General features: G+C 64.4%; 61 protein-coding genes and 4 tRNA genes (1 of these 65 only partly in view). 15 read left to right on the top strand and 50 right to left on the bottom strand.

The features are described from left to right. The 43 genes from rpsK to HPT29_RS09135 all read right to left on the bottom strand — a co-directional run. On the bottom strand, positions 1–310 hold the 5' portion of the coding sequence (rpsK, locus tag HPT29_RS09345; RefSeq protein ID WP_009764323.1) for a 30S ribosomal protein S11. It extends 80 nt beyond the left edge of the window; 310 of the gene's 390 nt are visible here — the first part of the coding sequence; its start codon is at positions 308–310; its stop codon lies off the left edge, out of view. 78 nt (positions 311–388) lie between these two features. Then, the gene (rpsM, locus tag HPT29_RS09340; RefSeq protein WP_173945688.1) at positions 389–757 is read right to left on the bottom strand and encodes a 30S ribosomal protein S13; all 369 of its coding nucleotides are present in this window, start codon (positions 755–757) and stop codon (positions 389–391) included. 195 nt (positions 758–952) lie between these two features. Beyond that, positions 953–1,534, bottom strand: a complete 582-nt coding sequence (locus HPT29_RS09335) for an adenylate kinase (RefSeq protein WP_173945689.1) — start codon at positions 1,532–1,534, stop codon at positions 953–955. Between the two features lie 54 nt (positions 1,535–1,588). Continuing rightward, positions 1,589–2,926, bottom strand: coding sequence for a preprotein translocase subunit SecY (gene secY, locus HPT29_RS09330; RefSeq protein WP_173945690.1), 1,338 nt, complete (start codon positions 2,924–2,926; stop codon positions 1,589–1,591). A gap of 105 nt (positions 2,927–3,031) precedes the next feature. Further along, entirely contained in the window at positions 3,032–3,505 is a 474-nt protein-coding gene (gene rplO / locus HPT29_RS09325; protein WP_173945691.1) for a 50S ribosomal protein L15, read from the bottom strand. A gap of 10 nt (positions 3,506–3,515) precedes the next feature. Then, positions 3,516–3,722, bottom strand: coding sequence for a 50S ribosomal protein L30 (gene rpmD, locus HPT29_RS09320; protein WP_173945692.1), 207 nt, complete (start codon positions 3,720–3,722; stop codon positions 3,516–3,518). A gap of 14 nt (positions 3,723–3,736) precedes the next feature. Next, positions 3,737–4,306 carry a 30S ribosomal protein S5 gene (rpsE, locus tag HPT29_RS09315; protein ID WP_173945693.1) on the bottom strand — a complete coding sequence of 190 codons (570 nt, stop codon included), beginning with the start codon at positions 4,304–4,306 and terminating at the stop codon, positions 3,737–3,739. Between the two features lie 64 nt (positions 4,307–4,370). Beyond that, positions 4,371–4,733 (bottom strand): 50S ribosomal protein L18, encoded by a 363-nt coding sequence (gene rplR, locus HPT29_RS09310; protein WP_173945694.1) that lies wholly within the window; start codon positions 4,731–4,733, stop codon positions 4,371–4,373. 12 nt (positions 4,734–4,745) lie between these two features. Further along, positions 4,746–5,279 (bottom strand): 50S ribosomal protein L6, encoded by a 534-nt coding sequence (gene rplF / locus HPT29_RS09305; RefSeq protein WP_173945695.1) that lies wholly within the window; start codon positions 5,277–5,279, stop codon positions 4,746–4,748. A gap of 37 nt (positions 5,280–5,316) precedes the next feature. Then, entirely contained in the window at positions 5,317–5,712 is a 396-nt protein-coding gene (rpsH, locus tag HPT29_RS09300) for a 30S ribosomal protein S8 (protein WP_173945696.1), read from the bottom strand. 15 nt (positions 5,713–5,727) lie between these two features. Then, positions 5,728–6,033 carry a 30S ribosomal protein S14 gene (gene rpsN, locus HPT29_RS09295; RefSeq protein WP_036358373.1) on the bottom strand — a complete coding sequence of 102 codons (306 nt, stop codon included), beginning with the start codon at positions 6,031–6,033 and terminating at the stop codon, positions 5,728–5,730. A 39-nt stretch (positions 6,034–6,072) separates the two neighbouring features. Beyond that, on the bottom strand, positions 6,073–6,639 hold the full coding sequence (rplE, locus tag HPT29_RS09290; RefSeq protein WP_173945697.1) for a 50S ribosomal protein L5: 567 nt from the start codon (positions 6,637–6,639) through the stop codon (positions 6,073–6,075). Further along, the gene (gene rplX, locus HPT29_RS09285; protein WP_173945698.1) at positions 6,632–6,949 is read right to left on the bottom strand and encodes a 50S ribosomal protein L24; all 318 of its coding nucleotides are present in this window, start codon (positions 6,947–6,949) and stop codon (positions 6,632–6,634) included. Before rplX ends, rplE begins: the two co-directional genes overlap by 8 nt. Continuing rightward, positions 6,949–7,317, bottom strand: a complete 369-nt coding sequence (gene rplN, locus HPT29_RS09280; protein ID WP_009764309.1) for a 50S ribosomal protein L14 — start codon at positions 7,315–7,317, stop codon at positions 6,949–6,951. Before rplN ends, rplX begins: the two co-directional genes overlap by 1 nt. 164 nt (positions 7,318–7,481) lie before the next feature. Continuing rightward, a complete protein-coding gene (rpsQ, locus tag HPT29_RS09275; RefSeq protein ID WP_099511396.1) occupies positions 7,482–7,721 on the bottom strand; it encodes a 30S ribosomal protein S17 in 240 nt (79 codons plus the stop codon). Positions 7,722–7,732: 11 nt separating this feature from the next. Then, positions 7,733–7,945: a 50S ribosomal protein L29 gene (gene rpmC / locus HPT29_RS09270; protein ID WP_114947418.1), complete on the bottom strand. Its 213-nt coding sequence runs from the start codon at positions 7,943–7,945 to the stop codon at positions 7,733–7,735. A 10-nt stretch (positions 7,946–7,955) separates the two neighbouring features. Further along, positions 7,956–8,369, bottom strand: a complete 414-nt coding sequence (rplP, locus tag HPT29_RS09265) for a 50S ribosomal protein L16 (RefSeq protein ID WP_009764306.1) — start codon at positions 8,367–8,369, stop codon at positions 7,956–7,958. 24 nt (positions 8,370–8,393) lie between these two features. Next, a complete protein-coding gene (gene rpsC / locus HPT29_RS09260; protein WP_036358354.1) occupies positions 8,394–9,098 on the bottom strand; it encodes a 30S ribosomal protein S3 in 705 nt (234 codons plus the stop codon). 11 nt (positions 9,099–9,109) lie between these two features. Continuing rightward, on the bottom strand, positions 9,110–9,490 hold the full coding sequence (rplV, locus tag HPT29_RS09255) for a 50S ribosomal protein L22 (protein WP_152712967.1): 381 nt from the start codon (positions 9,488–9,490) through the stop codon (positions 9,110–9,112). A gap of 1 nt (position 9,491) precedes the next feature. Beyond that, positions 9,492–9,770: a 30S ribosomal protein S19 gene (gene rpsS, locus HPT29_RS09250; RefSeq protein ID WP_173945699.1), complete on the bottom strand. Its 279-nt coding sequence runs from the start codon at positions 9,768–9,770 to the stop codon at positions 9,492–9,494. Between the two features lie 15 nt (positions 9,771–9,785). Beyond that, on the bottom strand, positions 9,786–10,622 hold the full coding sequence (rplB, locus tag HPT29_RS09245) for a 50S ribosomal protein L2 (RefSeq protein ID WP_173945700.1): 837 nt from the start codon (positions 10,620–10,622) through the stop codon (positions 9,786–9,788). Positions 10,623–10,642: 20 nt separating this feature from the next. Beyond that, on the bottom strand, positions 10,643–10,939 hold the full coding sequence (locus HPT29_RS09240; protein WP_114947420.1) for a 50S ribosomal protein L23: 297 nt from the start codon (positions 10,937–10,939) through the stop codon (positions 10,643–10,645). Beyond that, on the bottom strand, positions 10,936–11,556 hold the full coding sequence (gene rplD / locus HPT29_RS09235) for a 50S ribosomal protein L4 (protein ID WP_173945701.1): 621 nt from the start codon (positions 11,554–11,556) through the stop codon (positions 10,936–10,938). The genes HPT29_RS09240 and rplD overlap by 4 nt, the downstream gene beginning before the upstream one ends. Further along, entirely contained in the window at positions 11,556–12,284 is a 729-nt protein-coding gene (rplC, locus tag HPT29_RS09230; RefSeq protein ID WP_173945702.1) for a 50S ribosomal protein L3, read from the bottom strand. The genes rplD and rplC overlap by 1 nt, the downstream gene beginning before the upstream one ends. Positions 12,285–12,331: 47 nt before the next feature. Then, positions 12,332–12,640, bottom strand: coding sequence for a 30S ribosomal protein S10 (gene rpsJ / locus HPT29_RS09225; protein WP_009764298.1), 309 nt, complete (start codon positions 12,638–12,640; stop codon positions 12,332–12,334). Between the two features lie 67 nt (positions 12,641–12,707). Next, the gene (tuf, locus tag HPT29_RS09220; RefSeq protein ID WP_259060525.1) at positions 12,708–13,898 is read right to left on the bottom strand and encodes an elongation factor Tu; all 1,191 of its coding nucleotides are present in this window, start codon (positions 13,896–13,898) and stop codon (positions 12,708–12,710) included. A 45-nt stretch (positions 13,899–13,943) separates the two neighbouring features. After that, positions 13,944–16,019, bottom strand: coding sequence for an elongation factor G (fusA, locus tag HPT29_RS09215; protein WP_173945006.1), 2,076 nt, complete (start codon positions 16,017–16,019; stop codon positions 13,944–13,946). A 19-nt stretch (positions 16,020–16,038) separates the two neighbouring features. After that, positions 16,039–16,509, bottom strand: a complete 471-nt coding sequence (gene rpsG / locus HPT29_RS09210; protein WP_036358330.1) for a 30S ribosomal protein S7 — start codon at positions 16,507–16,509, stop codon at positions 16,039–16,041. 27 nt (positions 16,510–16,536) lie between these two features. Next, on the bottom strand, positions 16,537–16,908 hold the full coding sequence (gene rpsL, locus HPT29_RS09205; RefSeq protein ID WP_009764294.1) for a 30S ribosomal protein S12: 372 nt from the start codon (positions 16,906–16,908) through the stop codon (positions 16,537–16,539). 536 nt (positions 16,909–17,444) lie between these two features. Further along, a complete protein-coding gene (gene rpoC, locus HPT29_RS09200; protein WP_173945251.1) occupies positions 17,445–21,620 on the bottom strand; it encodes a DNA-directed RNA polymerase subunit beta' in 4,176 nt (1,391 codons plus the stop codon). A 110-nt stretch (positions 21,621–21,730) separates the two neighbouring features. Then, the gene (gene rpoB, locus HPT29_RS09195) at positions 21,731–25,861 is read right to left on the bottom strand and encodes a DNA-directed RNA polymerase subunit beta (RefSeq protein ID WP_173945252.1); all 4,131 of its coding nucleotides are present in this window, start codon (positions 25,859–25,861) and stop codon (positions 21,731–21,733) included. 246 nt (positions 25,862–26,107) lie between these two features. Next, entirely contained in the window at positions 26,108–26,488 is a 381-nt protein-coding gene (rplL, locus tag HPT29_RS09190) for a 50S ribosomal protein L7/L12 (RefSeq protein WP_173945253.1), read from the bottom strand. Between the two features lie 53 nt (positions 26,489–26,541). Then, positions 26,542–27,060: a 50S ribosomal protein L10 gene (rplJ, locus tag HPT29_RS09185; protein ID WP_173945254.1), complete on the bottom strand. Its 519-nt coding sequence runs from the start codon at positions 27,058–27,060 to the stop codon at positions 26,542–26,544. 589 nt (positions 27,061–27,649) lie between these two features. Further along, complete coding sequence (locus HPT29_RS09180) at positions 27,650–28,918, bottom strand: RNA polymerase sigma factor (protein WP_173945255.1); 1,269 nt, start codon at positions 28,916–28,918, stop codon at positions 27,650–27,652. Between the two features lie 48 nt (positions 28,919–28,966). Further along, a complete protein-coding gene (locus HPT29_RS09175; protein WP_173945256.1) occupies positions 28,967–29,389 on the bottom strand; it encodes a YciI family protein in 423 nt (140 codons plus the stop codon). Positions 29,390–29,571: 182 nt separating this feature from the next. After that, positions 29,572–30,273, bottom strand: a complete 702-nt coding sequence (rplA, locus tag HPT29_RS09170) for a 50S ribosomal protein L1 (RefSeq protein WP_173945257.1) — start codon at positions 30,271–30,273, stop codon at positions 29,572–29,574. Between the two features lie 10 nt (positions 30,274–30,283). Beyond that, complete coding sequence (gene rplK / locus HPT29_RS09165; protein ID WP_152718393.1) at positions 30,284–30,712, bottom strand: 50S ribosomal protein L11; 429 nt, start codon at positions 30,710–30,712, stop codon at positions 30,284–30,286. Between the two features lie 170 nt (positions 30,713–30,882). Then, complete coding sequence (gene nusG / locus HPT29_RS09160; RefSeq protein ID WP_173945258.1) at positions 30,883–31,416, bottom strand: transcription termination/antitermination protein NusG; 534 nt, start codon at positions 31,414–31,416, stop codon at positions 30,883–30,885. A gap of 12 nt (positions 31,417–31,428) precedes the next feature. Continuing rightward, positions 31,429–31,629, bottom strand: coding sequence for a preprotein translocase subunit SecE (gene secE, locus HPT29_RS09155; RefSeq protein WP_173945259.1), 201 nt, complete (start codon positions 31,627–31,629; stop codon positions 31,429–31,431). Positions 31,630–31,793: 164 nt separating this feature from the next. Continuing rightward, positions 31,794–31,870, bottom strand: a tRNA-Trp gene (locus HPT29_RS09150). 43 nt (positions 31,871–31,913) lie between these two features. Beyond that, complete coding sequence (gene tuf, locus HPT29_RS09145; protein ID WP_259060525.1) at positions 31,914–33,104, bottom strand: elongation factor Tu; 1,191 nt, start codon at positions 33,102–33,104, stop codon at positions 31,914–31,916. Positions 33,105–33,335: 231 nt separating this feature from the next. After that, a tRNA-Gly gene (locus tag HPT29_RS09140) sits at positions 33,336–33,409 on the bottom strand. A gap of 17 nt (positions 33,410–33,426) precedes the next feature. Then, positions 33,427–33,511, bottom strand: a tRNA-Tyr gene (locus HPT29_RS09135). Positions 33,512–33,703: 192 nt separating this feature from the next. On the opposite strand from HPT29_RS09135, the gene HPT29_RS09130 reads away from it, so the two are divergent. Next, entirely contained in the window at positions 33,704–34,528 is an 825-nt protein-coding gene (locus HPT29_RS09130; protein ID WP_173947579.1) for a TrmH family RNA methyltransferase, read from the top strand. A 237-nt stretch (positions 34,529–34,765) separates the two neighbouring features. Then, positions 34,766–36,484: an MFS transporter gene (locus tag HPT29_RS09125; RefSeq protein WP_173947580.1), complete on the top strand. Its 1,719-nt coding sequence runs from the start codon at positions 34,766–34,768 to the stop codon at positions 36,482–36,484. A gap of 75 nt (positions 36,485–36,559) precedes the next feature. On the opposite strand, the gene HPT29_RS09120 is transcribed toward HPT29_RS09125, so the two are convergent. Next, entirely contained in the window at positions 36,560–36,892 is a 333-nt protein-coding gene (locus HPT29_RS09120; RefSeq protein ID WP_173947581.1) for a hypothetical protein, read from the bottom strand. Positions 36,893–37,032: 140 nt separating this feature from the next. Between HPT29_RS09120 and HPT29_RS09115 the strand changes: the two genes are divergently transcribed. Together HPT29_RS09115 and HPT29_RS09110 are read left to right on the top strand one after the other, a co-directional pair. Continuing rightward, positions 37,033–37,107 (top strand) — tRNA-Thr (locus HPT29_RS09115). A gap of 520 nt (positions 37,108–37,627) precedes the next feature. Next, complete coding sequence (locus tag HPT29_RS09110; RefSeq protein WP_173947582.1) at positions 37,628–38,416, top strand: calcium-binding protein; 789 nt, start codon at positions 37,628–37,630, stop codon at positions 38,414–38,416. A 76-nt stretch (positions 38,417–38,492) separates the two neighbouring features. Here the strand turns inward: HPT29_RS09110 and HPT29_RS09105 are convergent, their stop codons facing one another. Continuing rightward, a complete protein-coding gene (locus tag HPT29_RS09105; protein ID WP_173947583.1) occupies positions 38,493–38,792 on the bottom strand; it encodes a hypothetical protein in 300 nt (99 codons plus the stop codon). A 241-nt stretch (positions 38,793–39,033) separates the two neighbouring features. Between HPT29_RS09105 and HPT29_RS09100 the strand changes: the two genes are divergently transcribed. Beyond that, positions 39,034–39,177 carry a hypothetical protein gene (locus tag HPT29_RS09100; protein WP_173947584.1) on the top strand — a complete coding sequence of 48 codons (144 nt, stop codon included), beginning with the start codon at positions 39,034–39,036 and terminating at the stop codon, positions 39,175–39,177. Between the two features lie 77 nt (positions 39,178–39,254). Here HPT29_RS09100 and HPT29_RS09095 read toward each other — a convergent pair whose 3' ends face one another. Continuing rightward, positions 39,255–39,428, bottom strand: coding sequence for a hypothetical protein (locus tag HPT29_RS09095; protein WP_173947585.1), 174 nt, complete (start codon positions 39,426–39,428; stop codon positions 39,255–39,257). A gap of 163 nt (positions 39,429–39,591) precedes the next feature. Here HPT29_RS09095 and HPT29_RS09090 point away from each other — a divergent pair, with 163 nt between their 5' ends. Continuing rightward, the gene (locus HPT29_RS09090; protein WP_173947586.1) at positions 39,592–40,392 is read left to right on the top strand and encodes a TrmH family RNA methyltransferase; all 801 of its coding nucleotides are present in this window, start codon (positions 39,592–39,594) and stop codon (positions 40,390–40,392) included. A gap of 90 nt (positions 40,393–40,482) precedes the next feature. Next, on the top strand, positions 40,483–41,463 hold the full coding sequence (locus tag HPT29_RS09085) for an MBL fold metallo-hydrolase (RefSeq protein WP_173947587.1): 981 nt from the start codon (positions 40,483–40,485) through the stop codon (positions 41,461–41,463). A gap of 7 nt (positions 41,464–41,470) precedes the next feature. Here the strand turns inward: HPT29_RS09085 and cutA are convergent, their stop codons facing one another. Next, entirely contained in the window at positions 41,471–41,788 is a 318-nt protein-coding gene (gene cutA / locus HPT29_RS09080; RefSeq protein ID WP_173947588.1) for a divalent-cation tolerance protein CutA, read from the bottom strand. 49 nt (positions 41,789–41,837) lie between these two features. Between cutA and HPT29_RS09075 the strand changes: the two genes are divergently transcribed. The 4 genes from HPT29_RS09075 to HPT29_RS28615 all read left to right on the top strand — a co-directional run bounded on the left by HPT29_RS09075 (position 41,838) and on the right by HPT29_RS28615 (position 46,458). Beyond that, positions 41,838–42,611, top strand: a complete 774-nt coding sequence (locus HPT29_RS09075; protein WP_173947589.1) for an NAD kinase — start codon at positions 41,838–41,840, stop codon at positions 42,609–42,611. A 54-nt stretch (positions 42,612–42,665) separates the two neighbouring features. Next, the gene (locus tag HPT29_RS09070; RefSeq protein WP_173947590.1) at positions 42,666–43,145 is read left to right on the top strand and encodes a MaoC family dehydratase; all 480 of its coding nucleotides are present in this window, start codon (positions 42,666–42,668) and stop codon (positions 43,143–43,145) included. Beyond that, positions 43,145–44,017 (top strand): HpcH/HpaI aldolase/citrate lyase family protein, encoded by an 873-nt coding sequence (locus tag HPT29_RS09065; RefSeq protein WP_173947591.1) that lies wholly within the window; start codon positions 43,145–43,147, stop codon positions 44,015–44,017. Before HPT29_RS09070 ends, HPT29_RS09065 begins: the two co-directional genes overlap by 1 nt. 473 nt (positions 44,018–44,490) lie before the next feature. Then, the gene (locus tag HPT29_RS28615) at positions 44,491–46,458 is read left to right on the top strand and encodes a cadherin-like domain-containing protein (protein ID WP_173947592.1); all 1,968 of its coding nucleotides are present in this window, start codon (positions 44,491–44,493) and stop codon (positions 46,456–46,458) included. A 299-nt stretch (positions 46,459–46,757) separates the two neighbouring features. Here HPT29_RS28615 and HPT29_RS09050 read toward each other — a convergent pair whose 3' ends face one another. Beyond that, positions 46,758–47,090, bottom strand: coding sequence for a rhodanese-like domain-containing protein (locus HPT29_RS09050; RefSeq protein ID WP_173947593.1), 333 nt, complete (start codon positions 47,088–47,090; stop codon positions 46,758–46,760). Between the two features lie 185 nt (positions 47,091–47,275). Between HPT29_RS09050 and gcvA the strand changes: the two genes are divergently transcribed. After that, entirely contained in the window at positions 47,276–48,202 is a 927-nt protein-coding gene (gene gcvA / locus HPT29_RS09045; RefSeq protein WP_173947594.1) for a transcriptional regulator GcvA, read from the top strand. Here the strand turns inward: gcvA and HPT29_RS09040 are convergent. After that, a complete protein-coding gene (locus HPT29_RS09040; protein ID WP_173947595.1) occupies positions 48,199–48,807 on the bottom strand; it encodes a flavin reductase family protein in 609 nt (202 codons plus the stop codon). The genes gcvA and HPT29_RS09040 overlap by 4 nt on opposite strands. Positions 48,808–48,872: 65 nt before the next feature. Continuing rightward, entirely contained in the window at positions 48,873–49,436 is a 564-nt protein-coding gene (locus HPT29_RS09035) for a nitroreductase family protein (RefSeq protein ID WP_173947596.1), read from the bottom strand. A gap of 291 nt (positions 49,437–49,727) precedes the next feature. Here HPT29_RS09035 and HPT29_RS09030 point away from each other — a divergent pair, with 291 nt between their 5' ends. From HPT29_RS09030 to HPT29_RS09020, 3 genes are all read left to right on the top strand, one after another. After that, positions 49,728–52,172 carry a glycosyltransferase family protein gene (locus HPT29_RS09030; RefSeq protein WP_173947597.1) on the top strand — a complete coding sequence of 815 codons (2,445 nt, stop codon included), beginning with the start codon at positions 49,728–49,730 and terminating at the stop codon, positions 52,170–52,172. A 16-nt stretch (positions 52,173–52,188) separates the two neighbouring features. Then, positions 52,189–53,070, top strand: a complete 882-nt coding sequence (locus HPT29_RS09025; RefSeq protein ID WP_173947598.1) for an RgsD C-terminal domain-containing protein — start codon at positions 52,189–52,191, stop codon at positions 53,068–53,070. A 240-nt stretch (positions 53,071–53,310) separates the two neighbouring features. Then, complete coding sequence (locus HPT29_RS09020) at positions 53,311–54,684, top strand: CBS domain-containing protein (RefSeq protein ID WP_247654417.1); 1,374 nt, start codon at positions 53,311–53,313, stop codon at positions 54,682–54,684. The last annotated feature ends 131 nt before the right edge of the window (positions 54,685–54,815 follow it).

The raw sequence follows: 54,815 nt of genomic DNA, 5'->3' as shown, positions 1-54,815 counted from the left end.
CGGCCGACTGGAGGGCGCGCAGAGCGGACTCACGGCCGGAGCCGGGGCCGGACACCTCGACCTCGAGGGTGCGCATGCCGTGCTCGGCCGCCTTGCGGGCCGCATCTTCAGCGGCGATCTGCGCCGCGTACGGGGTCGACTTACGCGAACCCTTGAAACCCATGGCGCCGGCCGAGGACCAGGAGATCGTGTTGCCCTGGGCGTCGGTGATGGTGATCATGGTGTTGTTGAACGAGGCGTTCACATGTGCCACGCCGGAAACGATGTTCTTGCGTTCGCGGCGGCGGACGCGGGTAGCTTCTTTAGCCATTCCAAAGATCCTTCAAGCGCGCCCGTCGTTCCAGGCGCTCGGGAGAAAAGGCCACCCATGGCGGGTGGCCGGATAGAATTACTTCTTCTTGCCGGCGATCGGCTTCGCCTTGCCCTTGCGGGTACGGGCGTTCGTATGGGTGCGCTGACCGCGGACCGGAAGGCTGCGACGGTGGCGCAGTCCACGGTAGGCGGCGAGATCCATGAGGCGCTTGATGTTCATGGACACTTCGCGGCGCAGATCGCCTTCCACGATATAGTCGCGGTCGATCGTCTCGCGGATAGCCAGAACTTCGGCGTCGGTCAGCTGATTCACGCGGCGCTCGGCCGGGATGTTGACCTTCTCGACGATCTCCTGGGCCTTCTTGGGCCCAATGCCGTGGATGTACTGAAGGGCGATCACGACGCGCTTTGCGGTCGGGATGTTGACGCCTGCGATACGGGCCATTGTCCGTCTCCATATGGGAAGCAGATGCTTCGGGTTTTGGTTGTCGCGCGTCCGGTGGAGGCCGGCCCCTGCGCGGGTTACTTATGCAAAACACAGCAAACCAGAGCGGCTTCTCAGGAAGCCCTCTGGATCTGCAGGTTCTTGTGCAAGAGCTTGCCCCTAACGGAAATTAACCCGTTCGTCAAGCCCTGTTGTTCAGCGACCGACGATTCCCTTGACCGCATCGGTGACCTCGTCGATCGGCCTCATGCCGTCGACGGTCTTCAGCATGCCCTTCTCGGCATAATAGGCCGAAAGCGGAGCCGTCTGAGTCCGGTAAGCCTCCAGGCGGGTCTTGAACACGTCCGGATTGTCGTCCTTGCGGACGGGTTCTCCACGAGCCTCGGTTTCCCGGGCGCGCTTGACGATCCGGTCGACGAGCTCGGCCTCGTTCACCTTGAACTCGATGACCGCGTCGAGCTTGAGGCCTTTGGCAGCCAGCATGGCGTCGAAGGCCTCAGCCTGGGCGACCGTCCGGGGGAAACCGTCGAGGATGAAGCCGTTCCTGGCATCTGCCTCCTCAATTCGGTCGGCGATAATGCCGACGACGATCTCGTCCGATACGAGATCGCCGCGATCCATGACGGCCTTGGCCTTGAGGCCGACCGGCGTGCCGGCCGCCACGGCTGCGCGGAGCATGTCGCCCGTTGAAAGCTGGGGAATACCCAACCTGTCGACCAGGCGAACGGCCTGAGTGCCTTTCCCGGCCCCCGGCGGCCCCAGCAGAATCATCCTCATCGACGTCCCCCTGACTTCGTCGAATGTGCTCGCCTGCAGGCGAAGCGTTGAACCTTAGCGTCTACGTGCGCCCTTGAGCTTCGCCTTCTTGACGAGACCCTCGTACTGGTGAGCCAAGAGATGGCCATGCACCTGAGCGACCGTGTCCATCGTAACAGACACGACGATCAGAAGCGAAGTGCCGCCAAAGTAGAATGGCAAAGCCGCGTAGGATACCAGCAGTTCGGGAATCAGGCAGATGATCACCAGGTAGGCGGCGCCGAGCACAGTGATACGCGTCAGCACCTGGTCGATGAAGTCGGCCGTGCGCTCGCCCGGGCGGATGCCGGGAATGAAGCCGCCCTGTTTCTTCAGGTTGTCCGCCGTCTCGGTCGGGTTGAAGACGATCGCCGTGTAGAAGAAGGCGAAGAACACGATTAGCGCCGCGTACAGGAACATGTAGGCGGGACGCCCGTGGCCCAGATAGGCGGTCAGCATCGAGATGAAGCCGGTCCCGTCCGTGTTCGTCTGAAAGCTGGCAATGGTCGCCGGCAGCAGCAGCAGCGAGGACGCGAAGATCGGCGGGATGACGCCGGAGGTGTTCAGCTTGAGCGGCAGGAACGACGTTTGACCCTCGTACATCCGGTTGCCGACCTGGCGCTTCGGATAGTTGATCAGCAAGCGGCGCTGCGCGCGCTCCATGAACACCACGAAGTAGATGATGGCGACCGCCATCACGATCACTCCGAGAATCAGGCCCGTCGAGATCGCGCCCTGGCGGCCCAGCTCGAGGGTGCCGGCGACCGCCGTCGGCAGGTTCGCCACGATGCCGGCGAAGATTATCAGAGAGGTGCCGTTGCCGATGCCGCGCGACGTGATCTGCTCGCCCAGCCACATGAGGAACATGGTTCCGCCGGTCAGTGTGATTACGGTCGAGACCAGGAAGAACGGCCCCGGCGACTGTACGATCGTGCCGGAGCTCTGCAGCCCTACGGCGATGCCCCAGGACTGAAACACGGCCAAGAAGACGGTGAGGTAGCGCGTATACTGGTTCAGGATCTTGCGTCCTGCCTCCCCTTCCTTCTTGAGCGCCTCCAGGGAGGGCAGAACGGATGTCAGAAGCTGGACGATGATCGAAGCCGAAATGTACGGCATGATGTTCAGGGCGAAGATCGCCATGCGCTCCACGGCACCGCCCGAGAACATGTTGAACAGACCGAGCACGCCGCCGCTGGCGCCCTGGAAGCTCTGCCGGAGAGCCTCCGGGTCGATCCCGGGCAGCGGAATGTAGGTGCCGAGACGGTAGACGATGAGCGCGCCCAACGTGAACCAGATGCGCTTCTTCAGCTCATCGGCCTTGGCGATGGCGCCGAAATTGATGTTTGCCGCAAGTTGCTCGGCTGCTGAGGCCATAGTTGTGTCCCCGAAATTCCTGGTACGTGACGGTCATCACGCAAACGGCGGCCACGCGATCAGACGCGGGCCGCCGCTTGGATCTTAGTCAATGTGGGCGCGGGCTCACGCCTGCGCAACGGCACCCAGCAGGGTGACCGAGCCACCAGCCTTCTCGATCGCTTCGACGGCCGATTTGGACGCGCCGTAGACCTGGAAGGAAAGCTTCGCCGTCAGCTCGCCGACGCCGAGGATCTTCACGCCGTCGCGCGGCTTGGACACCACGCCGGCGGCAACAAGCGTCTCGACCGTCACGGGAGCACCCGTGTCGAGCTTGCCGGCCTCGATGGCCTGCTGAATGCGCCCGACATTGACCTCGTTCAGGTCGATGGCGTTCGGCTTGTTGAAGCCGCGCTTCGGCAGACGACGGTGCAGAGGCATCTGACCGCCTTCGAAGCCCTTGATCGCCACGCCGGTACGGGCCTTCTGACCCTTCACGCCGCGGCCACCGGTCTTGCCCTTGCCCGAGCCGATGCCACGGCCCACGCGCATGCGGTTCTTGGTGGAACCTTCGTTGTCACGAATTTCGTTGAGTTTCATGACGCTCTCCTCACTGCCCGTCGACAACGCGCACGAGGTGCTTGACCTTTTCGATCATGCCGCGCACAGCCGGCGTGTCTTCCAAGGTCGAGGTACGGTGAAGCTTGTTGAGCCTGAGGCCGATCAGCGTCTGGCGCTGCTTGGCCTCGCGGCGGATCGGCGAGCCGATCTGCTCAACGGTGACGGTCTTACCAGCCGAAGCAGGATTCTTTGCCATGGTCAAAGCCTCCCTTACGCTTCAGCGCCAGCGACTTCGCTGGCATCCGCATCGCGGCGGCGAGCCTGCAGCGTCGAGACCTTCAGGCCGCGGCGAGCGGCGACCGAACGCGGGCTGTCCTCGTTCTTGAGCGCATCGAAGGTGGCGCGCACGAGGTTGTAGGGGTTCGACGAGCCGAGCGACTTGGCGACCACGTCCTGCATGCCCACCACTTCGAAAACGGCGCGCATCGGGCCGCCGGCGATGATGCCGGTACCCTGGGGAGCGGCACGCAGCACGACCTTGCCGGCGCCGTGACGGCCGTTGACGTCGTGGTGGAGCGTGCGGCCCTCGCGGAGGGCGACGCGGATCATGGAGCGCTTGGCAGCATCGGTGGCCTTGCGGATCGCTTCCGGCACCTCACGGGCCTTGCCGTGGCCGAAGCCGACGCGGCCCTTCTGGTCGCCGACGACGACAAGCGCGGCGAAGCCGAAGCGACGGCCGCCCTTCACGACTTTGGCGACGCGGTTGATGTGGACCAGGCGGTCCACGAATTCGCTGTCGCGCTCTTCGCGATCAGCACGTTCTCTGGGTTCTCTAGCCATGAGACCTCTCACTTGCGCGGGCGGCGGGCCCGCTCGCTAAGGGTTGCTTGGATTATACCCGCCGTTAGAAATCCAGACCGCCTTCACGGGCAGCGTCGGCGAGAGCCTTGACGCGGCCGTGATAGAGGTAGCCCGAGCGGTCGAAGATGACCTGCTTCACGCCGGCCTGAACCGCGCGCTCGGCAACGAGCTTGCCCACTTCCTTCGCCGCATCCACGGTGGCTCCGGTCTTGAGCTTGCCCTTCACGTCAGCCTCGAGGGTCGAAGCCGAGGCGACCGTATGGCCGCTCACGTCGTCGATGACCTGGGCGTAGATCTGCTTGGACGAACGGAAGACCGACAAACGCGGACGGCCATTCGCTGCCTTCTTGATCGCACGGCGCACACGAGCCTTGCGGCGATCTTCAGCGCCTTTCTTCTCAGCCATGATACGTCGTCCTTACTTCTTCTTGCCTTCCTTGCGGAAGATGAACTCGTCGGAGTACTTGACGCCCTTGCCCTTGTAGGGCTCCGGACCGCGGTATTCGCGGATCTCGGCGGCGGTCTGACCGACGACCTGCTTGTCGATGCCGGCCACGACGACCTCCGTCGGACGGGGCGTCGTGATCGTCACGCCGGCCGGGATCACGTAGTCGATATCGTGGCTGTAGCCCAGCGACAGCTTCAGCACCTTGCCGGCAACGGCGGCCTTGTAACCGACGCCGTTGATCTCAAGGCGCTTCTCGAAGCCCTTGGACACGCCTTCGACCAGGTTCGCCACCTGGGCGCGGGACATGCCCCATTTTGCACGGGCCGTCTTGGACTCGTCGCGCGGGTTCACCGACACGGCGCCGTTCTCAAGAGCAACCGACACTTCTTCAGGAACGAGGAACGAGAGTTCGCCCTTCGTGCCCTTAACCTTCACCATCTGACCGTCAACGGTAGCCGTCACACCTGACGGAACCGTAACGGGCTTCTTGCCTACTCGGGACATTTTCGAATCTCCGTGGTTCTGTGCGGGTGCTTCGGCCTTAGAAGACCTTGCAGAGCACTTCGCCGCCCACGTTCTTCTCACGGGCCTCGTGATCGGCCATCACGCCCTGCGGCGTCGAGAGAATGGTGATGCCCAGACCGTCGGCCACGCGAGGCATGGTGTCGACGGAGGCATACACGCGGCGGCCGGGCTTGGAGACACGCTCGATGGAGCGGATCACCGGCTGACCGTCATAATACTTGAGCTCGATCGAGAACTCCGTTCGGCCGTTGCCGAACTCAGTCTGCGAGTAGTCGCGGATGTAGCCCTCGGACTTGAGAACCTCGAGGACGCGAGCGCGGAGCTTCGAGCCGGGGGTGGAGACGGACCCGCGACGGCGCATCTGCGCGTTGCGGATACGGGTGAGCATATCGCCCAACGGATCGTTGATCATATGATGCCCTCCCCCTTACCAGCTGGACTTCACGAGGCCCGGGATCAGGCCCTTGTTGCCCAGTTCCCGCAGAGCGATACGGGACATGCCGAGTTTGCGGTAGTAGGCGCGCGGACGGCCCGTGATCTCGCAGCGGTTGCGGATGCGGGTCTTGCTCGCGTTACGCGGCAGCTCAGCCAGCTTGAGGCGCGCTTCGAAGCGCTCCTCCATGGACTTCGACTCGTCGTTGGCGACCGCCAGAAGGCGCTCGCGACGGCCGGCGAACTTCTTCACCAGCTCACGACGATGCTTGTTCTTCTCAATAGCGCTTTTCTTTGCCATGCTTTTATCTCCAGTGTCCGCGTTTGAGGACAGCTATCCTCACTGCCGGAACGGGAAGTTGAAGTGACGCAGCAGGGCGCGGGCTTCTTCGTCGGTCTTCGCCGTGGTGGTGATGACGACGTCCATGCCCCAAACCTGCTCGACCCTATCGTAATTGATCTCAGGGAACACGAGGTGCTCCTTGATGCCCATTGCGTAGTTGCCGCGGCCGTCGAACGACTTGGGGTTCAAGCCCCGGAAGTCGCGGACGCGCGGGAGAGCAATGGTCACGAGACGGTCAAGGAACTCGTACATGCGAACCTTGCGCAGCGTGACCTTGGCGCCGATCGGCATGTTCTCGCGGACCTTGAACTGCGAGATAGCCTTGCGGGCCTTCGTGATCACCGGCTTCTGGCCGGCGATGAGAGCGAGGTCAGCCGCAGCGACCGAAGCCTTCTTCGAGTCGGCGGTCGACTCGCCAACGCCCATGTTGAGCACGATCTTCTCGATCGTCGGCACTTCCATGGGGTTCTTGTAGCCGAATTCTTCAATGAGCTTCGGACGCACCACTTCCTCGTAGTGCTTCTTCAGCCGCGGCGTGTAGCCGTCCACCTGAGCCTTAGCCATCGATCAGGTCCCCCGAACGCTTGGCGAAACGGACCTTGCGGCCGTCTTCCAGAACTTTGAAACCAACCCGAGTCGGCTTGCCGTCCTTCGGGTCCGCATAGGCCAGGTTCGACAGATGGATGCTCGCCTCTTTCGAGATGATGCCACCTTCGGCATTCGCCGTCTGGCGCTGGTGACGCTTCACGAGGTTGACGCCGCGGACGACCGCGCGCTCTTCCTTCGGGAGCATCTGCACGACTTCACCGGTCTTGCCCTTGTCGCGACCGGTCAGGACGACGACCTTATCGCCCTTCTTGATCTTCGCGGCCATTAGAGCACCTCCGGCGCAAGCGAAATGATTTTCATGTGGTTCTTGGCACGCAGTTCACGCGGAACCGGGCCGAAGATTCGGGTGCCGACCGGCTCTTTCTGATTGTTGATCAGAACGGCGGCATTCCGGTCGAAGCGGATGACTGAGCCGTCAGCGCGGCGGATGTCCTTCGCGGTGCGAACGACGACTGCCTTCATGACATCGCCCTTCTTCACGCGGCCGCGCGGAATAGCCTCTTTTACGGATACGACGATGATATCGCCCACGGAAGCGTACTTACGCTTCGAACCGCCGAGAACCTTGATGCACATCACGCGACGGGCGCCGGAATTATCGGCGACGTCAAGATTCGTCTGCATCTGGATCATGGCTTTGATCCTTTCCTTTGTTTCAGACAGGTTTCCGGGCCAAGGCAGGATTGCCCCCCGGACTACGCCTGACGGGGATCTCTTGTCCCCTGCCCTTCAAATGTCGAGAGAGGCGGCCGTATACACGAACCGCCCCCGTTTGACAACCCCTAGAGAAGGCTTTGTTAAGCCTTCGCTTGGTCGACGAGCACCCAGGTCTTCAGTTTGGAGAGCGGCTTGGTCTCTTCGATGAAGACCGTGTCGCCCACCTTGGCTGTGTTGTTCTCGTCGTGAGCATGGTAGTTCTTCGTCTTACGCACGGTCTTCTTCATGACCGGGTGCGTGAAACGGCGTTCCACCTTCACAACGACCGTCTTGTCCTGCTTGTCGCTGACAACGACGCCCTGCAAAACGCGCTTCGGCATCTTGATCCCCTTTAAGCCTTCGCCGCAGCGGCCTTCTGGCGCTGCAGCGTCTTGACGCGGGCGATGTCCCGACGGACTTCGCGGACACGTCCGGTGTTCTCGAGCTGGCCGGTGGCGCGCTGGAAGCGGAGGTTGAACTGCTCCTTCTTCAGGTTCAGCAGCTCGTCCGTCAGCTGGTCCTGCGACATCGCGTTGAGGTCGGAGGCTCTCTGCTTAGACTTCATGATCCCCTCCTTACTCGGCAATGCGCTGGATGAAGCGCGTCTTGATTGGGAGCTTCGCGGCGCCGAGGCGAAGAGCCTCGCGAGCGATATCCTCCGGCACGCCGTCGATCTCGAACATGATACGGCCAGGCTTGACCTTAGCCGCCCAGTACTCGGGAGCGCCCTTACCCTTACCCATACGCACTTCGGTCGGCTTGGTCGACACAGGCACGTCCGGGAAGATGCGGATCCACACCCGGCCCGCACGCTTCATCGCGCGGGTGATGGCGCGGCGAGCCGCCTCGATCTGACGAGCGTTGACGCGCTCGGGTTCCATCGCCTTCAGGCCGAACTGGCCGAAGTTGAGGTCCGTGCCGCCCTTCGCGGTGCCAGAGATGCGGCCCTTGAATTGCTTACGGAACTTGGTTTTCTTCGGTTGCAACATGGCAAACCTCTCCTGACCTCTCGGTTACGCCGCCTGCTCGCGGCGGCCACCGGAGCGGCCTCCTTCGTCGTTCATCCGCTTGTCCTGGGCCATCGGATCGTGCTCAAGGATTTCGCCCTTGAAGATCCAGACCTTGATGCCGCAGGTGCCATAGGTCGTGAAGGCCGTGGACGTACCGTAATCCACGTCCGCACGCAGGGTGTGCAGCGGAACGCGGCCCTCGCGGTACCATTCGAGGCGGGCGATTTCAGCGCCACCCAGACGGCCCGAGCAGTTGATACGGATACCCTCGGCGCCCAGACGCATGGCCGATTGAACGGCACGCTTCATGGCGCGGCGGAAAGCGACACGGCGCTCGAGCTGCTGGGCGATCGAGTCGGCCACCAGCGTAGCGTCGACTTCCGGCTTACGGACCTCGACAATGTTGATCGCCACATCGGCGTCGGTCATCTTCGAGACGAGCTTGCGCAGCTTCTCGATGTCGGCGCCCTTCTTGCCGATCACCACGCCCGGACGACCCGAGTGGATGGTGACGCGACACTTCTTGTGCGGACGTTCGATGACGATCTTCGAAACGGCGGCCTGCTTCAGCTGCTTCATGAGAGCTTCGCGGATCGCCATGTCCTCATGCATCAGCTTGGCGTACTCGCCTTTGCCGGCGAACCAGCGCGAGTCCCAGGTCCGGTTGATGCCGAGCCGAAGACCGATCGGGTTAACTTTCTGACCCATCTGGTTCTCCTTTATGCCTGTTCGGCAACTTCCCGAACCACGATCGTGAGGTTCGAGAACGGCTTCATGATACGAGCACCCCGGCCGCGGGCCCGGGCGTGGAAGCGCTTCATGACAAGCGCCTTGCCGACGAAGGCCTGGCTGACGACGAGATCGTCCACATCGAGATTGTGGTTGTTCTCGGCGTTCGCAATGGCGCTCTCGAGGCACTTCTTCACGTCGCGCGCGATGCGCTTGCGGGAGAACTCGAGATCGGCGAGAGCCGCAGAAACCTTCTTGCCGCGGATAAGGGCCGCAACAAGGTTGAGCTTCTGGGGGCTGACGCGCAGCATGCGAGCGACGGCTTGTGCCTCTGTGTCGCTCAGTGCGCGAGGAGTCGCGGCCTTACCCATCTTACTTCCTCTTCGCCTTCTTGTCCGCCGCGTGGCCGTGGAAGGTGCGGGTCGGCGAGAACTCGCCGAACTTGTGACCCACCATTTCCTCGTTCACGTTGACGGGAATGTGCTTCTGACCGTTGTAGACCCCGAAAGTGAGGCCCACGAACTGCGGGAGAATCGTGGAGCGGCGGCTCCAGATCTTGATAACCTCGTTGCGGCCCGAGGAACGGGCAGCCTCGGCCTTCTTGAGGAGGTAGCCGTCGACGAACGGACCCTTCCAAAGCGAACGTGCCATGACGTGCCTCTATCCTTACTTCTTCCGAGCGTGGCGGCTCGACACGATGAACTTGTCGGTCCGCTTGTTCGAACGGGTTTTCTTGCCTTTGGTCGGGACGCCCCACGGGGACACCGGATGACGACCACCGGAGGTACGGCCCTCACCACCACCGTGCGGGTGGTCGATCGGGTTCATGGCCACGCCGCGGTTGTGCGGACGCTTGCCGAGCCACCGGTTACGACCAGCCTTACCGACAGAGGTGTTCATGTGGTCCGGGTTCGACACCGCGCCGACACTGGCGAAGCACTGGCCATGGACCAAGCGCTGCTCTCCCGAGCTTAGGCGGATCGTCACGTAGCCCTGGTCACGACCCACGATCTGAGCGTAGGTACCGGCGGAACGGGCGAGTGCCGCGCCCTTACCGATCTTGAGCTCGACGTTGTGGATGATCGTTCCCACCGGCATGTTGCCGATCGGCATCGCATTGCCCGGCTTGATGTCGACCTGCTCGCCAGCCGCCACCTGATCGCCGACAGCCAGACGCTGCGGAGCCAGGATGTACGACTGCTCGCCGTCGGCGTAGCGGATCAGAGCGATGAAGGCGGTGCGGTTCGGATCGTACTCGATCCGCTCCACGGTCGCCGCATCGCCCAGACGGGCGCGACGCTTGAAGTCGACCAGGCGCAGGGTGCGCTTGTGACCACCGCCACGGAAGCGGACGGTCACGCGACCCATATTGTTACGACCGCCGGAGGAGCTCTTGCCCTCCGTCAGCTTCTTGACCGGCTTGCCCTTGTAGAGCTCGCTGCGGTCCACGATCACCAGCTGGCGCAGGCCGGGGGTGATTGGTTTGAAAGTCTTCAAAGCCATCGGATCACTCTCTCGTCCGATCAGAGGCCCGTCGTGACGTCGATGGTCTGGCCCTCAACGAGGGTTACAACCGCCTTCTTCACGTCCGACCGCTGGCCGCGGGTGCCGCGGAACATCTTCACTTTGCCCTTGGTGACAAGCGTGTTGACGCTCTTCACCTTGACATCGAACAGCTTCTCAACCGCTTCCTTAATCTGCGGCTTCGTCGCATCCAGCCGCACCTTGAAGACGACCTTGTTCTGTTCGGACAGGGTCGTGGCCTTCTCGGTGATGACCGGGCTTACGATCACATCGTAATGGCGCGGGTCCAGGCTCATTTGAAACGCGCCTCCAGCGCATCGACAGCCGACTTCGTGAGAACGAGCTTCTCGCGACGCAGGATGTCATAGACGTTGATGCCCTGCACCGGCAGGACGTCGATGTTCGGGATGTTGCGAGCAGCCCGCTGGAAGTTCGTCTCGATCTCGGCGCCGCCGATGATCAGCGCGTTGCCGAGGCCGAGCTTGCCGAAGCGCTCGACGAGAGCCTTCGTCTTCGGCTCGGAGAGCTTCACGTCGTCGATCACGACGAGCGAGGCGTCCTTGGCCTTGGACGAGAGCGCATGCTTCAGGGCAAGAGCGCGGACCTTCTTGGGCAGGTCGTGCGCATGGCTGCGGACCTGCGGGCCGAAGGCACGACCGCCGCCCCGGAACTGGGGAGCACTCGCGGCGCCGTGGCGGGCGCTGCCGGTGCCCTTCTGCTTGTAGACCTTCTTGGTCGTCCGGTCGATGTCCGAACGATTCTTGACGGCGTGCGTGCCGGCCTGGCGCTTAGCGAGCTGCCAGCGAACGCAGCGGGCGAGCAGGTCGGCGCGCGGCTCGAGTCCGAAGATGGCCTCGTTCAGGTCGACCGATCCGGCGCTCGCGCCTTCGAGCGTGGTGACATCAAGCTTCATCACGCGTTCTCCTCTTGGGCCTGCTCAGCCTGGGCGGCCGGCGCAGCCTCATTGCCGGTGCGGAACGCGCCGGGCATCGGCACTTCCTTCGGCAGCTTGCGCTTCACCGCGTCGCGGACGAAGATCCAGCCGCCGGCGACGCCCGGAACGGCGCCCTCGACGAGGATCAGACCGCGCTCGACGTCGGTCGACACGACACGCAGGTTCTGCGTGGTGACGCGCTCGACGCCCAGGTGACCCGGCATTTTCTTGTTCTTGAACGTCTTGCCCGGATCCTGGCGTCCGCCGGTCGAACCGATCGACCGGTGGGAGACCGACACGCCGTGCGTGGCGCGCAGTCCGCCGAAGTTCCAGCGCTTCATGCCGCCGGCGAAGCCCTTACCGGTGGTGATGCCCGTGACGTCCACGAACTGACCGGCAATGAAGTGATCAGCGGTGATCTCGGCGCCGACCGGGATGACAGCATCCTCGGACACGCGGAACTCCGCGAGCTTGCGCTTCGGCTCGACCTGGGCCACGGCGAAACTGCCGCGCTCGGCCTTCGAAACGTTCTTGACCTTGGCCTTGCCGACGCCGACCTGCAGCGCGGTGTAGCCGTTCTTCTCCATGGTCCGGTGGGCGACGACCTGGCAGCTGTCGACCTTCAGAACCGTGACCGGGACATGTTCGCCGGCATCCGTGAAGATGCGGGTCATCCCGACTTTCTGTGCAATGACGCCTGAGCGCATGTGCGTATCCTCTCGGCGTGTCTACCGAAGGCTCCAAGCCGTAAGGCTTAGAGCTTGATTTCCACGTCCACACCAGCAGCGAGATCGAGCTTCATCAGAGCGTCAACCGTCTGCGGGGTGGGGTCCACGATATCGAGAACACGCTTGTGAGTGCGCATCTCGAACTGCTCGCGCGACTTCTTGTCGATGTGCGGCGAGCGAAGCACCGTAAAGCGCTCGATGCGCGTCGGCAGCGGGATGGGCCCGCGAACCTGAGCGCCGGTCCGCTTCGCGGTCGACACGATTTCCCGTGTCGAAGCGTCGAGGATCCTGTGGTCGAACGCCTTAAGGCGAATACGAATGTTTTGACCGTTCATGGCTTATCCATTCAACAAGGGAAGCGGCCGGACCGAAACCCGGCCGCTGTCCTTTGATCCTCTAAAATCAATCCATCACGGCGGCGACGACGCCGGCGCCGACGGTACGGCCGCCTTCGCGGATGGCGAAGCGCAGCTTCTCTTCCATGGCGATCGGAGCAATCAGCTCCACTTCCATGGTGATGTTGTCGCCCGGCATCACCATCTCGGTGCCCTCAGGCAGCTTCACCACGCCGGTCACGTCCGTCGTGCGGAAGTAGAACTGCGGACGGTAGTTGCCGAAGAACGGCGTATGACGACCGCCCTCTTCCTTCGTCAGGATGTAGGCCTCGGCCTTGAACTTCGTGTGCGGCTTGATCGAGCCCGGCTTGCACAGCACCTGGCCGCGCTCCACGTCCTCGCGCTTCGTGCCGCGCAGCAGAACGCCCACGTTGTCGCCCGCCTGGCCCTGGTCGAGCAGCTTGCGGAACATCTCGACGCCCGTCACCGTGGTCTTCTGCGTGTCGCGCAGACCCACGATCTCCACTTCCTCGCCGACCTTCACGATGCCGCGCTCGACGCGACCCGTCACCACCGTGCCGCGGCCCGAGATCGAGAACACGTCCTCGATCGGCATCAGGAACGGCAGATCCACCGGACGCTCCGGCTGCGGGATGTAGCGGTCCACCTCGGCCATCAGCTCGAGAACCCGGTCCCGGCCGATCTCAGGCGAACGGTCCTCCAGAGCGCACAGGGCCGAGCCCTTCACGATCGGGATGTCGTCGCCCGGGAAGTCGTACTTCGACAGAAGCTCGCGCACCTCCAGCTCAACCAGGTCGAGCAGCTCGGCGTCGTCCACCATGTCGACCTTGTTCATGAACACCACCAGGGCCGGAACGCCCACCTGGCGCGCCAGCAGGATGTGCTCGCGCGTCTGCGGCATCGGGCCGTCAGCCGACGACACCACCAGGATCGCCCCGTCCATCTGCGCCGCACCCGTGATCATGTTCTTCACGTAGTCGGCGTGACCGGGGCAGTCCACGTGGGCGTAGTGCCGGTTCGTGGTCTCGTACTCCACGTGCGCGGTCGAGATCGTGATGCCGCGCGCCTTCTCTTCCGGAGCCTTGTCGATCTGGTCGTACGCCGTAAACGTCGCCCCGCCCGACTCCGCCAGAACCTTCGTGATCGCCGCCGTCAGAGACGTCTTGCCATGGTCCACGTGACCAATCGTCCCAATGTTGCAGTGCGGCTTATTGCGCTGAAACTTTTCCTTCGCCATCGTGGCACCCGTTCCTTTGATCGTTCAAATATTCGCTTAGTGGGTTCAGGCGTACTTCGCCTGAACCTCAGCAGCCACGTTCGACGGCACCTGCTCGTAGTGGTCGAACTGCATCGTGTAGTTGGCCCGGCCCTGGCTCATGGAGCGCAGGGTGTTCACGTAGCCGAACATGTTGGCGAGCGGGACCATCGCGTTGATGACCACGGCGTTGCCGCGCATGTCCTGACCCTGGATTTGGCCACGACGGGAGTTGAGGTCGCCGATGACTGAACCCGTGTAGTCCTCGGGGGTCACGACCTCGACCTTCATCACCGGCTCGAGCAGAACCGATCCGCCCTTCTGGAGGGCCTCACGGAGAGCGGCGCGAGAAGCGATTTCGAAGGCCAGGGCCGACGAGTCGACTTCGTGGAAGGCGCCGTCGATGAGCTCGACCTTGACGTCAACCACCGGGAAGCCGGCGATCACGCCAGCGCCGACAACCGACTGGAGGCCCTTTTCGACACCCGGGATGTATTCCTTCGGAACCGCACCGCCGACGATCTTCGACTCGAAGGAGAAGCCCGCACCCTGATCGTTCGGCTGGACAACCAGCTTCACGCGAGCGAACTGGCCGGTACCGCCGGTCTGCTTCTTGTGGGTGTAGTCGATCTCGGCCTTCTTCGTGATCGTCTCACGATAAGCCACCTGCGGAGCGCCGATGTTCGCATCGACCTTGTAGGTGCGACGGAGAATATCGACCTTGATGTCGAGGTGAAGCTCGCCCATGCCCTTCAGGATCGTCTGACCGGACTCCTGGTCGGTCGAGACGCGGAAGGACGGGTCCTCGGCAGCCAGCTTCGAGAGTGCCAGGCCCAGCTTTTCCTGGTCGGCCTTCGACTTCGGCTCGATGGCGATCTCGATCACCGGCTCCGGGAACTCCATGCGCTCGAGGATCACGGCCTTGATCGGATCGCAGAGCGTGTCGCCGGTGCGGACGTCCTTGAGGCCGGCCAGGGCGACGATGTCGCCGGCATAAGCTTCCTTGATGTCCTCGCGGTTGTTCGCATGCATGAGCAGCATGCGGCCGACGCGCTCCTTCTTGTCGCGGGTCGAGTTCAGGATCGAGGAACCGGCCTCGACCTTGCCCGAGTACACGCGGCAGAAGGTGATCGTGCCCACGAAGGGATCGTCCATGATCTTGAAGGCGAGCATGGCGAAGGGGTCCTGGTCGGACGGCTTGCGGACGGTCTCTTCTTCCGTCTTGAAGTCGATGCCTTCGACCTCGCCACGATCGACGGGGGACGGCAGGAAGTCGACGACGGCGTCGAGGAGCGGCTGAACGCCCTTGTTCTTGAACGCCGATCCGCACAGGACCGGGTGGAACGCGCGGCGCTGCACGGCGGTACGAACCAGGCGGCGCAGGGTCGCGTCGTCCGGCTCCTGGCCGTCCAGGTAAGCCATCATGGCCTCGTCGTCCATCTCGACGGCAGCTTCGATCAGCTTGCCGCGATACTCGACAGCCTGGTCCTTCAGGTCGGCCGGGATCTCTTCCTCGCTGAAGGAAGCGCCCAGAGCCTCGCCGTTCCAGACGATCGCCTTCATCTTGATGAGGTCGATCACGCCCTGGAAGTTGCTCTCGGCGCCGATCGGCAGCTGAAGGCAGACGGGCTTGCCGGCCACGCGGTCGATGATGTCGGCCACGCACTTGAAGAAGTCGGCGCCGGTCTTGTCCATCTTGTTGACGAACACGATGCGGGGCACGTCGTACTTGTCGGCCTGGCGCCAGACGGTCTCGGTCTGGGGCTCGACGCCCTGGTTGCCGTCGAGAACGCAGACGGCGCCGTCGAGCACGCGCAGCGAACGCTCGACTTCGATGGTGAAGTCGACGTGGCCGGGGGTGTCGATGATGTTCAGGCGCTTGTCGTTCCAGAAGCAGGTGGTGGCAGCGGATGTGATCGTGATGCCACGCTCCTGCTCCTGCTCCATCCAGTCCATGGTGGCGGCACCCTCGTGCACTTCACCGATCTTGTGGGACTTACCAGTGTAGTACAGGATGCGCTCGGTCGTAGTGGTCTTGCCGGCATCAATGTGGGCCATGATGCCGAAATTGCGGTAGTCCTCAATCGCGTGCGTGCGGGGCATCGCTCAGCTCCTCGGGCCGTTACCAGCGGTAGTGCGAGAACGCACGGTTGGCTTCCGCCATACGGTGGGTGTCTTCGCGCTTCTTCACGGCGTTGCCGCGGTTGTTGGATGCATCGAGCAGCTCGGCGGACAGACGCTCGACCATGGTCTTGTCGTTGCGTCCGCGGGCAGCCTGGATGATCCAGCGGATCGCGAGAGCCTGACGGCGCTCGGCACGAACCTCGACCGGGACCTGGTAGGTCGCACCGCCGACGCGGCGGGAACGGACCTCGATCGCCGGAGCGACGTTGTCGAGTGCCTGCTTAAAGACCTCGAGCGGGTTCGCCTTGGCGCGGCTCTCGATGCTGTCGAAGGCACCATAGACGATGCTCTCGGCAGCAGACTTCTTGCCGTCGTACATGATGGAGTTCATGAACTTGGTGACGACGATATCCCCGAACTTCGGATCCGGGATGATCTCACGCTTTTCGGCGCTGTGGCGGCGGGACATGAGCTGACCTCAATAACGGTTGACGGCTTACTTCGGCCGCTTCGCGCCGTACTTCGAACGACGCTGCTTACGATTCTTCACGCCCTGGGTGTCGAGAACACCGCGGAGGATGTGATAACGGACACCCGGAAGGTCCTTCACGCGGCCGCCGCGGATCATGACCACGGAGTGCTCCTGAAGGTTGTGACCTTCACCCGGGATGTACCCGATGACTTCGAACCCGTTCGTCAGACGAACCTTGGCGACCTTACGCAGAGCCGAGTTCGGCTTCTTCGGGGTCGTCGTGTAAACGCGCGTGCACACGCCACGCTTCTGCGGGCAGGCCTCAAGCGCGGGGACCTTGTTCCGGCTCTTTTGCGCCGTCCGCGGCTTGCGGATCAGCTGAGAGATCGTTGGCATCCTGTGCCCTCTTTCGCCAGCCACCGACCCGGTGGCCTTCTGAGTGTCTTCAACGGTTGAACGCTGCGCCCCGCTTCTGCGGACCTTTTGGGTTGCACAAAGCGAAGCCACGCCATTGACTCGGGTAAGCCCCTGGCGCGGTGCGATTGCAGAGGACCACGATTTTCGTCACCGCGGTCGTGCCCTAAATCTGACATGTGTCAGTCAAGGTTGAGTTCGGCAGCGTTTAGGTCGCATCGGTCGAAGCTAGGCGCTTCGACTGGCGAAAACCTACGGCCAGCCGGAAAGTCCGGTCTCTCTAGCGTCCGAGTCGCGGAAAGTCAACTGGTTTCCGCTAACCAATCGGAAAGGAACCGACCGGGAGGCTTGTCGCCGGGCTTCACTTGTATGTGGGAGCGGGGACGGCGGGTGCAAGGGTCGGGTGGGCTCGGCCCCGCGGAAGCCGCCAAGCTTGGCAGCCGTTCCGCCTCGCCCCTGCCGGACACGAAAAGGCCGCCCGGAGGCGGCCTTTCCAGTCGTACCGAAGCTCTGCAGCCTTATTCGGCTGCCGGAGGCAGTTCGCTGACCTGAGCCTGGGACTCGGAGCGCTTCTGCTGCAGGATCAGCTCGTCGCGATGGGTCGCGACGGCCTTGACCTGAGCGGTGAGCGCGCCGGTGCCGGCCGGGATCAGGCTGCCGACGATGACGTTCTCCTTGAGGCCCTCGAGGGTATCGACCTTGCCGTTGACCGCCGCCTCCGTAAGGACGCGGGTGGTCTCCTGGAAGGACGCCGCCGAGATGAAGGAGCGGGTCTGCAGCGAGGCCTTGGTGATACCGAGCAGAACCGGCACGCCTTCGGCGGGCTTCTTCTTCTCGGCCACGAGACGCTCGTTGATCTCCTCTAACTCGAGGCGATCGACCTGCTCGCCGTTGAGCAGCTCGGAATCGCCGCCCTCGGTGATCTCGACCTTCTGCAGCATCTGGCGAACGATCACCTCGATGTGCTTGTCGTTGATGAGCACGCCCTGGAGGCGATAGACCTCCTGGATCTCGTTCACCAAGTAGGCAGCCAGCTCCTCGACGCCCTTGATCGCGAGGATGTCATGGGGCGCAGGGTTGCCGTCGACGATGAAGTCGCCGACCTCGACCACGTCGCCGTCCTGCAGGTGGATGTGCTTGCCCTTCGGGATCAGGTACTCCACCGGCTCGGAGCCATCGTGCGGGTTCAGCGTTAGGCGACGCTTGCTCTTGTAGTCGCGGCCGAACTGGATCGTGCCGGACTTCTCCGCAATGATGGCCGCGTCCTTCGGACGACGGGCCTCGAACAGCTCCGCCACGCGCGGCAGACCGCCCGTGATGTCGCGGGTCTTGGCGCTCTCGGTCGAGACGCGGGCGAGGATGTCGCCGGCCTTGACCTTCGAGCCCGGATCGGACGCGAGGATTGCGTCGACGGGCAGCAGGTAGCGGGCGTCGCCGCCGCGGGCGACCTTGGCCACCTTGCCGCCGGCGCCCTGGATGACCACCGCCGGACGCAGATCGGCCGTACGCGGAGATCCGCGCCAGTCGATGACCACGCGCTTGGCGATGCCGGTCGACTCGTCCATCGACTCGATCATCGATGCGCCGTCGACCAGGTCCTCGTAGCCCACCGTACCGTCGATCTCCGTGAGGATCGGACGGGAATAGGGGTCCCACTCGGCGATGCGCTGGCCGCGCTTGATCGTGTCGCCCTCGTCGACCTTCAGACGGGAACCGTATTGCAGGCGGTGAACCGCCCGCTCGGTGCCGTCCTGGCCGATGATCACCACAGCCACGTTGCGGCCCATGACGACGAGGTCGCCGTCGGAGTTGCGCGCAATGTTCTTGTTGCGGAAGCCGATCTTGCCTTCGAAGCTCGACTCGATGAAGGACGAATCCGCGATCTGGGCCGCACCGCCGATGTGGAAGGTGCGCATGGTCAGCTGCGTGCCCGGCTCACCGATCGACTGCGCGGCGATGACGCCTACCGCCTCGCCGTGGTTGACCGGGGTGCCCCGGGCCAGGTCGCGGCCGTAGCAGGTGGCGCAGACGCCGTTCTTGGACTCGCAGACCAGCACCGAGCGGATCTTCACCTCCTGGATGCCGGCAGCGCCGATCGCCTCGAGATGATGCTCCTCAATCATCGTGCCCTGGGGCACGATGATGGTGCCGTCCTGAGCCACCAGGTCCTCGGCGGTCGAGCGGCCGAGGATGCGGGAGGCCAGCGACGCGACCACTTGGCCGGCGTCGATGATGGCCCGCATGCGGATTCCCCTCTCGGTGCCGCAATCCGGCTCACGGATGACCGCGTCCTGCGCCACGTCCACGAGGCGGCGGGTCAGGTAGCCCGAGTTCGCCGTCTTGAGCGCGGTGTCGGCCAGCCCCTTTCGGGCGCCGTGAGTCGAGTTGAAGTACTCGAGAACGTCGAGGCCTTCCTTGAAGTTCGAGATAATCGGCGTTTCGATGATCTCGCCCGACGGCTTGGCCATGAGGCCGCGCATCGCCGCGAGCTGCTTCATCTGTGCCGGCGAACCACGAGCGCCCGAGTGGGACATCATGTAGATCGAGTTCACCGGCTTGTCGCGACCCTGATCGTCCTTCTGGACCGTCGAGATCCGGTTCATCATCTCGGCAGCGAGGCGGTCAGAACACTTCGCCCAGGCGTCGACAACCTTGTTGTACTTCTCGCCCTGGGTGATGAGACCGTCCTGGTACTGCTGCTCGTAGTCCTTCGCGAGGGCACGAGTCTCCTCGACGATCTCCCACTTGTTCTCCGGGATCACCATGTCGTCCTTGCCGAACGAGATGCCGGCGCGGAACGCGTTGTAGAAGCCGAGACCCATAATGCGATCGCAGAAGATCACCGACTCCTTCTGACCGCAATGCCGGTAGACGGCATCGATCATGTTGGAGATCTCCTTCTTCGTCATGAGCTTGTTCACGACGTCGAAGGGGAGCATCGGGTGCTTCGGCAGGAGGCGCGAGAGCATCACGCGGCCGGGGGTGGTATCGACGATCTTGGAGACCGGCTGACCATCCTCGCCGAGGCCTTCCCAGCGGTAGCGGATCTTCGTGTGGAGCGTGATGACCTTCTCGTTCAGGGCGTGCTCGATCTCGCCCATGTCGGCGAAGGCCTTGCCCTGGCCGGGCTGGCCGTCCGACACGATGGAGAGATAGTAGAGGCCGAGAACGATGTCCTGCGACGGCACGATGATCGGCTGACCGTTGGCCGGGTGCAGGATGTTGTTCGTCGACATCATCAGCACGCGGGCCTCGAGCTGGGCCTCGAGCGAGAGCGGCACGTGGACGGCCATCTGGTCACCGTCGAAGTCCGCGTTGAACGCGGCGCAGACGAGCGGATGCAGCTGGATCGCCTTGCCCTCAATGAGGGTGGGCTCGAAGGCCTGGATGCCGAGGCGGTGGAGAGTCGGGGCGCGGTTCAGGAGCACCGGATGCTCGCGGATGACCTCGTCCAGGATATCCCAGACTTCCGGCTTCTCCTTCTCGACGAGCTTCTTCGCCTGTTTGACGGTGGCGGAGAGGCCCCGCGCGTCGAGCTTGGCATAGATGAACGGCTTGAACAGCTCGAGCGCCATCTTCTTCGGCAGGCCGCACTGGTGCAGCTTGAGCTCCGGACCGACCACGATGACCGAACGGCCCGAGTAGTCGACGCGCTTGCCGAGCAAGTTCTGGCGGAAGCGGCCCTGCTTGCCCTTCAGCATGTCGGCGAGCGACTTCAGCGGACGCTTGTTGGCGCCCGTGATGACGCGGCCGCGGCGGCCGTTGTCGAACAGTGCGTCAACCGCCTCCTGGAGCATGCGCTTCTCGTTCCGGACGATGATGTCCGGCGCACGCAGCTCCATCAAGCGCTTCAGGCGGTTGTTGCGGTTGATGACGCGGCGATAGAGGTCGTTCAGGTCCGAGGTCGCGAAGCGGCCGCCGTCGAGCGGCACGAGCGGACGCAGATCCGGCGGGATCACCGGCACGACCGTCATGATCATCCATTCCGGCTTGTTGCCGGACTGGACGAAGGCCTCGATGATCTTGAGGCGCTTCATGAGCTTCTTGGGCTTGAGCTCCGACGTGGTGACGGCGATCTCCTCGCGGATCTCCTGCGCGGTTTTCTCGAGGTCGAGCTCCTGCAGGATCCGGCGGATGGCCTCCGCGCCGATCATGGCCGTGAACGAGTCCTCGCCGTACTCGTCCTGAGCACGGATATACTCCTCCTCAGTGAGGAGCTGACGGTCCTTCATGGGCGTCAGGCCAGCATCGACGACGATGTAGGACTCGAAATAGAGGATGCGCTCCAGATCCTTCAGGGTCATGTCGAGCAGCAGACCGATGCGGCTCGGCAGGGACTTCAGGAACCAGATATGCGCGACGGGCGCGGCGAGCTCGATGTGGCCCATGCGGTCGCGACGGACGCGGGCCAGCGTCACCTCGACGCCGCACTTCTCACAGATGACGCCCTTGTACTTCATGCGCTTGTACTTGCCGCACAGGCACTCGTAGTCCTTGATGGGACCGAAGATGCGCGCGCAGAACAAGCCGTCGCGCTCGGGCTTGAACGTACGGTAGTTGATGGTCTCCGGCTTCTTGATCTCGCCATAGGACCAGGACAGAATCTTCTCAGGGCTCGCGATCGAGATCTTGATCTGATCGAAGCTCTGCGGCTGGGCCGTCTGGTTGAAGAGATTCATGACCTCTTGATTCATCGCCGTCTCCTGGGCTGAAGGGCGCTTACATAAGCACCCTCACCGGCAATTGCATGGGGCCGCGGCAGGAAAGCCGCGGCCGAACGTCAAACTTGATGCGCCGGAGGCGCTTATTCGGCGGCCTCGGACGGAGGCAGCTGCTCCTGCTCGTTGGCGGCGCGCTTGGAGTTGGTCAGCTCCACATTCAAGCCGAGCGAGCGCATTTCCTTCACGAGAACGTTGAAGCTCTCCGGAATGCCCGACTCGAAGGTGTCGTCGCCGCGCACGATGGCCTCGTAGACCTTCGTACGGCCGGCCACGTCGTCCGATTTGACCGTGAGCATTTCCTGGAGCGTGTAGGCGGCGCCGTACGCTTCCAGAGCCCAGACCTCCATCTCGCCGAAACGCTGGCCGCCGAACTGGGCCTTGCCGCCCAGCGGCTGCTGGGTGACGAGGCTGTAGGGGCCGATCGAGCGGGCGTGGATCTTGTCGTCCACGAGGTGGTGGAGCTTCAGCATGTAGATGTAGCCCACGGTCACCTTGCGGTCGAACGACTCGCCCGTGCGTCCGTCATAGAGCGTCACCTGACCCGACGGGTTGAGGCCGGCCTTCTCGAGCATCGCCTCGATATCCGCCTCCTTGGCACCATCGAAGACGGGCGTGGCGAAGGGGACGCCGCGGCGCAGCTTGTTGCCGAGCTCGACGAGTTCCTCGTCCGAAGCCTCCTCGATCTCCGGCAGGTTGCCGTAGATCGACACCAGCTGCTCCCGCAGACCCTGCGACTTGCCCGACTTCATGTAGGCGTCGACGGCCTGCGCGACCTGCTTGCCGAGACCGGCGGCAGCCCAGCCCAGGTGCGTTTCGAGGATCTGGCCCACGTTCATGCGGCTCGGCACGCCCAGCGGGTTGAGCACGATGTCCGCGTGGGTGCCGTCCTCCAGGAACGGCATGTCCTCGATCGGCACGATCCGCGACACGACACCCTTGTTGCCGTGACGGCCGGCCATCTTGTCGCCGGGCTGGATCTTGCGCTTCACAGCCACGAAGACCTTGACCATCTTCATGACGCCCGGAGGCAGCTCGTCGCCGCGCTGCAGCTTCTCGACCTTGTCGAGGAAGCGCTGCTCGAGGCGCTTCTTCGACTCGTCGTACTGCTTCTGCATGGCCTCGATCTCGGTCATCAGAGCATCGTCTTCGACCGCGAACTGCCACCACTGCGACCGCGGGTACTCGTTGAGGAGCTCGCGGCTGATCTGCGTGTCCTTCTTGAAGCCCTTCGGGCCCGCAACGGCGCTCCGGCCCGAGAGGATCTCGGCCAAACGCGCATAGGTGTTGCGATCGAGGATCGCCTGCTCGTCGTCGCGGTCCTTCGCGAGACGCTCGATCTCCTCGCGCTCGATGGCCTGGGCGCGCTCGTCCTTGTCGACGCCGTGACGGTTGAAGACGCGGACTTCCACGATGGTGCCGGTCACGCCCGGGGGCACGCGCAGCGAGGTGTCGCGGACGTCCGAGGCCTTCTCGCCGAAGATGGCGCGCAGAAGCTTCTCTTCCGGCGTCATCGGGCTCTCGCCCTTCGGGGTGATCTTGCCGACCAGGATGTCGCCCGCATGGACTTCGGCCCCGATATACACGATGCCGGCCTCGTCGAGGTTCTTCAGCGCCTCCTCCGACACGTTCGGAATGTCGCGCGTGATCTCCTCAGGACCCAGCTTCGTATCACGGGCCATCACCTCGAACTCTTCGATATGGATCGAGGTGAAGACGTCTTCCTTCACGATCCGCTCGGAGAGCAGGATCGAGTCTTCGAAGTTGTAGCCGTTCCACGGCATGAACGCGACGAGCACGTTCCGGCCGAGCGCCAGCTCGCCGTATTCGGTCGAGGGACCGTCGGCGATGATGTCGCCCTTGCGCACGAGGTCGCCGGCACGCACCAGCGGCTTCTGCGTGATGCAGGTCGACTGGTTGGAGCGCTGGAACTTCTGCAGGCGGTAGATGTCGACGCCCGGACGGGTCGGATCGGTGTTCTCCGTCGCGCGGATCACGATACGGGTCGCGTCCACCTGGTCGACCACGCCGGTGCGGCGGGCCGCGATGGCGGCACCCGAGTCGCGGGCCACGACGGCCTCCATGCCGGTGCCGACGAACGGAGCGTCCGCCTGGACCAGAGGCACGGCCTGGCGCTGCATGTTCGAGCCCATGAGGGCGCGGTTCGCGTCGTCGTTCTCGAGGAACGGGATGAGCGCGGCCGCCACCGACACGAGCTGCTTCGGCGACACTTCCATCAGGTCGACGCGATCGGGAGCCGCCACGATGTTTTCACCGGCACGGCGGCAGATCACGAGCTCTTCCGTCAGGGTCCCCTGGCCGTCGAGCGGCGAGTTGGCCTGGGCGATGTTGTACTTCGCCTCCTCCATGGCGGAGAGGTAGATCACCTCGTCCGTCACGCGGCTGTCGCGGACGCGGCGGAACGGCGTCTCGATGAAGCCGTACTTGTTGACGCGGGCGAAGGTCGCGAGCGAGTTGATCAGACCGATGTTCGGGCCTTCCGGCGTCTCGATCGGGCAGATGCGGCCATAGTGCGTCGGGTGCACGTCGCGCACCTCGAATCCGGCGCGCTCGCGGGTCAGACCACCCGGGCCGAGGGCCGAAAGGCGACGCTTGTGCGTGACTTCGGACAGCGGGTTCGTCTGGTCCATGAACTGCGACAGCTGCGAAGATCCGAAGAACTCGCGCACCGCGGCAGCCGCCGGCTTCGCGTTGATCAGGTCCTGCGGCATGACCGTGTCGATATCGACGGAGGACATGCGCTCCTTGATCGCGCGCTCCATGCGGAGCAGACCCAGGCGGTACTGGTTCTCCATGAGCTCGCCGACCGAACGCACGCGGCGGTTGCCGAGGTGGTCGATGTCGTCGATCTCGCCCTTGCCGTCGCGCAGGTCCACGAGCGCCTTCGTGACCGCCAGGATGTCCTCGCGGCGCAGGGTGCGCACGGTGTCCTCGGCGTCGAGGTCGAGGCGCATGTTCATCTTCACGCGGCCGACCGCCGAGAGGTCGTAGCGCTCGGGATCGAAGAACAGCGAGTTGAACATGGCTTCCGCCGTCTCGAGGATCGGCGGCTCGCCCGGACGCATGACGCGGTAGATGTCGAACAGGGCGTCCTCGCGGGAGGAAGCCTTGTCGATGGCAAGGGTGTTGCGGATGTACGGACCGACCGTGACGTGGTCGATGTCGAGCACCGGGATTTCGGTGAACCCGGCATCCTCCAGACCCTTGAGCAGCTTCTCGGTGATCTCGTCACCCGCTTCGGCGTAGATTTCGCCCGTCGAGGGGTTCACGAGGTCTTCGCCGATGTACTGGCCGTACAGGTCTTCGTCCGAGGCGCGCAGGTTCTTGAGGCCCTTCTCGGCGAGCTGGCGGGCGGCGCGCGCCGTCAGCTTCTTGCCGGCCTCGAGCACGACCTCTCCGGACTTGGCGTCGACCAGGTCCACGGAGGCCTTGAAGCCCTTCATGCGCTCGGCGTCGAACGGCACCGACCAGGCGTCGCCGTCGCGGGTGTAGATGACGTGGTTGTAGAAGGTGTTGAGGATCTCCTCCCCGTCGAGTCCCAGGGCGTAGAGCAGCGACGTGGCCGGGATCTTGCGCTTGCGGTCGATACGTGCATAGACGATGTCCTTGGCGTCGAACTCGATGTCGAGCCAGGACCCGCGATAGGGGATGATGCGGGCGGCGAACAGCAGCTTGCCCGAGGAGTGCGTCTTGCCCTTGTCGTGGTCGAAGAACACGCCCGGGGAGCGGTGCATCTGGGAGACGATGACGCGCTCGGTGCCGTTCACGATGAAGGTGCCGTTATCCGTCATGAGCGGCATGTCGCCCATGTAGACGTCCTGCTCCTTGATGTCCTTCACGGAGCGGGCGCCGGTGTCCGGGTCCACATCGAACACGATGAGGCGCAGCGTGACCTTGAGCGGCGCAGCGAAGGTCATGCCCCGCTGACGGCACTCGTCCACGTCATATTTCGGCGGCTCGAACGTGTATTTCACGAACTCGAGCAGGGCAGTATTCGAAAAGTCCGAAATCGGGAAAACCGATTTGAAGACGGCTTGCAAGCCCTCTTCCGGCCGGCCACCCTTTGGTTCTTCGACCATCAGGAACTGGTCGTAGGATGCCTTCTGAACCTCGATCAGGTTCGGCATCTCCGCCACTTCCTTGATTTTCCCGAAGAACTTGCGAATGCGCTTCCGGCCGATCAGTGTGTTGGCCATCTGGACCTCGTTCCTCATACACGGCTAATCGAGAACCCCGGTGGGTCAGGCTTCTCGATTAGCCGCCCGGCCAAAAGCGCCGGTTTTTCGAACCAATCCGGGCTCGCGGCGAGCCCTTCCAAAAATGCCGTCACCGAAGCTTGGCCTCTTTGACGACACAACGGCCCCAAGCGAAATTGCTTGGGACCGTGTGTTTTTGAGCCCGATTTCTCGGGGGTAACCCTGCAGCCCTGAAGGGCCGCAAAATTACTTAAGCTCGACCTTGGCGCCGACCTTCTCGAGGGTCGCCTTGATCTTCTCGGCTTCGTCCTTGGAAGCGCCTTCCTTGACAGGCTTCGGCGCACCTTCGACGAGGTCCTTAGCTTCCTTCAGGCCCAGGCCCGTGATGCCACGGACTTCCTTGATGACCTCGATCTTCTTGTCGCCGGCAGCAGCCAGGACGACCGTGAACTCGGTCTGCTCTTCGGCCGGAGCAGCGCCAGCGCCACCGGCGCCCGGAGCGGCCGCAACGGCAACAGCCGCGGCAGCGGAGACGCCCCACTTCTCTTCGAGCATCTTCGAGAGCTCGGCGGCCTCGAGAACGGTCAGCGACGACAGATCGTCAACGAGCTTGGCAAGATCAGCCATTTCTTAGTTCCTTAAAGTTCAGTTCGAACGGTTTGATGGTTGAGGTTACGGCCTCACGCCGCTTCGCCTGTTTTGGCATAGGCCCCGAACACGCGGGCGAGCTTCGCCGCCGGCGCAGTGCTGAGCTGAGCGATCTTGGTGGCCGGGGCCTGGATGAGGCCGACCAACTTGCCGCGCAGTTCATCGAGGGACGGCAGAGTGGCAAGCGCCTTCACTCCGTCCACGTTCAGGGCGGTCGTTCCCATTGCGCCGCCGAGGATCACGAGTTTTTCGTTAGCCTTGGCGAAATCAACAGCGACCTTGGGCGCCGCGACCGGATCGCTCGAGTAAGCGATCAGGGTCGGACCTTTCATGAGGCCCGAGATGGACGCGACGTCCTTGCCTTCGAGAGCGATTTTGGCGAGGCTGTTTTTTGCGACCTTCACGGTGGCGCCGGCCTGCTTCATCTGCGCGCGCAGCTTCTGCATGTCGGCGACCGTGAGACCAGCATAGTGGGCGACGACGACAACGCTCGTGGTGTTAAACACGTCGTTGAGAGTCGAGACGAGCTCGCGCTTTGCTGCTCTTTCCACTGGGCTCTCTCCGGTTGGCGGATATGTCCGCCGGTTGCATTTGCCGTTCAAGGCCCGGACTTGCATCCGAGGGCATCCCTGAACGACGCTCTCGCAAGCCCTGTCCCCCAAATGACGCCTGGCGGCGCACCGGGTGAGATGGTTCGAACCGACTCTCTTCACCTGCGTTGAACAGGTGTCAAACTCGGCTTCCCCGTCTATGCAGGCCCTTTCGAATTAAACCGGCAAGCCGGCACCTGCAGTCTCGGACAGGACATAGCCGGAACGCGCCAAAGGTCACCCTTTGGCTCGCCGGCTTGTCACCGCCCCGTCTCCGGGACGGATTCGCAGCCAGAAGCCCGCGCAAAAGCGAGCCTCGGCCTATGTTGGAAACTCAACGCGTTCTATTAAGCCTTTTTGAAGCATTTGCCAAGAGGAAATTTCCCGCCTCGGGGAACTAATTGACGTTGCGTCATCTCGGCAGAGCCGGAATGCCCGCCTGAACGCTTCCATGTGCAACAATGTGATGGCGGCCGGCTGCCCTTTCAAGGGGTCGCCAGGGCCGCAGCCTTCCAGCACCGGCGGTTGCTTGCCATCCGCGGCAGATCGCTCAGCCCTCCCTCGCCCGGCAGATGACTGCCCGTCCAAGGAGAAAGGCTCTCTCCCGCTCGTTACCGCTCAGCGACGCCGCGAGTTCGAACTGAACCCTGGCTTCGGCCGCCCGGCCGGCCCGGAGCAGGAAATCGCCCCTTGCCGCGGGCAGCGGGGCATAGCGGGGCAAGGCGGCGGGATCGATCCGGTCCAACAGCGTCAGGCCGGCCTCCGGGCCGAACGCCATGCTGTGAGCCACCGCCCGGTTGAGATCGACCACCGGCGAGGGCATCACAGCGCGGAGGTCGTCGTACAGGCCGGCGATCCTGCGCCAGTCGGTCTCCTCCGCCCGGTTCGCCCGAGCGTGACAGGCGGCGAGCGCGGCCTGAAGGGCATAAGGTCCGTTTGCGCCGCCCAGCGCCCGGGCACGGTCGAGGGCGGCCAGGCCCCGGCCGATCAGGAGCCGGTCCCAGCGGGCACGGTTCTGCTCGGTCAGGGGGATCGGCATGCCGTCCGGGTGGAGGCGGGCCGACAGGCGCGAGGCCTGGATCTCCATGAGCGCCAGAAGGCCGAAGACCTCCGGCTCGTCGGGTGCCAGGCCGGCCAGGATGCGGCCCAGGCGCTGACCCTCGACGCAGAGGGTCGGACGGGTGAGATCGGGCCCGGACGTGGCCGCATAGCCCTCGTTGAAGATCAGGTACACGACCTCGAGGACCGATCCGAGACGCTCCTGCCGCTCCCTGCCCCGCGGCACCTCGAAGGAGAGGCCAGCCGCGCCGAGCGCATTCTTCGCCCGAACGATGCGCTGAGCGACAGCGGCCTCGCTCGCAAGATAGGCGCGGGCGATTTCCTCCGTGGTCAGCCCGCCGATCAGGCGCAGGGTCAGGGCCGCCCGGGCGTCGGGAGACAGAACCGGATGGCAGGCTGCGAAGATCAGGCCCAGAAGCTCGTCCCCGATATCGTCGTCCATGGCGGCCTCGAGCGCCTCCATGCCGGCCCCGTCCGGTTCCGACAGATCACGGCCGATCTCCGCGTGCTTGCGGACCAGCATCCGGTCACGCCGCAGCCGGTCGATGGCCCGACGCTTGGCCGCGGCGGTCAGCCAGGCACCGGGATTGGCCGGAACGCCGGCTTTCGGCCATTCGGACAGGGCCGTCACGAAGGCATCCTGCGCCAACTCCTCGGCGAGCTCCACGTCGCGCAGCATCCGGGCCAGGACCGCGATGATCCTGGCCCGCTCGATCCGGAAGATCGCCTCGATCGCCCGGCGGATATCGGCGGCCGTCATGGCTTCACTCAAGTGGCCGCTGGACGTCCGGGCCGATCATTGACGGGCTCACATCCCTGGGGTCTTCGCACGGAGCTGCTTGTCCCGCTCGGCGATGTCCGGGGTCACGACATCGCCGAAATCGGCCATCTCGTAGAACGGCCGGATCTCGATCTCGCTCGGGCCGAACATCGGGTTTGGGCAGCGCTTCACCCACTCGACCGCCTCGGCCATGTCCTTGACCTCCCAGACCCAGAAGCCGGCGACCAGTTCGCGGGTTTCGGCGAAGGGCCCGTCGATGACGGTGCGGCTCGGGCCGTCGAAAGCGACCCGCTTGCCCTGCGATGACGGCTTGAGCCCGTCGCCGGCCAGGAGAATCCCGGCTTTGACCAGCTCTTCGTTGAATCGCCCCATAGCCTCGAAGAGTTCGGTCGTCGGCATCACGCCCGCTTCGCTGTCCTCGGTGGCCTTCACCATCACCATCACGCGCATCGTCTCGTCTCCTTGATTGGGGAGGCCGTACAGGCTCTCCTGCCCGTACGACGAACGGACACCGGCCTGATCGACATCCCACCGGGTGTTTTTTGCACGAAGATGGACCTGAAAGGGACTCGGAAACGAAAAAGCCCGGCGCAACGGCCGGGCTTTCTCAGTTTTCATGGGGATGGGCTTGTTCAGCCGCCGATCACCGAGGAGGGATCGACCTTCACGCCCGGGCCCATCGTCGAGGAGATCGCGACGCGCTGGATGTAGGTGCCCTTGGCGCCCGTGGGCTTCGCACGGGAGACCGCATCGGCGAAAGCCTTGATGTTCTCCACGAGCTTGCCTTCGTCGAACGATGCCTTGCCGATACCGGCATGGACGATGCCGGCCTTCTCGACGCGGAACTCGACGGCGCCGCCCTTGGCGGCCTCGACGGCGCCCTTCACGTCCATGGTGACCGTTCCGACCTTCGGGTTCGGCATCAGGCCGCGCGGGCCGAGAACCTTACCGAGGCGGCCGACGAGCGGCATCATGTCCGGAGTGGCGATGCAGCGGTCGAAATCGATCGTGCCGCCGTTGACGGTTTCGAAAAGCTCCTCTGCGCCGACGATATCGGCACCGGCAGCCTTGGCCTCGTCGGCCTTGGCGCCGCGGGCGAACACGGCAACGCGAACCGTCCGGCCGGAGCCGTTCGGCAGGTTGCAGACGCCGCGGACCATCTGGTCGGCGTGGCGGGGATCGACACCGAGATTCATCGAGACCTCAATGGTCTCGTCGAACTTCGCCTTGGCGCGTTCCTTGATCAGCTTCACCGCGTCCTGGATCGGGTAGAGCTTGGTGACCTCGATGCCCTCGCGGGCCGCGCGAATGCGCTTACCTTCGTTTGCAGCCATCATGCCCTCCTTACGCCACTTCCATGCCCATCGAGCGCGCGGAGCCCTCGATCATGGCCATGGCGGATTCAACGGTGTCGCAGTTGAGATCGACCATCTTCTTCTCGGCGATCTCGCGGATCTGGTCGCGGGTCACGCGGCCGACATTGCCGCCCTTGCCGGGGGTCTGCGAACCCTTGTCGATCTTCGCGGCCTTCTTGAGCCAATACGAGACCGGGGGCTGCTTCATCTCGAAGGTGAAGGAACGATCCTGGTACGCGGTGATGATCACCGGGATCGGGGTGCCCTTCTCCATCTGCGAGGTCTTCGCGTTGAAGGCCTTGCAGAATTCCATGATGTTCAGGCCGCGCTGACCGAGCGCCGGACCGATCGGCGGCGACGGGTTAGCTGCGCCTGCGGGCACTTGAAGCTTAACGTAGCCCGAGATTTTCTTTGCCATAGGACTGCTCCCAATGGACCAACCGCCCGGCGCCAACCGAGCGGAATGGCAGTTGCAGATCGCGGTGCAGCCTGTTCGCCCCGGCTGGCGACCGGGCAGACCTCCCGCGGATGAAGGCTCCTGTCAGGGAGCCTGGAAAGCGGCACCGCTCGGGCGCCGCTTCCGTCCAGTCAGATCTTTTCGACCTGGCCGTATTCGAGTTCGACCGGGGTAGCGCGGCCGAAGATGGAGACCGCCACCTTGAGGCGGGCCCGGGAATGGTCGACTTCTTCGACGACGCCGTTGAAGGAGGCAAACGGACCGTCGGAGACGCGCACCTGCTCGCCGACCTCGAAGCTGACGGACGGCTTCGGGTGTTCGACACCTTCGGCCACCTGGCCCTTGATCCGCTCGGCCTCGCGGTCCGGGATCGGAACAGGCTTGGACTTGTCGGCGCCCAGGAAGCCCGTGACCTTGGGGGTATTCTTGATGAGGTGGTAGACCTCGTCCGTGAGATCGCACTTCACCAGCACGTAGCCCGGGAAGAACTTGCGCTCGGTGTCGACCTTGCGGCCGCGGCGCACCTCGACGACCTTCTCGGTCGGGACCATGACCTCGTCGAACTTGTCCTCAAGCCCGCGCTGCGCCGCCTGGTCCTTGATCGACTGGGCGACCTTGTTCTCGAAGTTGGAATAGGCGTGGACGATGTACCAACGCTTCGTCATTGCATGCGCCTCTTAACCGCCAAGCCCAAGGATCACCGAGCGAACGCCCCAGCCGATCGCCTGATCGACGACCAGGAAGAACAGGCTGGCCACTACCACCATCACGAACACCATAGCGGTCGTGATCATGGTCTCCTTGCGCGTCGGCCAGGTCACCTTCGCGGCTTCCGAGCGGACCTGCTGTATGAAATCGAACGGGTTCGTCTTCGCCATTTCCTTAACGTCCACATCACCTTGAGGGAGGCTGCGAACGTCCTCTATGGGCATGCTTGAGCCCAAATTGAAGGGGCGCGAGGCTGCTTTTCGAGCCTCGCGCCACCTGTTCAAACCATCTACGGGGCGCCTCTCTAACGCAAAACGCCCGCTTTGTCGACCGCTGGCAGGAGTGGAGGGACTCGAACCCCCAACCCCCGGTTTTGGAGACCGGTGCTCTAGCCGATTGAGCTACACTCCTCCGGCGGTCAACAGGTGGCGGGATCCCGCCACCTGGATCGGTATTAGTCCATCACGGCGGCGACGACGCCGGCGCCGACGGTACGGCCGCCTTCGCGGATGGCGAAGCGCAGCTTCTCTTCCATGGCGATCGGAGCAATCAGCTCCACTTCCATGGTGATGTTGTCGCCCGGCATCACCATCTCGGTGCCCTCAGGCAGCTTCACCACGCCGGTCACGTCCGTCGTGCGGAAGTAGAACTGCGGACGGTAGTTGCCGAAGAACGGCGTATGACGACCGCCCTCTTCCTTCGTCAGGATGTAGGCCTCGGCCTTGAACTTCGTGTGCGGCTTGATCGAGCCCGGCTTGCACAGCACCTGGCCGCGCTCCACGTCCTCGCGCTTCGTGCCGCGCAGCAGAACGCCCACGTTGTCGCCCGCCTGGCCCTGGTCGAGCAGCTTGCGGAACATCTCGACGCCCGTCACCGTGGTCTTCTGCGTGTCGCGCAGACCCACGATCTCCACTTCCTCGCCGACCTTCACGATGCCGCGCTCGACGCGACCCGTCACCACCGTGCCGCGGCCCGAGATCGAGAACACGTCCTCGATCGGCATCAGGAACGGCAGATCCACCGGACGCTCCGGCTGCGGGATGTAGCGGTCCACCTCGGCCATCAGCTCGAGAACCCGGTCCCGGCCGATCTCAGGCGAACGGTCCTCCAGAGCGCACAGGGCCGAGCCCTTCACGATCGGGATGTCGTCGCCCGGGAAGTCGTACTTCGACAGAAGCTCGCGCACCTCCAGCTCAACCAGGTCGAGCAGCTCGGCGTCGTCCACCATGTCGACCTTGTTCATGAACACCACCAGGGCCGGAACGCCCACCTGGCGCGCCAGCAGGATGTGCTCGCGCGTCTGCGGCATCGGGCCGTCAGCCGACGACACCACCAGGATCGCCCCGTCCATCTGCGCCGCACCCGTGATCATGTTCTTCACGTAGTCGGCGTGACCGGGGCAGTCCACGTGGGCGTAGTGCCGGTTCGTGGTCTCGTACTCCACGTGCGCGGTCGAGATCGTGATGCCGCGCGCCTTCTCTTCCGGAGCCTTGTCGATCTGGTCGTACGCCGTAAACGTCGCCCCGCCCGACTCCGCCAGAACCTTCGTGATCGCCGCCGTCAGAGACGTCTTGCCATGGTCCACGTGACCAATCGTCCCAATGTTGCAGTGCGGCTTATTGCGCTGAAACTTTTCCTTCGCCATTGATCTCTACCTTGCATAGGCCAGGAACAAAAAACCCAGGGGCGTCCGATATTGCGGTTAGGCTCTTTGTGCAAGAGCCAATTTCGATATTGCAAAACCTTGTGCCTGATAACCCGCTCCATGGGCCTGCCATGGAGAGAACCGTCACGCACATCCTCACCGGGCGGGTTCGGCCTGTATAAAGGCGCTCGGGGCCAAAAATACAAGCTGGGCTGGTCGCGTCGCGGAAGGTGGAGCGGGTGAAGGGAATCGAACCCTCGTATTCAGCTTGGAAGGCTGCTGCTCTACCATTGAGCTACACCCGCATGCCCTTCTGATTGGGTGGTGGGGGAAGTAGGACTCGAACCTACGAAGGCATAGCCAGCGGATTTACAGTCCGCCCCCTTTGCCGCTCGGGACATTCCCCCTTGAGACCCAACCCGAACGCAAAACGCCGAGGCTGTTCTGCAGAGCGCCTGGCGAGGCCGAGCGCTCCGTGGCGCTCTTATGGTGACCTGCATGGCCGGTGTCAACCTCAAAGCTCAACGAAATCGGACGGGTCGTGGACCGGCCCGCTCTGTGCTATGCCGCCTTGCGTCACTACACGAGATCCAAACAGCATGAGCGACCGCCCGCCCCACTCCCGCAAGCCGAGATTCCAGCGCCCACATGGAAAATCCGGTCGCCGCGATCCCCAGGCCAGACGACCGAATTTCGAGATCGACACCACGATCCTCTATGGCTTCCATCCCGTCGTCGAAGCCCTGCGCAACGGAAAGCGGACGATTCGACGCCTCCTGGCCACCGAAAACTCCGCCAGGCGCCTGAGCGAGGAGCTGGAGGCGCCGCTGCCTATCGAACCTGAGATCGTCCGACCGGACGAGATCAACCGCCTCCTGGAGCCGGACGCGGTGCATCAGGGCCTCTATGCCGAGGCCGATCCCCTGCCCTCGCCCTCGGTCGATACCCTGAGCGGCAAGCGGGTGGTCCTGGCCCTCGACCAGATCACCGATCCGCACAATGTCGGGGCCATCGTCCGCACGGCCGCCGCTTTCGACGTGGAGGCGATCATCACCACGGCCCGGCACAGCCCGGCTGCCACGGGCGTGCTGGCCAAGTCCGCGTCCGGCGGTCTCGAGCACGTGCCCTTCATGATCGTGCGCAACCTCGGAGACACGCTGACGGCGCTGGGCGAGCGCGGCTTCCAGAGAATCGGACTCGATTCCTCCGGCGACGCGAGTCTGGACGAGGTCGAGATCGACCTGCCCGTAGTGCTCGTGCTGGGGTCGGAGGGCAAGGGACTGCGTCAGAGGACGCGGGAGTGCTGCGACGTCATCGGCCGGCTCGACATGCCGGGCGCGATCAAGAGCCTGAACGTTTCCAACGCCGCCGCGATCTGCCTTTATGCTGTGGTCAAAGGAGCTTCCAGGGGCGCTCGGAAGTAAAGCCGAGCGTTCCCCTAAGTATCTGCGACTGTTGATGGATTCCCCTAGCCGCGAGACTTCTTAGACGGAAGTCGCAAATACCAATTGTGAATTGTGGAAAGAAAGGCCGGAGTTAGCCTCCCGTTCGATGGAATTCTTGACTGCCTGTCGCAGTCACGAGGCCTCGGCCCAGAGCCTGCCCGACAGGCCTGCGGCCAAGAACCCGGATCACCGGGCATACGAATGGAAGGGAACCCTATGGCAACAGCAACTACCACGCCTCATTCGGCCGCCGCGACGCGGCCGATGACGCGGGAGGAAAAGAAGGTCATTCTGGCCTCCTCTCTCGGTACCGTCTTCGAATGGTACGACTTCTACCTTTACGGCTCGCTCGCCACGATCATCGGCGCGCAGTTCTTCTCCGCCTTCGACGTGACGACCCGTAACGTCTTCGCCCTGCTGGCCTTCGCGGCCGGCTTCCTGGTGCGTCCGTTCGGGGCCATCGTGTTTGGCCGCATCGGCGACCTCGTCGGCCGGAAATACACCTTCCTGGTCACCATCCTGATTATGGGCTGCTCGACCTTCCTCGTGGGCCTGCTCCCCAGCTACAACCAGATCGGCTGGATCGCCCCGGTGGTCCTGATCGCGCTGCGCATGCTCCAGGGCCTGGCGCTCGGCGGGGAATACGGCGGTGCCGCCGTCTATGTGGCCGAACACGCCCCGGTGGGCCGCCGCGGCTTCTACACCAGCTTCATCCAGATCACGGCCACGGTCGGCCTGCTCCTGTCCCTGGTGGTGATCCTCGTGCTGCGCACCTGGATGGGCGAGCAGGGCTTTCAGACCGGTGAGGGCTGGCCGATCGCCGGCTGGCGCATTCCGTTCCTGCTCTCGGTCGTGCTGCTCGGCATCTCGGTCTGGATCCGTCTCCAGATGAACGAATCGCCGGCCTTCAAGAAGATGAAGGAAGAAGGCACGCAGTCGAAGGCCCCGCTGAAGGAAGCCTTCGGCCAGTGGAGCAACCTCAAGATGGTGCTGATCGCCCTGGTCGGCCTTGCCATCGGCCAGGCCGTGGTGTGGTACACGGGGCAGTTCTACGCCCTGTTCTTCATCCAGAGCATCCTGAAGGTCGATCTGCTCTCCTCGAACGTGCTGATCGCCTGGTCGCTGATCCTCGGAACGGCCGGTTTCGTGATCTTCGGCGCCCTGTCCGACAAGATCGGCCGCAAGCCGGTGATTCTCGGCGGCTGCCTGATTGCGGCGATCACCTACTTCCCGCTCTTCGGCGCCCTCACGAACGTCGTCAGCCCACGGTTGGCCCAGGCGCTCGAGACCGCCAAAGTCCAGGTCGTGGCTGATCCCGCCACCTGCGGCTCCGTGTTCGATCCGGTGGGCATCCGGAGCTTCACGGCCCCGTGCGACGTGGCTCGCGTGGCCCTGGCCCGCGCGGCCATCAAGTACGAGCTCGTTCCGGCCGCGGCCGGCTCCCCCGTCAAGGTGACGTTCAACGGCACCGAGGCGCCCATCGCGCCGGCGGTTCCGGCCAACATCACGGCCTTCAGCGAGGCCGCTGCGGCGGCCGGCTATCCGAAGGCCGGCGATCCAAGCATCCTGAAGGTCAGCGGGTTCTTCAACGCTCTCGGGAACGCTCAGGCGCTCAAGGCCATCGGCATCCTGACCATCTTCGTGATCTACGTCACGATGGTGTACGGCCCGATCGCCGCGGCTCTGGTAGAGTTCTTCCCCACCCGCATCCGCTACACGGCGATGTCCCTGCCCTACCACATCGCCAACGGCTGGTTCGGCGGCCTGCTGCCTCCGACCGCCTTCGCGATGGTGGCGGCCACGGGCGACATCTATTACGGCCTCTGGTACCCGATCGTGATCGCCCTGGTAACCTTCGTGGTCGGCCTCCTGTTCGTGCCGGAAACGAAGGACCGGGACATCATGACGTTCGAAGGCGTCGGCACACGCCGATAATCCTTCCGACGGTTCTACGAGGAAAGCCCCGCCGAGAGGCGGGGCTTTTCATTTGGCCCTGGCAGCCGGACCGTCTCAGTAGCAGGTCGTCACGCGACGGACGATCCAACCCTCGCCCTCGACGAAAAGGCGCTTGCGGGAAATGCTGCAGGTCCCGTTGTCCGGCGATCTCGTCTCGATGGACGACGTGATCTCCACATCCTTCGCGGCAACCGGGGTCACCGGCTCCCGTACCGACGCTTCCATCTGTCGGTTGGGCTTGGCCGCCACGCCGTGACCCGCATGAGCGGCATCCGTGCGCTGCGCGGCGAAACCGAAGCCCAATGAAACGGCCAGAACGGCCATGATTTTCAGACCGCCGCCGAGCGGCGAAAATCGTCTACGAGCGGAAGCCCCTGAGGTCTTCATGACACCAACTCCGTGATCAGGTTTTCCAGACAATTCCAGAATTCGGGGTTGGTTTCGGTGTGCCAGGACACTTAATATTTACGTTTGTGTGGAACTTGCGTCCCGCCTCCCGGACTGCTACCTGAGCACCTGTGACGTCGGCCGGTGTAGCACAGCGGTAGTGCAGCGGTTTTGTAAACCGAAGGTCGGGAGTTCGATCCTCTCCACCGGCACCACATCCCTTCGACGGGCAGCAAACCCTTCGGCATTCACGGAAATTTCGGACGCCATGCGCCCGTCGACAGGCGTCGAGGCGCGCCTGACGGGGCGCGACCACGGCAGCACGATCGGCCAAACGCCTTCATCCCGCGGGTCGATGAGGGACCCGAGGCAGGCCGTAGCGCAATGCCAACGATCGCGTCGAAAGCGCCTCAGTTCATGACGACGCTCAGATACACGGCAACCAGCAAGGCCAGGAAACTCAGCCCGAGCGCAGCCAGCAAGGCAAGCCAAAGCGATCGCGTGTCGTCGGCATTCATCGTATGCCCCCATCGTAACGGATTAGGATAACGATCGAGGGAGGGCGGTTATTCCCGGGTCGTGCAGATCGAGGCGAGGCCCCGCCGAGGGCTCGCAGGCGATGGACCGCTCCTCACAGACGAGGTGTGGATGCACGGACCCGTTATGGGTGCTTTCAGACTTTCCGATTACAGGTTCAGAATCCGAATCTTACGTTACGGAATGGGGGGTGTAGTCATGGCCAAATTCACCTGGTCTGGAACCTACGGGTTTCAGCCGTATCTTTTTGATCTGAGCAACCTGGTGGGCGCTGACAGCTTCGAGCGCTCGTCGACGACATTCAAGGCCGTCTACGGCACGTTGAAGCGGTCCTGGGACAAATTCGACGGACACGGCTTCACCTACACGCCCGATGGCATTCCGTCCGGCGGGACGGTGACCGGATACACCGGCGTCGACGGGGGACGAAAGGTCGCCTCTCTGACCGGAGTCAACATCGCCGTCACGAAGCTCGTCGACGCGGCCTCCACGTACTCGACCGCGGACGATCTCAAGATCCTCCGTTCGGCTCTCTCGGGCCGGGATGAGATCACCGGCGGCAGGTTCGACGATTCCCTCAGCGGCTACAATGGCAACGACACGTTGACCGGCGGCGGCGGTGCCGATTGGCTGTCGGGCGGGAAGGGAGCCGACAGGTTCGTATTCAAGTCGGTGTCTGATTCCAGAGGCTACAACAACGACGTCGTCACCGACTTCTCGCGATCGCAAGGCGACAAGATCGATCTCTCGAAGATCGATGCCAAGACCGGCATCGCAGGCAATCAGGCCTTCACGTTCATCGGCACCGCCGAGTTCTCGGGCGAGAAGGGACAACTCCGCTACGACGTGTTCGAGAGCGAGGACGAGGACGGTCGCATCTCCTACACGTCGTATATCGAGGCCGACGTGAACGGCGACAGCCTCGCCGACTTCGAACTTACGCTCCAGAAGGTCGGGTCGATCACAAAAAGCTACTTCGTCCTTTGATCATGGCCGAGGGCGCCGACGAGGCGCCCTCTCCGCATTCCGGCCTTTACCGGCCATGTGCCCGGCGGGATATCGGCTACCTGCTACCGTTCCCGCCGCCGGACGATCCGGTGCCGCCCTGCCCTCCGGATCCCCCTGAATTCTGACCGCCCTGCGAGCCGCTTCCACCCGTGCTGCCGGTGCTGCCTGGATTTCCGGAGTCCGGGCTGCCGCTGCTCGACCGGTTGGGAGACCTGGTGAGGGGCTGGCAGACGCCTCCGATCTCCTGCTCGCCCTGCATGCAGCTCCGCGTCGCGGGGTTGGTCTGAGCCAGGGCAACGCCCTGTGAGCCCGCCAGCATCAATGCCGTTAGAACCGGCACCGCCATCGCTTTCATCGTCGCATCCTCAATGGTTGAAGGTTCCTGTCGACGGACGAGCGGCGCGATTGTTTCCGCACGGGCCGCGGTCATCGATCATTTTCCGCCCCGGACGGCTTCACATCATCGGGAGCGCCCCGTGGCTCTTCTACCCAGTCGGCGACCGGCGGAATGCCCGCCGAGGTAGCCCGAGTGACCATGCGGGACTTCCCGCCGCGGGGCCTAGGCTGCGCCATCCGAAGCCATGACGGAGGCGCCTGTGGATGTGATCTTGCTGAACGTAATGGGCTCGGCTGCCGTGGCGTCTGCGGTCGTGGTCGCCGCGATGACGAACCGGCTCTCGAAAGAACTCGCCGGACTCTCGCGTCGCGACACCGATGCCGATCAGAAGCGGGGCAGCTGAAGGTCAGGGCAGGCGGAGACCCCGCCCCGTACATCGCTCGTCATCATGCCTTCCGCCGCACCGGACCCGACCGGTGACTAGCGAACCCGCTCCTTGCCCCAGTTCTCGTGAGCCGCCTGATCCGCCATCTTCCGCTCGGCTTGCGTCAGCCTGCGGCGGCGGCTGAAGACGGCCATGAAGATGCCGATCAGCAATGGCCCGCCGATGATCACCAAGGCCCATACCCAACCGTCGGCAATATCCCAATCCATCGATCGTCTCCCTGCGGAGGACCGCGCCCGGCGATCCCTGCTATCTCAGGGGGCTAACCGGAATGCCGAGTCGTTGTTCCCGAGCCTCCCAGCATAGGCAAAGGCCCATTCCCGCATTAGACAGACACGAAAGCCCGAGAAGCCTTCCATCAGCCGAGAACCAATGCCGATTGCCGTGACAGATCCCGACGACCCTTGCATCGAGGCCTACCGCGCCGTGCGGGAGCGTGATCTCGTCGGCCGCCAGCATCGCTTCATCGCGGAAGGGGAAGTGGTGCTGAGGCTCCTCCTGAAACAGTCGCGCTTCCGGGTCGAATCGCTCCTGCTGGCGGAGAACCGCCTGGAGAGCGTCGCCGATGCCTTGAACCAGCTTTCCCCCGACGTCCCGATCTATACGGCGAACCGAGCCGTGATGGACACCGTCGTGGGCTTTCCGATCCACAGGGGCATCCTGGCGGTCGCCCAGCGGGCTCCCCTGCCGCCGGTCGGGGACATGCTTTCGCGATTGCCGGAGACCGCGCTGGTTGTGGGCCTGATCGGTCTGGCGAACCATGACAATGTCGGCGGGATCTTCCGCAATGCGGCGGCGTTCGGCGCCGCCGCGGTTCTGCTTGACCAGGAGACCTGCGACCCCCTTTACCGGAAGGCCATCCGGGTGTCGGTCGGCGCCGCCCTGGTGGTTCCCTTCACGCGGGTAGCCTCAGCGGACGCCATGGTGCAGGCCCTGCAGGACGCTTCGTTCGACGTGGTCTCCCTGTCGCCCTCCGGCCGGGAGATTCTCTCGCATGTCCAGCCCTCCCGGCGGACCGCCCTGCTCCTCGGGGCCGAGGGCCCCGGCCTGCCGGCGGACCTGCTGGCCCGGACCAGAACCGTGTCCATTCCCATGAGCGGCGGATTCGACTCGCTCAATGTGGCGACGACGAGCGGAATCGCCCTGCATCATCTCTCGACAGCGGGCCGATAGGATGAAGGCGCTCGCTGACTTGTGAAAACCCGATGCCTTGTTTCCAAGCGTGACCGTTCTAGGCTTCTGGTCCCATTCCTGGAGACGCCCATGACCATCACACGCCGCACCGTTCTGGCCAGCACCGCCCTCGCCGCCGCTCCCCTCGGCGCTCCGGCCTTGGCTCAAACTCCCGCTCCGGCTCCGGCGCAGGGATCCGGCAGCCGTCAGGCGCCCGGCTTCTACCGCTACAAGGTCGGCGACATCGAGGTAACGGCCGTCAACGACGGTTCCGCGCCGCGGCCTCTCGACGGGTTCATCCGCAATGCGGAGCTCCCGACCGTCCAGCAGGCCGCCCGCGAGGCGTTTCTGCCCCAGGACACCATCCAGCTCACCTTCAACGGCCTCGTCATCAGGAACGGCGACCGGCTGACCGTGATCGACACCGGCAACGGAGACATGGGCGCTCCCACGACGGGCCGCTGGATGGAGAATTTCCGTGCGGCCGGCTTCGACCCGGCGCAGGTCAACACGGTGGTCATCAGCCACTTCCATGGCGACCACATCAACGGCCTTCGCCGCAAGGACGGCACGGCGGTGTTCCCGAACGCGGAGGTCATGGTGCCGGCCGCCGAATGGGCCTTCTGGATGGACGATGCCCGCATGAACCAAGCTCCCGAGAACGCCAGGGGCGGCTTCCAGGGCGCCCGCCGGGTGTTCGGCCCCATCGCCAGGGACGTGAAACAGTACGAGATGGACAAGGAGCTTGTGCCCGGCCTCACGAGCATCGCGGCGCCGGGACACACGCCCGGCCACACGGCCTACATGCTCTCGTCGGGTTCGGGCCGCCTGCTGATCCTGTCGGATACGGCGAACCATCCGGCGCTGTTCGTGCGCAATCCGGACTGGTCGGCCGTCTTCGACATGGATGCGGATCAGGCCCGGGCCACCCGCCGGAAGATGCTGGATCTCGCAGCCGCCGAGCGGGCGCAGGTGGCGTTCTATCATGCGCCCTTCCCGGGCACCGGCCATATCGCCAAAGAGGGCAGCGGGTTCCGCTTCGTGCCGGTGCAGTGGAGCCCGGCCGTCTAGGTCCGCGTCAGGACGTCTCGCCGATCAGCCACTCCAGGGTGGCCGCATCCGCGCCGGTCGGCTCGAGGAAGAGGACGACCGGCGTCTCGTAAGGGTGCCTCTCCTTGAGGGCCCGATGCACCTCATCCTGAAGGCCCCGGCGGGTCTTCAGGATGGCCGCCGCCTCCTGACCCTGTTCGACGCTGCCCTTCCACGCGTAGACGGACCGCATGCCCGGCAGCACGTTGATGCAGGCGATCAGCCGGTCCCGGACGAGCCCCTCGCCGATCGACAGGGCGGTGTCCATATCGGGAAAGGTCGTATAGACGAGAAGTGGGCGATCCATGCTATGCCTGTCCTCCGCATCCGATCGGACGCCACGAGGGTAACTGGGCATGGCCCGCCGATTCAACAACATCGCATTCGTCGCCAGCGCCGCCCCTGACGCCCAGAGCGCGCTGAAGACTCTGCAGGCCCGCTATGCCAATGCGATGCCCGAGGAGGCCGACGCCATCGTGGCGCTCGGCGGCGACGGCCTGATGCTGCAGAGCCTCCACCGGTTCATGGGCACGGGCAAGCCGATCTACGGCATGAACAAGGGCACGGTCGGCTTCCTGATGAACGATTATCGGGAAGAAGACCTGTTCGAGCGCCTGGAAGAAGCCGAGCGCAGCGTCGTGCACCCCCTGCTGATGGTGGCCTGGGACGTGCACGGGGTGGCCCACACGGCCCGCGCCATCAACGAAGTCTCGATGCTGCGGCAGACCTACCAGGCTGGAAAGCTGCGCGTGAGCGTCGATTCCCACGTGCGCATCCCGGAACTCATCGCCGACGGCATCCTGGTGTCGACGCCGGCCGGATCGACCGCCTACAATCTCTCGGTCGGCGGGACGATCCTGCCGCTCAATGCGCCCCTGCTGGCCCTGACTCCGATCTCCGCCTTCCGGCCCCGCCGCTGGCGCGGCGCGCTTCTGCCGGACCACGCCAAGATCCAGATCGAGGTTCTGGAATCCGAGAACCGTCCCGTCAGCGCCGTGGCCGACCACACGGAATTCCGCAATGTCTCCCACGTGCATGTCTCCATGGATCGCAGCGTCGATCTCGTCATGCTGCACGATCCCGGCCACAGCCTGGACGAACGGATCCTGCGGGAGCAATTCGGCTATTGATGACCGTGAAGGCATGGGATCCAACGTGCCATTCAAAACGATGAGGACGCCGTCATGAACGATGAGACCAGACACCCGAGGGGTGGGCTCTATTTCGAGGATTTCGCCGTCGGCACCACCATCCGGCACCGCCTGACCCGGACGGTGACGCAGATGGACAACATGCTGTTCTCCAACATGACCCTGAACCCGCAGCCGCTCCACATCGATGCGCATTTCTGCGCCACCGAGACGGAATGGGGCAAGCCGCTGATGAACTCCCTGTTCACCCTCGGGCTCCTGATCGGCATCTCGGTCAACGACACCACGGTGGGTACCACCATCGCCAATCTCGGCATGACGGACGTGACGTTCCCCGCCCCGCTGTTCGAAGGCGACACCGTCAGCGCCACCACGGAGATCGTCGCCAAGCGGGAGTCGAAGTCGCGTCCGGATGCCGGGATCGTCGAGTTCATCCACCGCGCCTACAAGCAGGACGGCACGCTCGTGGCCGAATGCCGGCGGCAGGCCTTCATGCGCAAGAGGAGCGCCTGATGCGCTCCCTGCTGTTCGTGCCGGGCGACAGCCTGAGGAAGCTCGAAAAAGGCATGGGGTCGGGCGCCGACGTGCTCCTCATCGACCTGGAGGATTCGGTCGCCCTGGATGCCAAGGCGGAGGCCCGCCGCATCACGGCCGCCTTTCTCGGCGAGCGGGGCCGGGACACGAACCGCCCCCGCCTGTATGTCCGCGTCAACGGGCTGACCACGGGCCTCATCGATGCGGATCTCGACGGCGTGATGCACTCCGCCCCCGACGGCATCGTGCTGCCCAAGACGGTCGGTGGAGCGGACGTGGCGCATCTCGGCGCCAAGCTGGCGGTGCGCGAGGCGGAGTTCGGCCTGGACGACGGAGCGACCCGCATCCTGGCGATCGGCACGGAGACGGCCGCCGGCGTCTTCGCGCTGGGCACCTTCGCGGGCTCGAGCCACCGCCTGATGGGCCTGACGTGGGGCGGCGAGGACCTGTCGGCCGATCTCGGCGCCGAGACGAACCGGGCGGAGGACGGCGCCTATACCGACCCGTACCGGCTTGCCCGCTCCCTCACCCTCCTGGGCGCCGCGGCGGCAAGCGTCGACGCGATCGATTCCGTCTTCACCAACTTCCGCGACATGGCCGGCCTCGAGGCCGAGTGCCGGACGGCGCGGCGCGACGGCTTCGTGGCCAAGATGGCGATCCATCCCGCGCAAGTCCCGGTGATCAACCAGGCCTTCACCCCGTCGCCCGAGGCGATCGAGCGGGCGCAGGCGGTGATCGATGCGTTCAAGGCCAACCCGGGAGCTGGCGTCGTCGGGGTCAACGGCGAGATGCTCGACCGCCCGCACCTGCTGAGAGCCGAGCGGCTCCTCAGACGCGCCGGCCTGCTTTAGAGGCTTGATGACGGCTTTGGAATCGCCTCCGGGTCTTGAGTCGGCTCTGATGATTGGCGCGATCGTCCGAACTCCATAGGGCACTCGCGGGGTCCAGCGCCGTCTCCCGTTCCTGAAGGGGCCGCGCCTGGCAATGGTGCGTTCCGGGCGCTTTCAATAGCATCCCAAACCCTCGGCCAAGTGCGCGGAGCAGGAGCAACGATCCCTGCTCCGGCAGCTCCGCTGTGGCTGAAAAGCCCACCTGTCGACCATCGATCCGGCCGACAGGGATTTAGACGTGATATCCTATCCAAACGGATAGTTCCCGCGCCGACGTCATCCCCTTATGCGAGACGCTGTTACAACAGGCCCCTCCTGCAGGATCGGAAGTGGGCTGGACACAGGCCAATTCACGAAGCCGTGCGACCGCCGACAGCGGCTGCACTGGCGCACAGACAGGTTCGCTGGCCGGTGAACCATTGGGGGAATATGAGATGTCTCAAGCGATTATCGACGCCTTCAACAATGCCGCCGATTGGGAGGAAACTCTGGCGGCGATCAAGGCGAACAGCGACGACTTGCTCGATCAGGACCACCTCGACAAGCTGAACACTCTTCCGGATGGCGGCGGCCGCGAAAAGGCGATCGGCCTCGGCGTGTTGGAAATCAGGACCCTGTTCGGCGACTTCGCTACGATCGACGACATCAAGGCGGCCGTCGACATGCAGATCGAGGTCGAATATGCCAAGTATGAGTTCATCACGGCACTCGACGCGGCCACGACGGCAACCGAGATGACCGATGCGGTCCTCAATACCATCGAACTGGTCCATCAGCATCGCCAGGATCTGATCGCGGAATGGACCAATAGCAGTGATCCGGATGTACGCGCTCGCGCGGAGGATCTGGCGGACGACGCTTTCACCACGGTGCTGGCTGAAATCGTCAGCCACCTCGACGAGCCGGCCTATATGGCTGAACTCGGCGTCCGCATGCTTGCGCTCCGGAATGCTCAGCCAGGCGGAAAATTCTTCGGCGACGGCAAGATCATCACGGCGCTCGCGGACGCCGATGCTGAAATCGAGACCGAACACGGTGCGACCATCACGGGCGGCAGCACCGGTTCGCTGATCGAGGATGGCGAAATACACACTGTTATGGACATTCTCTCCGTCAAGGATGAAGACTGGGGAGATGATACCTTCCAGGCTGTGAACGCCTCGGACCTTCAGAAGCAGTACGGCAAGTTCACATTCAACCACACAACAGGCCTGTGGACGTTTGCCCGCGACGATGCGGCAGCCCAGTCCCTGAAGAAGGGTGAGATCGTCGAACAGACGCTGACCGTTAAGTCACTGGACGGCACTGCGACCCAGATCATCACGGTCGCGGTCACTGGCGTGAACGATGCACCTGTTGCTTCCATCAGAGGAAACAGCGCTTCCGGCGACGAGGACAAGGCTCTCATAGGAGAACTTCCCGATGCGACGGATGTGGACGGCGACGCCATCACCTATGAGCTGGTCGCGCCGGTGGCAGGTCTGACGCTCAACGCCGACGGCACATTCCGCTACGTTCCGGCCGCCGATTTCAACGGCGACGTCACTTTCCAGTACCGAGCGGTAGATGCTTCCGGCACCAGGAGCGAGCCTCAGACGTTCACGCTGACCATCAAGCCGGTCAACGATGCACCCTCGAACATCTCTCTCTCGAACGCGAAGATCGAGGAGAACGCGGCATCTGGGAAGGACGTCGGCAAGCTGACGGTTTCGGATCCCGAAGGTGGCGCATTCACCTATGAACTGGCGGATAACGCAGGTGGACGCTTCACGGTCGATGCGAACGGCACCCTGAAGGTCGCCGATGGCCTCAAACTCGATTACGAGCAGGCCACGTCGCACACGATCAAGGTCCGCGTGAAGGACGCAGCCGGCGCGACCTTCGAAAAGTCTTTCACGGTCAACGTGATCGATGTCGCAGCCGAGAACGTGACCGGCACAGCCACGGCCGACATCCTTGCGGGCGGCGCCGGAATGGATGTGTTCAAAGGCGGAGCCGGAGACGACAAGCTCTCCGGAGGCTACGGCAACGACACGCTGTGGGGCGAGAAGGGCAAGGACGTGTTCGTCTTCGACGCGGCGCTTGGCACGTGGAGCACCGACCGCAAGGTCAATTTCGACACGATCAAGGACTTCTCCGTCAACGACGACAGCATCTACCTGGACAACATCATCTTCAAGAAGCTGGGAGCGGGCACGCCGTCCAGCCCCAAGCAGCTCAGCAAGGCGTTCTTCACCATCGGCAGCAAGGCGAAGGACAAGAACGACTATGTCATCTACAACGACAAGACGGGTGTTCTGTCCTATGATGCCGACGGCTCGGGGAAGGGCAAGGCGATCGAAATCGCCCAACTCTCCAGGAAGCTGACCACGATGTCCAACAAGGACTTCTTCGTGATCTAAGCTAGATCCAAAGACTAGAAGTGGCCTGCGGCCCCCGCAGGCCCCTGTCTTTTGCTCGATACCAGGATATTCCCCCGGTTCAGGCGCAGCGCGCCTCACCCGGCCGGGCGGGTGATCGAGAATTTGGTCTTGGCCGCCGCATCTGCCTTGGGCTGAACGGCCCCTGAGGCGCGCCGGCCGGCTCTGAGGATGATCCTGCTACAGGACCATTCGCGCCTCGGCTCATCTCGGTCCGGGAAGCGTGAAGGACACGAGAATCACGCCGAGTAGGATCAGCCCTGAACCGAGGGCAAAGCCGACTAGCCCTTGCCTTCGACAGGCAGGCCCGCATCGATCCAGTCCTTCTTGCCCTCGATATAGATCTGCACATCCCTGTAGCCCAGCTCGGCCAAGCGCAGTGCCGCAAGATGCGAGTTCTGGCAGGTTGCGCTGGCGCAATAGACCACCACCGATGCATCCTTCCGAGGCAGCGCCGACGCAGCCAGATGGTCCACTTGATCGTGCGGCACGTTGATCGCGCCGGGAATGTGAGCGTGAGCGAAGTACTTCTCGGGCAGAGCTTCGAGCAGGATCGGCCGGTCCTTGCTGAGCAGCTTGCGGAGAAGCTCCGTGCGAGAAATGTGGTTCGTCATCGTCTGGTCCTCTGTTGGCGACGGGCCCATGCCACGTCGGCCTTCAGGGAAGATCAGCCTCCGGTTCGTGACAAACGACAAAAACAGCACAATATGTTACATCATGTCACGAATTCCGTTCGATCAAACCTTGGAGGGACGGTGACTTCGATGACTTACAAGTCGTCGCCCTGACCTGAAATTCGATGAAAGCACGCAAACTTCCCTCTCTGACGGCCCTGCGGGCCTTTGAGGCGGCAGCCCGCCTCACGAGCTTCAGCCGGGCTGCCGAGGAATTGAACGTGACGCACAGCGCCGTCAGCCGCCAGATCCGGGAACTCGAGCTGTTCATCGGTCGTCCGCTCTTTCACCGGTCGACGCGCCGGGTCGAACTGACCGCCGCCGGCGCGCGCTACGCCGGCGTGCTGCACGCGGCCTTCGACGACATGGCGGCCGCCACCCAGGACGCCCAGGAGCGGGACCGGACGGCCCCGCTCGTCATCAGCACCATGGATTCCTTCGCCATCAAGTGGCTGATCCCCCGCCTGTCGCGCTTTCAGGATGCGCACCCGGAGATCGGCGTCAGCATCCGGACGTCGGATGAACTCGCCGACTTCTGGCGCGGCGATGTGGACCTGGCGATCCGCTACGGTGCCGGCCGCTACCCGCGCTGCGTCTCGACCCTGCTGATGGACGAGGAGGTCATTGCGATCTGCAGCCCGGCCCTGGTCAGAGGCGACCATCCGCTGCATACGCCGGACGATCTCGTGCACCACAGGCTGCTCCATAACGAGCGGCACGACTGGCCCCGGTGGCTCCAGCGCACCCAGGCGACGTCCGTCGTGGTCAACGCCGGCGTCACGATGGCGCACTCGCTCCTCGTGATCGAGGCTGCCATCCGGGGCGACGGGGTCGGGCTGACGCGGCACGCCCTCGTGGAGGACGATCTTCGCGCGGGGCGTCTCGTCAATCCCTTCGGAATTGGCGTCCGGGTGAACGCATCCTACTACGTCGTCACGCTCAAGGAATCCGCCACGGACCCGCGGATCAAGGCCTTCACGGCCTGGGCCAGGCGAGAGGCGGGACAGTCCCTGCGCTTCGGCCGAGACCTTGTCCGGTCGGATCGGAACTAGCCCCCCGGTCGGGTGATCGAGAACCTGGTCTCGGGCGTCGCCACGAAGTAGTCCCGGTAGCCCGATCGGGCGATCGGGCGCATGGCGGCGGTGTCGACGAGGCCGTTCACGATGTAGCGGTCGTCGATGTGGATGCCGACCACCTGGCCGATGACGAGGTAATAGGACGGATCCCCTCCCCCCAGGGGGTTGAGCGGCACCGTCTGCAGCCACCGGCATTCGAGCGCCGCCAGGGCGTCGGCCACCCGCGGCGGCTTCACCAGCCGGGAGGGCGCGGCTTTCAGCCCGGCATGGTCCATCTCGCTCTCGCCGCGCGGCAGGACCGCAGAGGTCAGGTTCATCTGCTCGCGCAGGTCATAGGTCGCCAGGTTGCAGACGAACTCGCCGGTCTCCTCGATGAAGGTGAGCGCGTCCTTCCTGCCCGCCGAGGAAAACGCCACCATGGGCGGGCGCTCGGAGACGGCGTTGAAGAACGAATAGGGCGACAGATTCACCTCCCCGCTGGCGCTCATGGCGGTGATCCAGCCGATGGGGCGGGGCGTGACGATGGCCTTGAACGGGTCGTGCGGCAGGCCGTGGGCATTGGTCGAGGTTTCGTAGAACATGTTGGAGCATTTCCCGGCGAAGGAGCCACCGGTTCGCCGCAGGGCATGCGACGAACGGAAAGCTGTCAGAACCGCGTGACGATGTCGGAGAGAGAGGGCCGGTCGCGATCGGGCGGGGTCTCCTGGGCCGTCCCGATATGGACGAAGCCGGCGATCCGCTCGTCGGGCGTCAGCCCCAGGACGTCCAGCACCCGCCGGTCGAAGGCCGCCCAGCCCGAGAGCCAGGACGCGCCATAGCCGAGAGCCGTCGCCCCGGTGAGAAGGTTCATGCAGACCGCGCCGGCCGAGAGGACCTGCTCCCAGTCGGGGATCTTCACGTGCGGGACCACCCGGGACACCACCGCGACCACGAGGGGCGCCTGCGTGAAGCGCTCCCGCTCGGCCGCGATCTGCTCGGCGCCGGCGCCGGGGTTGTCCGCCTGGAAGGCCGTCGCCAGCACGTCCCCGAGACGCCCCCTGGCCTCGCCCTGGATCAGGATGAAGCGCCAGGGGACCAGCTTGCCGTGGTCCGGCACCCGGGAGGCGACCGTCAGGAGGGCTTCGACCTCCCGGTCGCTCGGACCCGGCTCTCCCAGCCAGCGCGGAGGCACGGAGCGGCGCTGCAGGAGTCGGGAGAGGCACTCATTCATGGGATCTTCATCCGGCTCGAATAATGTGGAACAATGTAGATGGACGCCCTCGAAGGCTGCGGACCCGGCAGGCCCCGGCTTGCCATCGTGTCGCCGTCTTGCTGCGCTTGAGGAGGCGCGGGTGTCCGCGGACACGCCGCTGCACAAAAGAAACAGCAGCGGATGTATAGGGGGAGTGCGGTCAGACGCCAAGCAGGTTTCAGCCCGTGACGGAGCCGGCGGCATGCATCAGGCAGGCCGAGGCCGGGTCCAAAGGGACAATGTGAGTTGGCGCAGCGCCGCCTGAGTGCAATGCAGACATCGAACACCGGACTGGACAGTCCTCCTTACCCGACAGCCTGGACGCATCGCCAGGTCGTGCTGGCCTGTGCGCTCATTCTGGTCGCCTGGGCGCTGGCGGCCGCCATCTGGCCCCTGACGGGAACGGTCGTCCCGTGGGATTCCAAGAACCAGTTCTACCCGACCCTGCGCTACCTGGGCAGCGCCCTTGCTCATGGGGAACTACCCCTGTGGAACCCCTACCATTTCGGCGGGCACCCGTCGGCGGCCGACCCTCAGTCCCTCCTCTTCACGCCCACCATGCTGCTGTTCGGATGGCTCGTCCCCGAACCGTCCATGGAGCTCTTCGACGGAGTCGTGTTCGCGCATTTCCTTCCCGGGGCGCTGGCCTTCGTGCCCCTGTTTCGCCGGAGAGGATGGCATCCGGCCGGAGCCGTGGCGGCGGCTCTCGTGTTCATGCTCGGCGGCTCCGCGACGGCGCGGCTCCAGCATACGGGGATGATCTTCAGCTACGGCTTCTTCCCTGTCGCCTTCTGGCTGCTTGAGGAAGCCCTCGATCGCCGCTCCTACCGCTACGGTCTCCTGTTCGCCCTGAGCGCCGCCATGATGGTCATCGGACGCGACCAGGTCGCGTTCCTCTGCGCCCTGACCCTCGTCGGTCTGGCCGCGCAACGGGTCTGGGTCGCGCCGCAATCCTTCGCCTATCTCAGGTCGCGTCTGGGGCTCCTCGTCTTCATGGGTCTGGTCGGCGGGTCGCTTCTTGCCGTGCCGGTCGTGCTGACGATGCAGTTCCTCGCAACGTCGACGCGCCCGTCCTTCGGCTTTGGGGTCGCGGCCATGGGGTCGCTGCCCCCCGAAAGCCTCGCGACGATCCTGTTCGGCAACGTCTTCGGGTCCCTGCGCTGGACCTACGATTACTGGGGACCGGACTGGCACAGCCTGTCCGAGGGCACCTGGACAGACCGCGCCACCAACTACCTGTTCATCGGCACGATCCCGGCGCTCCTCCTCCTGTGGCACGGCATCGCGGGCGGGCGCCTGTTCGCGCGCGAGTTCCGCTTCTTCCTGATCGTCGGCCTCGCGGCCCTGCTCTATGCCCTCGGGCGCTATACGCCGGGCTTCGAGGTCATCTTCGACCACATGCCGGGCGTGAACCTCTACCGCAGGCCGGCGGATGCCACCTTCCTCATCAACATCGCCCTGGCTTTCGCGGCCGGCTATCTCGTCCACCGCTATGCGACGGATGGTCTCCCGCGCTGGAACCGGGCGACGCTCGGACGGCTCTGGGCCGTCCTGCCGCTCCTGGCTCTCGGGCTCCTCATCGCGGCGGTCGCCAGCGCCCTCGCCTTCGCCATCAAGGGAGGTCATGTCTCCCCGGCGCTCGCCGAGATCGGTGCAAGCCTCGCCGTTGCCGCCTTGGCGGTTGTTGTGATCACCAGGGCGAGCGGCTCCGCGGCCGCGCGCGGCGCCATGGCTCTCGTGCTGGTGACCCTGACGGGCGCGGAGCTCATCGGCCGCCATGCGGCCTCGGCCCTGAATGCGGAGCCGGCCGAGCGCTACACGGTGTTCACGAAGCTGCCGCCCGAGCAGTTGCAGGGCCTGCAGATCCTCAAGCGGGAACTCGCCGAGCGCCATGCGCAGGGTGAATATCCGCGCGTTGAGATCCTCGGCCTGAAGGGGGCCTGGCAGAACGCCTCCATGGTTCTCGGGATCGAGGACATCATCGGGTACAACCCCCTGCGGCTGGCCGATTACGAGCGGGCCATCGGTCCTGGCGAGAATGCGGAGGATCCCAATCTGCGCCGGTTCCCGACGAGCTTCCGCGGCTACAAGTGCCAGCTCGCGAGCCTACTCGGGCTCGACTACATCGTGCTCGACCGACCGGTGGAGAAGCTCCCGCGCCATTTCCCGCGCCTGACCGGGGCGGAGGTCGTGTATGGAACCGGCCGGATGTGGATCTACCGGCTCAACACCTCCGTGCCCCGCGCCTACGTGGCGCATCATGTGGCGCCCGTGGATTCGGAAGCCGTGCTGGGCCAGGAGGAATTGCCGGAGTTCAACCGGGAGACCGAAGCCCTCGTCGACGAGGAGAGCATGTCTCTGCTCAAGGGCTCCTACACGCCGGCAGGTGCCACCCGGGACAAGGCCAGGGCGGAGGCACGCATCGTCGATTACCAGCGAAACTCGGTCACGCTCGATGTCGAGAGCGGCGAGAGCGGCATCCTGGTGCTGCACGACATCCATTATCCCGGCTGGGAGGCGTGGGTCGATGGCGAGCGCCGGCCGATCCTGCGCGCCAACCTCCTGTTCCGGGGCGTGGAGATCGGCCCCGGGCGGCACCGGGTCGAGTTCCACTTCCGGCCCATGTCGATCGAAAATCTGGTTGCCGCAGCGGCCGATCTGGTCAAAAGCGACGAGGCGCCGATCCGGACGGCAATTGCCGCGCCGCTCGAATGAGAGCCTTTTTCCATCGATGACATTGTTCGTGAAACAGCCCTTTTGGACTCTCGGCCTGCTCGGCCTCGTGGCAGCCGGCCCCTCGTCGGCTCAGGCGCCGTCGGTGCCGTCCATGTCCCAGAGCCTGCCGGCCATATCCGTCGGGCAGGTCACGCTCAATGCCGGCGCGACCTTTGCCGGCAGCAACGAGCCGATCCGCTCGGGCCTCGTCTGGCGGATTTTCGAGGATCGCGGCGACGCGTCCCAGCCCAACATCGTCGCCCGCTCCACGAGCCCGATGCCGAGCTTCACCCTGTCGCCAGGCAACTACATCATCCACGTGGCCTACGGCTTCGCGAGCGCGTCGAAGCGCATCAGCGTGCAGCGGGGCAACCTCAACGAACGGCTCGCCATCAATGCCGGCGCGCTCCAGCTCAAGGGCGCGGTGAGCGGCAATCCCATCGCGCCAAACCGGGTCACCTTCTCGGTCTACGTGCCGGAGGCGCAGAACTCCGAAGGCCGCCTCGTGATCGCCGACGCCAAGGCGAACGACATGATCCGCCTGCCCGAGGGCACCTACCACGTGGTCTCCACCTATGGCGACGCCAACGCCATCATGCGCAGCGACCTGAAGGTAGAATCCGGGCGCGTCACCGAGGCGACCCTCAATCACCGGGCCGCCACGGTCACCTTGAAGCTGGTCGGTTCGGCCGGCGGCGAGGCCTTCGCCGGAACGGCCTTCAGTGTGCTCACCCCCGGCGGCGACGTGATCCGCGAAGCCATCGGGGCATTTCCGTCGGTCACCCTGGCGGAGGGCGAGTACGTTCTGATCGCGCGCCACGAGGGCAAGGTCTATACCCGCGAGTTCAAGATCGAGAGCGGGCTCGACCGGGACATCGAGATCATCGCCACTCCCTGACCCCGCTGAACCTTTCCGCCCTGGCGGCATTGACCGATGGCTAGCGCATCGTGCGGAAAAGTGGATCCGGTTTTCGCTGACGCGGCCCTTCGGGTCCGCTCCGGACGATGCGCTGCTTGAAATTGAAGCATCGAATTCATCCCAAAAGTGGATTCCACTTTTGGGTCCGATGCTTTGTCACCGGTCGCGCCGCTCATGAGCCTGAACTCCCAAGGCGTGACCTTGCTGGAGAGGAAGCTCATGAAGATCGCAGAGATCATGACCCGCAACGTGCGCGTGGTGAGTCCCGACCGGACCATCCAGGAAGCGGCCCGGCTCATGGACGAGATGAATGTCGGCGTGCTGCCCGTCTGCGACGGACGCCGCCTGCGCGGCATGGTGACGGACCGGGACATCACCGTCCGGGCGACGGCTGCAGGCCTTCCCCCGGACACGACCCGCGTGCGGGACATCATGTCCGACAATGTGTGGTGGTGCTTCGACGACGACGACGTCGGCCACATCGTCGAGCTGATGAGCGACCATCAGATCCGCCGTCTTCCGGTGGTCGATCACGACAAGCATCTCGTCGGGATCGTGGCGCTGGGCGATCTCGCGACCGATCGGGAGAGCGATGCCTCCCGCGCGCTGCACCGCATCTCCACCCCGTCGGAGCCCGACCGCTCGGGAACGCCGACATCGTCGCGGGCGGACCAGACTCGCGGCGGCGGTCAGGCGCGCCTGACGGGCGACGAGCGGCGTGAGCTCGACCGGCGCCTGAGAAGCGATGATGACGACTGGCGCCACCGCCCGCACGATTATCACGACGACCGTCGCGGCCGGGACGACCGCTCCCAGAACGCGGGCCGCGGTCAGTTCCGCTTCCGCGAAGAAGACGACGTGCGCGCGGCCTTCGGGAGCTTCGGCTATCCCGGTGAGGAGAACGCCCGCAACGCCCGCATGCGCGGCGGCTTCGGCGGCGACGGTTACCAGAGCTACGGCGACGAATATGCAGGCCGCGGCTCGGCCGGACGAGGCTACCATCCCAAGCGCTTCGGCGCCTCCACCATCACGGGCGAGCGCGCCCGTCCCGGCGACGACAGCAGCGAGGATGATCGCCGCATGCAGGATCGGGAGCGCACCTGGAGCCTCGTGAACGAGCGCCGCGATCACTCCAATTACGGCATGGGTCCGGGCAACACCCGCTTCGGCAACGACGCGACGGCGAGCCGCGGCGAGGTGCGCCGGGGCGAGCATCAGGGCCGCGGCCCGAAGGGCTACCAGCGCTCGGACGAGCGTATCCGGGAAGACATCAACGAGCGCCTGACCGACGATGCCACCATTGACGCGTCCGAGATCGAGGTGCAGGTCCAGAACCGCGAGGTCACCCTCACGGGTACGGTCCGCGACCGCAACGAGAAGCGGCGGGCGGAGGATCTCGCCGAATCCGTGTCGGGCGTCAGCCACGTGCAGAACAACCTGCGCGTCGGCCAGCGCCAGGGATCCCATGCCACCGGAACGGAAGCCGGCGACGCGGGCGCGGCCACGGGCAATCCGGGCGTGGGCACCGCCGGACCGACGGCCGGCACGGCGGCCGGCGGACGCGCCACGGGCCGACAGCGGCAGACGACGTGACCTGCCCGGGATCCACGCGGTCATCACCGGCCTCGTGCCGATGATGCCGATCCGAAAGGCGCCGCGCTTCAATCGATCGGGATGGCCGGGACGAGCCCGGCCATGACGGCGGGAGTGTCAGTCCCGGGCCG

Source organism: Microvirga terrae (genome assembly GCF_013307435.2).
Classification (GTDB): Bacteria; Pseudomonadota; Alphaproteobacteria; order Rhizobiales; family Beijerinckiaceae; genus Microvirga; species Microvirga terrae.
Note: the sequence above shows the minus strand (reverse complement) of the source record. Positions and strands in the feature narration are given on the sequence as shown.

Bases quoted from the DNA above. Each gene is read 5' to 3' on its own strand.
- rplA (WP_173945257.1), bottom strand. From the start codon at position 30,273: ATGGCTGCAAACGAAGGTAAGCGCATTCGCGCGGCCCGCGAGGGCATC.
- rplP (WP_009764306.1), bottom strand. From the start codon at position 8,369: ATGTTGCAACCGAAGAAAACCAAGTTCCGTAAGCAATTCAAGGGCCGC.
- rplN (WP_009764309.1), bottom strand. From the start codon at position 7,317: ATGATCCAGATGCAGACGAATCTTGACGTCGCCGATAATTCCGGCGCC.
- rpmC (WP_114947418.1), bottom strand. From the start codon at position 7,945: ATGAAGTCTAAGCAGAGAGCCTCCGACCTCAACGCGATGTCGCAGGAC.
- rpsJ (WP_009764298.1), bottom strand. From the start codon at position 12,640: ATGAACGGTCAAAACATTCGTATTCGCCTTAAGGCGTTCGACCACAGG.
- HPT29_RS09125 (WP_173947580.1), top strand. From the start codon at position 34,766: ATGGCAACAGCAACTACCACGCCTCATTCGGCCGCCGCGACGCGGCCG.
- HPT29_RS09110 (WP_173947582.1), top strand. From the start codon at position 37,628: ATGGCCAAATTCACCTGGTCTGGAACCTACGGGTTTCAGCCGTATCTT.
- tuf (WP_259060525.1), bottom strand. From the start codon at position 33,104: ATGGCGAAGGAAAAGTTTCAGCGCAATAAGCCGCACTGCAACATTGGG.
- HPT29_RS09085 (WP_173947587.1), top strand. From the start codon at position 40,483: ATGACCATCACACGCCGCACCGTTCTGGCCAGCACCGCCCTCGCCGCC.
- HPT29_RS09240 (WP_114947420.1), bottom strand. From the start codon at position 10,939: ATGAGCCTGGACCCGCGCCATTACGATGTGATCGTAAGCCCGGTCATC.
- HPT29_RS09025 (WP_173947598.1), top strand. From the start codon at position 52,189: ATGACATTGTTCGTGAAACAGCCCTTTTGGACTCTCGGCCTGCTCGGC.
- HPT29_RS09040 (WP_173947595.1), bottom strand. From the start codon at position 48,807: ATGTTCTACGAAACCTCGACCAATGCCCACGGCCTGCCGCACGACCCG.
- rpsG (WP_036358330.1), bottom strand. From the start codon at position 16,509: ATGTCCCGCCGCCACAGCGCCGAAAAGCGTGAGATCATCCCGGATCCG.
- HPT29_RS09180 (WP_173945255.1), bottom strand. From the start codon at position 28,918: ATGACGGCCGCCGATATCCGCCGGGCGATCGAGGCGATCTTCCGGATC.
- rplX (WP_173945698.1), bottom strand. From the start codon at position 6,949: ATGGCCGCGAAGATCAAGAAGGGCGATAAGGTCGTCGTCCTGACCGGT.
- rpsS (WP_173945699.1), bottom strand. From the start codon at position 9,770: ATGGCACGTTCGCTTTGGAAGGGTCCGTTCGTCGACGGCTACCTCCTC.
- HPT29_RS09130 (WP_173947579.1), top strand. From the start codon at position 33,704: ATGAGCGACCGCCCGCCCCACTCCCGCAAGCCGAGATTCCAGCGCCCA.
- HPT29_RS09335 (WP_173945689.1), bottom strand. From the start codon at position 1,534: ATGAGGATGATTCTGCTGGGGCCGCCGGGGGCCGGGAAAGGCACTCAG.
- rplF (WP_173945695.1), bottom strand. From the start codon at position 5,279: ATGTCCCGAGTAGGCAAGAAGCCCGTTACGGTTCCGTCAGGTGTGACG.
- HPT29_RS09030 (WP_173947597.1), top strand. From the start codon at position 49,728: ATGCAGACATCGAACACCGGACTGGACAGTCCTCCTTACCCGACAGCC.
- tuf (WP_259060525.1), bottom strand. From the start codon at position 13,898: ATGGCGAAGGAAAAGTTTCAGCGCAATAAGCCGCACTGCAACATTGGG.
- HPT29_RS09070 (WP_173947590.1), top strand. From the start codon at position 42,666: ATGAACGATGAGACCAGACACCCGAGGGGTGGGCTCTATTTCGAGGAT.
- rpsN (WP_036358373.1), bottom strand. From the start codon at position 6,033: ATGGCAAAGAAAAGCGCTATTGAGAAGAACAAGCATCGTCGTGAGCTG.
- rplB (WP_173945700.1), bottom strand. From the start codon at position 10,622: ATGGCTTTGAAGACTTTCAAACCAATCACCCCCGGCCTGCGCCAGCTG.
- HPT29_RS09050 (WP_173947593.1), bottom strand. From the start codon at position 47,090: ATGACGAACCACATTTCTCGCACGGAGCTTCTCCGCAAGCTGCTCAGC.
- rplR (WP_173945694.1), bottom strand. From the start codon at position 4,733: ATGGCTGAGAAGAAAGGCGCTGAAGATCGCCGCAAGGCTCGTGTGCGC.
- rpsM (WP_173945688.1), bottom strand. From the start codon at position 757: ATGGCCCGTATCGCAGGCGTCAACATCCCGACCGCAAAGCGCGTCGTG.
- rplD (WP_173945701.1), bottom strand. From the start codon at position 11,556: ATGAAGCTTGATGTCACCACGCTCGAAGGCGCGAGCGCCGGATCGGTC.
- rplC (WP_173945702.1), bottom strand. From the start codon at position 12,284: ATGCGCTCAGGCGTCATTGCACAGAAAGTCGGGATGACCCGCATCTTC.
- gcvA (WP_173947594.1), top strand. From the start codon at position 47,276: ATGAAAGCACGCAAACTTCCCTCTCTGACGGCCCTGCGGGCCTTTGAG.
- rpsE (WP_173945693.1), bottom strand. From the start codon at position 4,306: ATGGCTAGAGAACCCAGAGAACGTGCTGATCGCGAAGAGCGCGACAGC.
- rplL (WP_173945253.1), bottom strand. From the start codon at position 26,488: ATGGCTGATCTTGCCAAGCTCGTTGACGATCTGTCGTCGCTGACCGTT.
- secY (WP_173945690.1), bottom strand. From the start codon at position 2,926: ATGGCCTCAGCAGCCGAGCAACTTGCGGCAAACATCAATTTCGGCGCC.
- rplK (WP_152718393.1), bottom strand. From the start codon at position 30,712: ATGGCAAAGAAAATCTCGGGCTACGTTAAGCTTCAAGTGCCCGCAGGC.
- secE (WP_173945259.1), bottom strand. From the start codon at position 31,629: ATGGCGAAGACGAACCCGTTCGATTTCATACAGCAGGTCCGCTCGGAA.
- HPT29_RS09020 (WP_247654417.1), top strand. From the start codon at position 53,311: ATGAAGATCGCAGAGATCATGACCCGCAACGTGCGCGTGGTGAGTCCC.
- HPT29_RS09175 (WP_173945256.1), bottom strand. From the start codon at position 29,389: ATGCGCGTGATGGTGATGGTGAAGGCCACCGAGGACAGCGAAGCGGGC.
- HPT29_RS09035 (WP_173947596.1), bottom strand. From the start codon at position 49,436: ATGAATGAGTGCCTCTCCCGACTCCTGCAGCGCCGCTCCGTGCCTCCG.
- nusG (WP_173945258.1), bottom strand. From the start codon at position 31,416: ATGACGAAGCGTTGGTACATCGTCCACGCCTATTCCAACTTCGAGAAC.
- rpsH (WP_173945696.1), bottom strand. From the start codon at position 5,712: ATGATCAACGATCCGTTGGGCGATATGCTCACCCGTATCCGCAACGCG.
- HPT29_RS09090 (WP_173947586.1), top strand. From the start codon at position 39,592: ATGCCGATTGCCGTGACAGATCCCGACGACCCTTGCATCGAGGCCTAC.
- fusA (WP_173945006.1), bottom strand. From the start codon at position 16,019: ATGCCCCGCACGCACGCGATTGAGGACTACCGCAATTTCGGCATCATG.
- HPT29_RS09095 (WP_173947585.1), bottom strand. From the start codon at position 39,428: ATGGATTGGGATATTGCCGACGGTTGGGTATGGGCCTTGGTGATCATC.
- rplE (WP_173945697.1), bottom strand. From the start codon at position 6,639: ATGGCTAAGGCTCAGGTGGACGGCTACACGCCGCGGCTGAAGAAGCAC.
- rplV (WP_152712967.1), bottom strand. From the start codon at position 9,490: ATGGGTAAGGCCGCGACTCCTCGCGCACTGAGCGACACAGAGGCACAA.
- rpoC (WP_173945251.1), bottom strand. From the start codon at position 21,620: ATGAATCAAGAGGTCATGAATCTCTTCAACCAGACGGCCCAGCCGCAG.
- rpmD (WP_173945692.1), bottom strand. From the start codon at position 3,722: ATGGCAAAGAATCCTGCTTCGGCTGGTAAGACCGTCACCGTTGAGCAG.
- HPT29_RS09075 (WP_173947589.1), top strand. From the start codon at position 41,838: ATGGCCCGCCGATTCAACAACATCGCATTCGTCGCCAGCGCCGCCCCT.
- HPT29_RS28615 (WP_173947592.1), top strand. From the start codon at position 44,491: ATGTCTCAAGCGATTATCGACGCCTTCAACAATGCCGCCGATTGGGAG.
- HPT29_RS09105 (WP_173947583.1), bottom strand. From the start codon at position 38,792: ATGAAAGCGATGGCGGTGCCGGTTCTAACGGCATTGATGCTGGCGGGC.
- rpsQ (WP_099511396.1), bottom strand. From the start codon at position 7,721: ATGCCGAAGCGCGTTTTGCAGGGCGTCGTTGTCAGCGACAAGCAGGAC.
- cutA (WP_173947588.1), bottom strand. From the start codon at position 41,788: ATGGATCGCCCACTTCTCGTCTATACGACCTTTCCCGATATGGACACC.
- rpoB (WP_173945252.1), bottom strand. From the start codon at position 25,861: ATGGCCAACACACTGATCGGCCGGAAGCGCATTCGCAAGTTCTTCGGG.
- rplO (WP_173945691.1), bottom strand. From the start codon at position 3,505: ATGAAACTCAACGAAATTCGTGACAACGAAGGTTCCACCAAGAACCGC.
- rpsC (WP_036358354.1), bottom strand. From the start codon at position 9,098: ATGGGTCAGAAAGTTAACCCGATCGGTCTTCGGCTCGGCATCAACCGG.
- HPT29_RS09120 (WP_173947581.1), bottom strand. From the start codon at position 36,892: ATGAAGACCTCAGGGGCTTCCGCTCGTAGACGATTTTCGCCGCTCGGC.
- rpsL (WP_009764294.1), bottom strand. From the start codon at position 16,908: ATGCCAACGATCTCTCAGCTGATCCGCAAGCCGCGGACGGCGCAAAAG.
- HPT29_RS09065 (WP_173947591.1), top strand. From the start codon at position 43,145: ATGCGCTCCCTGCTGTTCGTGCCGGGCGACAGCCTGAGGAAGCTCGAA.